Raw genomic sequence first — 57,671 nt, forward strand, 5'->3', positions numbered from 1 at the left:
GCCTGCGCTCACTTTTTTACTTAATTTAGTCGGTTTTAGAATCCCCACACTTCCGGCATTCCATATGCTCCCCGATTTCAGTCATTTGTTCATATTCATAAACGTGGATGCAAAATAATTTTTTAAACAACTGAAGCATTTTTAACTCCTGTAAGTGATTTTTTAAAAATTAGCTTCTTAAAACGAGTATATCGTCCTGAAATACCCACAACTCATGTTTCATGAGCTATACACATTTTTAAACATACTTTTTATAAATTTCAAGTGCCTTTTGTCGAATAACAGCATAAAGTGATCAATGGTCATTTACTTTTTTAAATGATGCGTTTCATTTACTTGTAGTTCTGCTTCACATCACTTTTAAAAATGCGGCAGAAGATGAAACAAAACTTGATTTAAATTTGGATCAAGCTAGGATAAAAATACAATGAATGCTCAAAGCAGATGTTTTGAGAAACCAATAAATAATTTCATAAAAAAGCAACGATAAGGATATTTATACATGCTTGGACGTATGATGTTTCAACCGCTATTGATTAGCAATCTGATTGATCACGCAGAACGCTATCATGCCGACACAGCCATTATTTCTAAAAATACAGACGGCAGTATTACTGAAACCAACTGGGCCAAAGTCGCAGCCAACTCTAAACGATTTGCCAATGTGCTTAAAGGTTTAGGGCTTTCGCAAAGCGACCGTGTGGCGACCATCGCATGGAACAATCATCGTCACCTAGAATCTTGGTATGCCATCTCTGGTAGTGGTTACATTTGCCATACCATCAACCCACGCTTGTTTCCAGAACAACTGATTTTTATTATCAATGATGCGCAAGATCGTGTGGTGTTATTTGATAAAACCTTTGCGCCACTCATTGCAGCGGTAAAAGCACATTTACCACATGTTGAACACTTTATTTGCCTAGATGCCTCAGATGAGGCTATTACAGAAAAAATCGCCGATGTGAAATTTTATGATGACTTGGTCAGCAAAGAGTCTGAACAGTTCACATGGCCAAGCTTTGATGAGCAAACCGCAAGCTCTTTATGCTATACATCAGGTACAACAGGAAATCCAAAAGGTGTGCTATATAGCCACCGCTCCACCATTTTGCATAGTTTTGCCATCAGCCTACCCGACTCACTTAATCTGTCTGCAAATGACATCATGTTGCCTGTAGTGCCAATGTTCCATGTCAATGCTTGGGGTACACCTTATGCCGCTGCTATGGTAGGTTGTACAGTTGTATTGCCTGGACCTGGTTTAGATGGGCCGAGTCTAGTGAATATGATTGACTCGTATAAAGTTACTGTGGCTTTGGGTGTTCCAACCATTTGGCAAGGTTTACTGGCAGCAGCAAAACAATTAGGTAGTCAATTGACAAGTATGAACCGCAACGTTGTGGGTGGTTCAGCCTGCCCACCCTCCATGTTAGCGGCATTTAAAACCGAATATAACTGTGAAACCATCCATGCATGGGGCATGACCGAAACCAGTCCACTCGGCTCTGCCAACCAGCTTAAAGCCAAACATCAACAGCTCTCTGAACAAGAACGTTTCCAATTGCGCTTATCTCAAGGTCGTCCGCCTTTTGGCGTGGATTTACGTCTTACTGATGAGGAAAAAGTCAACAACGAAATTGCACGTGATGGCGAGCAGATTGGCAATCTACAAATTAAGGGTCACTGGATTATTGACAGTTACTTTGGTAAAGCTAAATCCGCACTCACAACCGATGGCTGGTTTGATACAGGCGACATCGCAACCTTAGATGAAGACGGCTTCTTATACATCAGTGACCGTTCTAAAGATTTGATTAAGTCTGGTGGTGAGTGGATTTCATCGGTTGAGCTTGAAAACCTTGCAATGGGTCATCCAGACATTCTTATGGCGGCTGTCATTGCTGCAGAACATCCAAAATGGGATGAGCGTCCAATTGTGATTGCGGTGAAACGACCTGAAAGTACAATCACTGAACAAGACCTTTTGGAGTACTATACCGACAAAATTGCGAAATGGCAGATTCCCGACCGTGTGATTTTTGTCGACAGTATTCCACTGAGTGGCACGGGTAAAATGCTAAAACGTGAACTCCGCGCCCAATATGGCCAAGTGCTACTGGAACAAAATCCTGTTTAACGTTGTTTAAAATAAAAAGCCTGATCATATACGATCAGGCTTTTTCATGTTCGGATGGTTTAAATGCCATCAATACCATTGATTTGAAAGCACGTCTAATAAAGACGCTTTAAACACCTCACCATGCTTTAAATTTGGATAGATTAAAAATTTAGCATCCACTCCATGTTGCTTAGTTATAGCAAGCACCTCTCTATTGTTGTTGATACCACTTGCATCAAAATTAGGACTCTGCTGGCTGCCTACATTTGCTAAAAGATCACCTTCCATCAGTAATAGATGCTTTTTCGAATCTTGGGCTATTTTTGCGTTCTTAGTTTTTTTCATTATACGCTGATCAGCCCAAGATAGAGACGGGCTTGCGGCAAAGAAATGACTGAAGTAACGCCCATCAATCAAACTATCAAGGACAAATAAACCACCGTATGAATGTCCCCACAGTGCTCTTTTTTGTGCATCAAGCTTTACATTTTGCTCAACCCAAGGCGCAATATCGCTCAAAATCACATTTCTAAAATCAGCACTCCCCCCGCTCATTCGCTCTGGATTTCTAGGATCATGCGCAGGTTTTCCAGTCGCTAAATCCGCTGGCGTATAGTCCAGCGAGCGAAATGCTGTGGCAAATGGCAAATTGGTTTTATAACCTATAGCAACCAATATAGGCGCATCATTTTCCAGTAAAGATTTCAGCACATCCTCATTCAAATGAGACATCGCAGAATTCCCATCCAACATAAAAACAGATGGATAAGCTTTTTGTTCATTTTGTGCTGTTTTAGGAATACCTAACCACACTCTATATGTTTTTTGTGGGTCTTTAGATGCAAACTCTTTAATTTTAAAATTATAATACTCAGAGCCCACTTCTGCGATATTCGCAGCTAGAGGTTTCATTTCTGGCTTTGCATATAAACCTGAACTGAACCCCAACAGGGATAACGAAGCCAATACAATATTGAAAGTCTTTCTATAAAAATGAGTCATTTTTCATGTACAAAATCATGTGATAACGAATATTAACATATAATAATAGTTATCATTTTCAATGAGTAATTCATTTTAATAAATATTCACTTAAACAATATTGTGGTCAGTTCGACTTCTTAAAAATATACTTTCAAGGTCACCCTTCCAAATACGCGTAGTCAGCTTTCCTATAAAGCACATACGTCGGCGATTTCCTACAAAAAAGCCACCACATTCAAGTGTGATGGCGATCTTTACCTTATCTTGAGATTTTTACAACTTTTTCCAAGTCATGTTGCTCACACCCTTCGCATCTTTTGCTGAAGCTTGTACTTTCAGTTGGTCTTTACCTGCGTTGATTTGTGCCGTATTGATATTATATGTACGACCATCTTGAGGATTTATCCATACGCCTTTTGCAAACGTCTGGCCTGTTTTATCAGCTACTAAACCGCTTAAAATTTGCATACCAAAGATTGGTTTATCCTTGAGCCCACCCTGACATTTTGTACAAACATCACTGATCGGTGCGCCAGCCAAAGGATAATATTTCGTCACTACTGCGCTATATTGTGCTGTTTTTGAATTCTTACGAATCACAATATCTGAAATATAAGAACCTGTTCGGTCATCAATAACCTTCCACGTCCCAATCAGTGGATCAAAAGGCATAGCAAAGACAGAGTTAGACAACCCGAAACATAGTGCAGATGTACACAAAAATTTAAGCTTCATAAAATCAATTACAATTGAGAAAAATAAGAATGAAAACGGTCGCAATTATAGCAACTATATTTTTCTATTTATAAAATATTTCATGAAAATTAAACATTTATATGAAATTAAAAAATAATCACAACAGTCCAGACATCTAAGCACTTTTTTGAAACAGATATTGATATAAAAAAAGCCTCCGAAGAGGCTTTTTTGTTGACACACTTATGCAGCTGTACGCTCTTCAATTGGCACAACTTTACGTAGCTCAGGCCCAGTATAGTCTGCACTCGGACGAATAATACGGTTATCCGCACGTTGTTCCATCACATGTGCTGCCCAGCCTGTTACACGACTCATCACGAAGATTGGGGTAAATAATTTGGTTGCAATACCCATAAAGTGATATGCTGATGCATGGAAAAAGTCTGCATTACAGAACAATTTCTTCTCACGCCACATCACCTCTTCACAGCGTACCGATACTGGATAAAGCACTGTATCGCCTACGTCTTTGGCTAAGCGCTCTGACCAAATCTTAATGATGCCATTGCGCGGATCATTGTCTTTGTAGATTGCATGACCAAAGCCCATGATCTTTTCTTTACGCTCCAGTTTACCCAACATTTCACGCTCAGCTTCATCAGCTGATGTCCAGTTTTCAATCATTTCCATCGCAGCTTCATTGGCACCACCGTGTAATGGACCACGTAGTGAACCAATTGCACCTGTAATGCATGAATGCATATCGGATAAAGTTGAAGCACACACACGTGCAGTAAATGTAGAGGCGTTGAACTCATGCTCTGCATAAAGGATCAAAGATACATTCATTACCTGCTCATGCAATTCGTTTGGCTTTTCACCATGCAGTAAATGCAGGAATTGAGCGCCAATTGAATCATCATCAGTATTTTCTTCAATACGCACGCCATCATGACTAAAACGATACCAGTAGCAAATAATCGCAGGCAGTGTTGCAAGAATACGGTCAGCAACATCTTGTTGTTCGGCAAAAGAGTGTTCCGTTTCTAGATTACCCAGCATGGACACGCCTGTGCGCATCACATCCATTGGGTGTGAGTCTGCAGGAATACGCTCAAGCACTTCTTTCAACGCTTGCGGTAATTGGCGTAGTGATTTAAGTTTCGCTTTGTAGGCTATAAGTTGTTCTGCTGTTGGTAGTTCACCAAAGAAGATCAAATAAGCGACTTCTTCAAATTGACAATTTTCTGCCAAATCTTGCACATCGTAACCACGGTAGGTTAAGCCTGCGCCACTTTTACCTACAGTTGAAAGTGCCGTTTTTCCCGCAACTTGTCCACGCAATCCTGCGCCTGTAAGGACTTTTCCTTCTGCCATTTTTAATTCTCCTGTTTAAACAGCTTATCTAATGTGTTTTCAAAGGTGTGATAATCGAGAAATTCATAGAGTTCTTTTCGTTGTTGCATTTTATCCAGTACATTGACCTGAGTACCGTCATTGCGAATAGCATGCATCACTTCCAGTGCTGCCTTTTGCATAGCGCGGGTCGGTGACAGCGGATACAGCACCATCGAGATGCCTTGTTCTGCAAGTTGTTCTTTGGTGTAGTATGGAGTATCGCCAAATTCGGTAATGTTCGCCAGTACAGGGACACCGACTGCATCACAGACGGTCTTGTACATCGTGATATCTGTCATTGCTTCGGCAAAGATCGCATCAGCACCTGCTTCCACACAAGCACATGCACGGTCAATCACTGCTTGTAGGCCTTCCTTTTGTAGGGCATCAGTCCGTGCCATCACCACAAAGTTTGAATCCGTTTTGGCATCAACAGCAGCTTTGACACGATCGACCATTTCTTGTTGGGTCACGATCTCTTTATTTGGGCGGTGACCACAGCGTTTTTGTGCCACTTGGTCTTCGATATGGACAGCAGCAGCTCCAGCAGCAATCATTTGTTTCACGGTACGTGCAATGTTAAATGCCCCACCCCAACCTGTGTCAATATCGACCAGTAGTGGTGTATCTACACGTTCGGTAATACGACGTACATCTTCCAAGACATTGTCTAAGCTGGTCATTCCCAAATCAGGAAGACCGTAAGAGTAGTTCGCAACACCAGCACCCGAAAGATAGATGGCCTTGTAACCCACCTGTTTCGCCATCATTGCTGCATAAGCATTGACTGTACCGATAATTTGTAATGGTTTTTCCACTTCCAGTGCTTGTCTAAATCTTAAGCCTGCAGACGTTTGTTTTGTCATAGTCCTTTCCACGGCATTTACTTTAATTTTCGAGTTTTGAGTATAGCCATAATGTTCCAATTGGCTATGACATTTTAGAATGATCACTCTAAAACTTTAGTCCCATGGTTCACGTTTTTATTGTGTAATTTTCTTCCATAAGCAGACCTTTAGTGCTAAACAGGTACACCTCAAAAAGACAATGTGTGCATATTTTTGCTATGATAGCAACTAGAGATACACATTTTATTAGGCTGTTTTTAGTTATTATGCACACTTCTGTTCAACTTGAACCACTAACGCGGGATACACCACAAACTAAACGTGGTCATGAACGTTGCTTAGCGCTTTTAGAGAGTGCGACTAATCTTTTTCTAGAACACGGTTATGAAGCTGTATCACTGGATGATATTGTGAATCATGCAGGCGGATCAAAAGCCTCAATCTATAAATATTTTGGGAACAAAAAAGGCTTGTTTAAAGCAATTTGTGATTATCGGCGTGATCAATTTTATCGCGATATTACCCTGACTTGTATCTGTGAGACTGAGGAATTACGCACTTATCTTATTCGTATTTTAACCAACTTCCTCAAACACATCATTCAACCTAAAAACATTGCCTTTATTCGTTTAATACTCAATCAAACACAGAAAGATCCTGCGCTTGCACAATACATCCATGAAAATGGTGCACAAATGATTCAAAAAACTATTGCTCAAGCCTTATCTCAAGCACATGAAAAGGGACAACTCAATTGCCCCCAACCCAACAATTCAGCCATGCTGTATTTCGGTATTTTGCGCGACTATGAGTGGCGAATTATTTTGGGGGTCGATCTTGTTCTTGATCGCGAAGAACTCAACAATCATATTGAATATTGTGTAGACCGCTTTTTAGCAGGTCATCAAAAACTCTAGTTCTTTTGCAATTTCCTTTGCTTATAGTATATTAATCAACTCTCGTTTTCTTTTAACCAACCAACAACTAATTGTTGTTCTGTTTTTATTTCAGTTTTCAGCAATTATTGTGGAGTAACAATGGCTCTACGTCACTTTCTTACCTTACGCGATTTATCTACTTTAGAACTTAACCAAGTTGTGCAACGCGGTATTGAACTGAAACGTAAACAGCACAATAGCGAAGTCTTCCAACCTTTTGTTGGTAAAGTTATGGGTATGATTTTTGAAAAATCGAGTACTCGTACCCGTGTATCGTTTGAAGCAGGCATGAGCCAGTTCGGTGGTAGCGCAATTTTTCTTTCTCCACGAGATACGCAACTGGGTCGTGGTGAACCGATTGAAGATTCAGCACGTGTGATCTCAAGCATGTTGGATATTGTGATGATCCGTACTTTCGGACATGACATTGTTGAACGTTTTGCGTCTTATTCAAAAGTTCCTGTGATTAATGCTTTGACCGATGATCACCACCCTTGCCAACTGCTTGCAGATGTTCAAACTTTTGTTGAACACCATGGACCTATCGCAGGTAAAACTGTAGCGTGGATTGGTGATGGCAACAATATGTGTAATTCATATATTGAAGCAGCGCACATGTGGGGCTTCAAGCTCAAAATTGCAGCACCTAAAGGTTATGAACCCAAAGCAGAATTTTTAAGTGAATTTGCACACTGTGTAGAACTGGTTAACTCTGCTGAAGATGCTGCTGTCAATGCAGACCTGATCGTGACCGATGTATGGGCAAGCATGGGCCAAGAAGAAGAGCAAAAAATTCGTGAAGCAGCTTTTGCTGACTATCAAGTGAATGAACGCCTGATGGATCTTGCTCATCCTGATTGTTTATTTATGCACTGTTTACCTGCACATCGCGGCGAAGAAATTTCTGAAAAAATGCTCGACCATAAAAATGCTGTGGTTTGGGATGAAGCCGAAAACCGTTTACATGCACAAAAAGCATTGGTTGAATTTTTAATCAATGAAAATGCAAAAAAAGACTGATTTATTTTTCCAAAGAAAAGCACCTAAGGGTGCTTTTTTTATACGTGCAAAGCTATAATTGGAACATAATTTTTATAAGCGACACTTTCCATGCATTTCAAAAAGACTGGCCTGTGCCTTGCTACACTCCTAAGTACTATATTTTGTCAGGTTCACGCTTCTGAATTCGATGACTACCTACAATCCAAACAAATTATTGATGCAAATTTTAAAATTCAACAACCTGAAACGTTGAATGAAATATTAACGGTATTAACAGCAGAAGACTCCAGAACACTTCCCATTGAAATTGATAATAACACCATCATTGAACAATTTAATCTATATGCAGACCGTACCGAACTTAAAGGGATGATCATTACCCCAGATTTCGCCCAGTTTGAACAAGATTTAGGTGAAAAAGAAGTTCAAAAAGTGATTACAAATAATGTCCTGCAAAACTGCAATATTTTCTTCGAGCATCAATATCAGCGCCATAATCCCTACATTGTAAAACTACAGCTTAACTCCGAAAAAAACAGCTACGATTTAGAGCTAAAACAGAAAGACTGTGGTATCAAATAATAATGCCTTATAGTGATTGGTTCTCTGCTCTAGCGAACCAATCCTTGTGGTTGCAAAATAATCATAGCAGCACCAATTAAAACTACTGCACCGCCCATTATATCCCAACGGGAAAGCTGAACCTGATCGACATAACGCAACCACAGCAATGCGGTAAAGATATAGATTCCACCATAAGCCGCATAAATACGTCCTGACGCAGCCGGATGTAAAGTCAACAGCCACACAAAAGCACCTAACGCTAAAGCTGTAGGAATCCACAACCAATGGCTTCTCGCCTGATTTAAAATCAAATAAGGAAAATAACAGCCTAATATTTCCATCACTGCTGTAATTAAAAACAGTACAAATGTACTAAAAATCTTAGTGAATTGAATATCCATACAGTCTATTTTTACTCGCTATTGGTCTTTAAATCGTTTGCTTTCAATAAAAAACCCGTGCGAACACGGGTTTTTAGATGATGTAAAAATCTTTAAGCAGGTTCAGCCGTTTGGTCTTCAAAAACTTCGAGTTTCAAACCAACCGCTTTACCATTTTCTTTTTTCACAGAGACCGCAACATTGCCACCATGTTCTGCAAGCTCACCGAATAGAATCATTTCAGCCAGTGGTTTTTTCAAATGCTCTTGAATCAGTCGTTGCATTGGGCGAGCACCCATTAGACGATCATAACCATTTTCGGCCATCCACTCACGTGCACTTTGATCCACTTCAAGAATGACTTTTTTCTCGTCCAGTTGCGCTTGTAATTCAGTTAAGAACTTATCCACCACATTTTCAATCACAGTAGTAGGCAGCGCTTTAAACTGAATTACGCTATCCAAACGATTTCGGAACTCTGGAGAGAACGCTTTTTTCATCGCATCTTGGTTATCATTGCTGTTGTCTTGATCCATGAAGCCAATACTCACACGAGAAATACTTTCCGCACCAATATTTGTAGTTAAGACCAACACCACATTACGGAAGTCTGATTTACGACCATTGTTATCAGTCAATGAACCATGATCCATAATTTGCAACAATAAGTTGAACACGTCTGGATGTGCTTTTTCAATCTCATCTAGCAATAATACACAGTGCGGATTCTTATGAATCGCATCGGTCAACAGACCACCTTGATCAAAGCCCACATAACCGGGAGGCGCACCGATCAAACGTGAAACCGCATGACGCTCCATATACTCCGACATATCAAAACGAACCAGCTCAACGCCCAATAATTTCGCAAGTTGTTTGGTAACTTCTGTTTTACCTACCCCAGTTGGACCCGCAAAAACAAAACTACCTACAGGTTTATCAGGTGATTTTAAACCTGCACGTGACAGCTTAATTGCTGAGCCTAAAGCTTCGATGGCTTCATCTTGACCAAAGACCACTCGTTTTAAATCGCGCTCAAGATTTTCAAGAACAGTCTTGTCATCTTTAGATACGGTTTTTGGTGGAATACGTGCAATTTTCGACACGATATCTTCAATATTTTCCACCGTAATAAGCGTATCATCTTGTTCAGCTTTCAGACGACGCTGCGCCCCTGCTTCATCAATCACATCAATGGCTTTATCTGGTAAGAAACGGTCATTAATGAACTTTGCAGACAACTCAACCGCTGAAATTAAAGCTTTGTCATCATATTTAACATGATGGAAATCTTCAAACTTGCTTTTCAAGCCTCGTAGGATATCAATCGTTTCTGAAATAGATGGCTCATTCACATCAATTTTTTGGAAACGACGTGACAATGCATGATCTTTTTCAAACACTTGGCGATATTCTTGGAACGTGGTTGAACCAATGCAGCGTAATGAACCATTGGCCAAAGCAGGTTTAATTAAGTTTGATGCATCCATCGTGCTACCCATACTAGAGCCTGCACCAATAATCATGTGGATTTCATCAATAAATAAAATCGCTTCTGGTTTCTTTTTTAAGGCATTCAACAATTGTTTTAAGCGCTTTTCAAAGTCTCCACGATATTTTGTTCCTGCAACCAGCGCCCCAATATCTAAACTATACACTTCTGCATTTGCCAATGGTTTAGGTGCTTTACCATTGACAATAAGCCAAGCCAAACCTTCTGCAATAGATGTTTTACCGACACCAGGATCACCCACCAATAACGGGTTATTTTTACGACGACGGCATAGAATTTGTGCTGCACGCTCAATTTCTTTTTCACGACCAATTAAAGGATCTGTTTTTCCCTTTTGCGCTTCAACATTTAAATTGGTTGTGTAAAGCTCTAACGGGCCAGCATTACTTGAACTGCTCGACTCACCATCTAAATCTTCAACTTCTTCTTCCACTTGTACCTCGTCTTTACGAGTACCATGTGCTAAATACTGAGTTAGGGTTAAACGATTAATTTGATGACGTTTTAATAAATAAACAGCAAAAGAATCACGCTCAGAATACATTGCGACAAGGATATCAGCACCTTCAACTGTACGGTCTCCACCACTCGATTGCACATGGAATATCGCACGTTGCAAAATACGGTCAAAACTCTCAGTTGGATGCGGTGCTTGGTCGCTGTTCTCGCCCAATTTAGGGGTATGTTGCTCTACATATTCTTCGAGCTCTTTACGAAGCAAAATAATATCCGCACCACATGCTTTCAATGCATTCACGGCTGAATCATTATCAAGTAAAGCCAATAACAAATGTTCTACTGTTAGGAATTCATGTCTCTTTTGTCGAGCCATACTAACAGCCAAACGTAAGGATACTTCTAATTGACGACTGAGCATGGAACCCCCTTAATCTTTCGGCTCAATCTGACAAAGTAGCGGATGACCTTGAGACCGAGCGTAATTATTGACTTGGTTTGCTTTTGTTTCCGCGATGTCTCTCGGGTAAACGCCTGCAACACCCTTTCCTTCATAATGTACAGTTAGCATTACTTGAGTGGCTTGGTCAAGATTCAAAGCAAAGTATTGTTGTAAAATTTCAATAACAAAGTCCATTGGGGTATAGTCATCGTTCATTAAAACGACAGCATAAAGTGGCGGACGTTTCAATTCAGGTGGCGCTGTTTGGACAGCGACATCACTATTTTCGTCTTCATGCGGTTCATCATTGCTCAAGCGCGGGCTGATATGCCAATCGACATAGCCAGACTCATGAAAAGACTGCTTAATTTCGTTTAAACACGTTGAACGCTTAGAAATACCCATAAACTTACAATTCACAATTATTGTGCATTCGCCTCTGCCTGAGGAATTTCAGAGACAAATGCAGATTGACTTTCTACGGCCTCACCACGTGACCAACTAAAGCGTCGTGTCACTGGCGTGCTGCCTGTTAAACGGACTTCGATAAACTGTGGCGTAAAGCCTTTAGGCATCGTCCAACGCCCTGTTAAACGCTCATAGTTTTCAAAGTTAAAATTTTTGTCTTCCAAAGGAACAACCAAAACTTCTGTACCACGAATCAGTCTGAGCTCAACGGTACCAGAGGCTGCACGTTTTGAGGGACTGACTTGAACCAAATCAAGTTGGTATTCAAATGCATTTTCAGGCAAAGGTTTGATCGTAATATGCTGAACAGCCAAAGGAATACCGCCGCGTTGACGTAAAACCTCACGGTAAATGACTGCTGTCGTTTCAGACTGTGCTTGTTGATCTAGCGCTTTTTGCAAAGACAAATATAGCTCGTTTGAATTGGTGACAGCGACATCACGTTCCTGAACAGCAGCATTATAGTTTTTATTTAAAGCATCCAGACTGGTCTTTTGCTTTTGTACTACTTCGACCAGTTGCTCGGCATCTGCATCAAAACCCACCACCGTTAAACCCTGACGATGTCCAACGGTATAACCCAATAATCCGCTCGCAACAACCAATATTACTGCACCAATCGCTAAGGGCTTATTGGTCTGTAAAAACGGCTTTGCAGGTTCAGGCTGTTGTGACGTCATATTTGTGTCAGTGTTCGGCATCGTCATCTCTTATTTTGATTCAATTCAAAACACACATTTAAATCGAAATCTAAATGTGTGTGAAGTTTTAAAACGTTTTTTATGGTAATAAACCAATTCCATCTAGACCCGCAGTTTCGACAAATCCAAACATTAAGTTCATGTTTTGAACAGCCTGACCTGCTGCACCTTTAACTAAATTGTCTTGTACAGAAATTACCACCAATTTTTTCGGTTGCGGCTTATACAAAGCAATGCGTAATTGATTTGCACCACGCACAGAGCGTGTCTCTGGTGAACTTCCCACAGGCATGACATCGACAAAAGCTTCATTGGCATAAAACTGCTCATATAAGCTCTGTAAATCTATAGCTTCACCCGCATCAGTTAAATCCACATAGATCGTACTGAGCATGCCGCGAATCATAGGCACCAAATGTGGCACAAATAAAATGTGATTAAACACATTTTTTAAGCCTGAAATATTTTCCAATGCTTCCACAATTTCAGGATGGTGACGGTGACCTGCAACGCCATAAGCTTTAAAATTATCCGCATTTTCAGAATAGATCATACCAAGGCTGGCTTTACGTCCCGCACCAGACACACCAGATTTCGCATCAATAATAATACTTTCAGGTTTAACTAATGTGTCGTTTTGCTTAAATAATGGCGCTAAACCCAGTTGCACTGTCGTTGGATAACAACCTGGATTACCAATGACATTGGCTTGTTTAATCTGTTCGCGGTTTAACTCAGATAAACCATAAACTGAATCTTTTAATAGTTCAGGACATGCATGTTGCATGCCATACCATTTTTCGAACTGTTCTAAATCTTGTAGACGGAAGTCTGCAGCAAGATCAATCACTTTGGTGTTTGCAGCAAGCAATTCTTCTGCATGCTTCATGGCAACGCCATGCGGGGTTGCAAAGAACACCACATCACATTTCTTCAGTTCATCAATATTCAAATCTGAATATTTGAGTTCGGTATGTCCACGTAGGCTTGGGAACATATCATCTACACGGCGACCATCTTCTGTACGCGATGTTAATACGCTTACTTGCACATTTGGGTGTCGTAGTAAAAGACGCAACAATTCAACGCCTGTATAACCTGTACCGCCGACAATACCAACTGAAATCACGTGTATTACCTCAAACTTAAACTATCCACTTTGTAGCTGCCTAGTATGACAGGAAGTTTCTGCTTTCTAAACTGTTTTACTTGGAATTTATGCGTTTTTGGTACTATAGACATTTAATGTTGCGCATCTAATACAGTCAGTGATGGCTCAAAACAAATTTGGTTTCGTCCTGAATTTTTCGCATCATATAACAATTGATCGGCAGCATTTATAGCATATTTTAAATTGTGTTGATGCACTGCAGCGAGTCCAAAACTCGCTGTCACAGTTATATTTTCTGAGGATAATTGAGTATCCGAAATGCGTAAACGAATACGATTGGCAATACTATAAGCCAACTCTAGATCATCCACTTGCAATAAAATAATAAATTCCTCTCCACCGAAACGTCCAACAAGGTCATGACCACACACGTTTTGCCCAATAATTTGACTCACCTGCTGTAAAATTTGATCGCCAATCAAATGTCCATAGCGGTCGTTAATTTTTTTAAAATGGTCAATATCACACATCAGTAAAAATAAGACTGTTGAGATAAACAATGCAGCTTTACTTTGGCTGCTTCATTAAAACCACGTCGATTAAATAAATGTGTGAGTGGATCTCTTAAACGCTCATCATTCAGTTGATGGATAATATCTCGAACTAAAGTGCCCAATAAAACAATAGCAAACCACATGCTCAAGATAATGCTGGCAGCAAGCATCATTAACCACCAGACAGAAGTTGCCAACATATCTGCTTGTATATTTTTTAAAAAGAAAAAAATGATGATGCCACGCGCGAAAGTATAAAGCACAATGAACAAATAGGAGAAATCAACTATTTTATTAAGAAAATCAACATTTTGATAACTCTTAAACATTGAAAATAACACCAATGACTCAACCACAGCAATGGATATATTTAAAACGAGCATTCTGATCCACAACTGATCGTCAATATAAGAATAATAGCTCAACAAAACCAATGTGATTGCAATCAATATCGCACATCCAGACGAATGTGCGTTGGCTGTTTTTCTTAGCCCCATAGCATAAGCACTAGACCATGCCCCGAACAAATAAAATGATCCCAAAATCGGAGCGAACAATGCTAGTTGCTTATTCGACATGAAACACTGCGTAGCCACAGAAAAAGACGGCACGATATACCCTAGACCCAACCACAAAAGATATGCAGGAGCCTTAAAAACAAAATGACATATTAAAAGTAAGCTACCCATTAAAATCAGGCATGCTGGAACAATTAATATAAAATAGTGGATATCTGCAAAATTCACATTAAATGTCTGTCGACTGAAATTGGTAAATATTGATGTTACTGCATGAGGTTTATAGCATTTTTTAATGGCATCTCAATCAGTCTCAAGAAATATATTTTATATTTTTTGGTCAAAACTTGCTTTTATTTTTGGTACCACCAATGCGGCAATGCCGTTGTTTTTAGCGTTCTACGATGTTGTTGAAACGCTGGATCATGTTTCTCGACTTCCGACCAAAAACGTACACTGTGGTCAAAGTGACGTGTATGCGCCAACTCATGCACACAGACATAACGCGTAATCGCTTCAGGGAACAGAGCCAAAGCACTATTCAGCATAATATCATGCTTTACACTACAACTTCCCCAGCGGGTTTTAGGCTGACGAACCGCGCATTGTACAAATTTTAAACCTGTTTCATGACTAATCTGTTGCAAATAGGCAGGCAAGTGCTGTTTGGCATATGCAATTACAAAAGATTTTAAATAACTTTCAGGCTGGCGATCACTAACCCACAGTTGGTTAGATTGCTCATCAAAAAGATAAGCATGTCTTTGTGTTTTATAGCTGATCGTTAATGCATGCTGTCGATTAAACAAATGTAATTCTGACGGTAAGGTTCGATCGACTTGAACAAGGCTCACTTGCTGCTTTTGCCAAGTTTCAACCATCCATTGCTCAGACTGATTTAAAAATTCCTGAATTTGTCGTTTACTACAGAACTTAGGCACAGTTAAGCGAATTTGAGTCGGTTCAACACGCAGTCGTAAACGGGTCGCACGTGCATGATGGGTGATTTGGATTTCGGGTAGGTCTGTTAAAGTCATTAAGATTATTCTTTTATTGAATCATCCTCCCCAGCCCTCCTTTGTTAAAGGAGGGAAAAAAACACTATAAAAATGCTGTTGCTTTTAGCCCCTCATTTTTAAGAGAGACTTGGGGAAATTTAAAATTAAACTGCGGTACGTTCTTCGATCCCGTTATCCGTTGCAACCACAGCAATATCCGCTTTATTGATCGCAAAAATACCGTTACATACCACACCAGGAATGTTATTGATGGTCTTTTCAAGCTCAAGTGCATTTAAGATGTTCAGGTTATAAACATCTAAAATCACATTGCCATTGTCGGTCACTACACCCTCACGGTAAGCTGGATCTCCACCAAGTGCCACAATTTTACGTGCTACAGCAGAACGTGCCATTGGAATCACTTCAATCGGAAGTGGAAAGTCGTGACCTAACTGATTAACCCATTTTGAGTCATCCACGATACAGACAAATTTTTTCGCAATTGAAGCTACAATTTTTTCGCGAGTCAGTGCGGCACCACCGCCTTTGATCATATGCATATGGCGGTCAATTTCATCTGCCCCATCTACATAAGCATCTAAACCGCCAACAGAGTTCATATCAACCACTTCAATACCTAATTTCTTTAAGCGCTCAGCCGTTGCTTCTGAACTTGCCACAGCCGCTTCAAGCTGAAGCTCAGGTAAAAGTTCAATCAAGAAATTGACGGTGCTGCCTGTACCCACCCCTAATATGCCACCTTTAGGTAAGTGCTTTAAGGCAGCTTTTGCAGCAGCTTGCTTTTTTTCATCTTGGGTAGCATACAGACTCATAATTTGGCTCAACTATTTTTGACATTTGTTGCTGATTTTACAGCCCAAATGTACAGGGGTTTGTTACAATGATCCCCTATTTTAAACTGTTAAATGGGAAATTAACATGCTGTCTCGTTTGGTTCGACAAATATTACAAGCAACAGTCTATGATGTTGCAATCGAAACTCCACTCGAAGCGGCACCTCGAATTAGTGAGAAACTCAATAACAACATTCGTTTTAAACGCGAAGACTTACAACCGGTCTTTTCATTTAAGCTACGTGGTGCTTATAACCGCATTAGTCAATTGCCTCGAGCACAACTCGAACGTGGTGTCATTACTGCATCTGCTGGCAACCATGCCCAAGGCGTAGCCCTGTCAGGTAAAAAGCTCGGCATTCGCGCCATTATTGTCATGCCGAAAACCACCCCAGATATCAAAGTACAGGCGGTGAAGCGTTTAGGCGGTGAAGTAGTCCTACATGGCGACTCTTTTGATGTTGCAAATAAATATGCGATTCAACGTGCAACCGATGATGGTATGACATTCATTCCGCCTTATGACGATGAATTAGTCATGGCAGGTCAAGGAACCATTGGTAATGAAATTTTACGTCAATGGCGCGATATTGATTATGTCTTCGTGGCTGTGGGTGGTGGCGGTTTAATTGCTGGTGTTGCCGCTTACTTAGGTGATGTGGCACCGCACGTCAAAGTGATTCCTGTTGAATACGATGAATCTGCTTGCTTAAAAGCTGCATTTGAAGCGGGTGAACGTGTAGTACTGCCTCAAGTCGGACTATTTGCCGATGGTACGGCTGTCGCGCAAATTGGTGAAAAACCATTTGAAGTGATTCAGCTACAAAAATCAGATAACTCTGGCCCAATCGTTGAACGTGAAGTAGTTTTAGTCAACACCGACGAAATTTGTGCGGCAATTAAAGATACCTATGATGAATGTCGTAGTATTGTTGAACCATCGGGTGCAATGGCTTTAGCAGGCATTAAAAAATATGTTGAAGCCCATGAGCTGATTGGCAAAAATATCGTCTCTATTGTTTGCGGTGCAAACATGAACTTTGACCGTTTGCGCTATATTGCAGAACGTACTGAATTAGGTGAACGCAAAGAAGCTATTTTTGCTGTGACCATTCCAGAGAAAAAAGGTTCATTCCTGAATTTCTGTCGTGCGTTACAAGGTCGCAACATCACCGAATTTAACTACCGTGCGAGCGATGCCAGTGCAGCACAAGTCTTTGTCGGCATTAGCTTAAAAGGTGGCGAAAAAGAACGTCACGATATTTTCGAAGCACTGAAAACGCAGTTTGATGTCGATGATTTGTCTGATGATGAAGTGGCGAAATTGCATATTCGCTACCTGATTGGCGGGCATGCAGACATTGAAAATGAGCGTTTATTCCGTGTTGAGTTCCCTGAGCGTCCAGGTGCACTATTAATGTTCCTTGAACGTCTTGGCCCAACGCATAACATCACCTTGTTCCACTACCGTAACCACGGCGCTGCTGAAGGTCGTGTACTGGTTGGTTTAGAAGCAAGTGATGCAAAACAGAACCCAGACGGATTGGTTGAAACTCTAGAAAGTATTTCATATCCATACGAAGAAATTACCAATAACTTAGGTTATCAACGTTTCTTAAAATAAAAGATTCAATACATAAAACCGCCTTTCGAGGCGGTTTTATTCTATGAGCTGGATTGGCTCTTCATCACCAAACGTATGGTTATATGTCACAATGATTCTGTCAATCAGCTCATCATTATGCGGAACCAACAGCCAATATGGATTTTCTCGCTCTATCACCAACAGGCTAAGTTCATAAGGTTCAATAAAAATCTTAATGTGGTTAAAAATCACATCAAAACTAAACTCAAAATCATAGCTGTGCATATCTGAGTTTTCTTTAAGTTCATCACTGTCGTACATATGGTAAAAAGAAGCCATATCATCGTTGATTTGATTTTTCAGCTGATCTAAATCAACCCCAAGTTGTTGTAGTCTGTGGCATTCATCAATACCATTTTGCTGAAAATCATCTAGTGCTATTTTTTGTATATTTGAATAATAGGTATTTAACCAACGAATAAAGTGCTCGAACTCATCTTGTTCTTCAGGAATTGCGGTATCATTTAGTTCTGGAAAGGCAATTCTAAGGGATTCATATAGTGTCTTCCGCATTTATATACTCCTCTGTATGAGTGATATATTCGGTATAACTCAAAAATGATTGATCAAAAAAGTGTGTCTGTATAAAGATGACATCTTGTGAAATTCGGCACAACATGCGTTAACAATCGACGTATAAAAAATTTAAGGAAAAGATGACATGGCGCAATTTGCAGTGATTGGTTTAGGAAGCTTTGGAGCCACAGTTGCAACTCAACTTATTGAACTCGGGCATGATGTGATTGGCATCGACAGTGAAAAAAAGTATGTTGAAAATATCTCTGAACAAGTAACCCATGCCGTTATTGCCGATGCAACGGATGAACATGTGCTCGATGAACTCAATATTAAAAACTGCGATGCGGTTGTGGTCGCAATTGGTGAAAATATTGAAGCCAGTATTTTATGTGTATTACACCTCAAAAATATTGGGGTCGAGAAAATTTGGGTTAAAGCCAAATCCAAATCACACCATATGATTTTGAGCCATTTAGGCATCAGTAAAATTATTCACCCCGAAGAAGACATGGGCGTTCGGATTGCACAATCTTTATGTTACCCGATGGTCAGTCGCTACATGGCGCTTGAAGATAATCACTATATCGTCAAAATTGAAATTGACGAAAAATTGCAAGGTACACGCTTCCGCCAACTCATGGATCAAGCACCTGATGTAAAAACATTACTCCATAAGCGTGGTACAGAAGTTTTGTACAGCATAGATCCCAATTTAATTTTACAAGTGGGTGATATTTTAGTTGTTGAAGGAGTCCTTGAAACATTACGTCGTCTTTCAGCACGGTTCAAATCATGAAAAATCTAAAAGAATGGCAACCCAACCCGCAAAATACAATTAATTTAAGCCCGCCTAGCTTATTAGCTTTGGGTTTTTTAAGTTTTATTATTCTTGGTACGCTGTTATTAAAACTCCCTATTTCACACCATGGTGAACTCAGCTGGCTCAACTCTTTGTTTACAGCTACATCTGCTGTGACCATTACTGGACTATCTGTGGTGAATGTGGGGGAAACTTTTACCGTAACAGGTAAAGTCATCATTATGCTATTAATTCAAATTGGTGGCTTGGGGTTTATGACCTTTGCAATTTTGGCGGCATTAAGCCTATCGGCCAAGTTGGGCTTAAAACAACAAATCATGGCGCAAGAAACCATTGGTCAAACCAGTTTATCCAAAGTATCTTTTACCATTAAAGGCGTACTGCTTTATTCCTTATTTTTTGAAGCCATTGGTACTGTTATTTTAACCATTGCATGGATGGAAGACTATAACTTCAATCAAGCCTTTTTCTATGCTGCCTTTTATAGTGTCTCAGCATTTAATAATGGCGGGTTTTCACTCTTCCCGAACAGCTTGATGAGCTTCTCAGGTCAATATCTCATTACCTTTACCATCAGCATGTTATACATTATTGGTGGGATTGGTTTTGTGGTGCTGATGGATATTAAACGTAGTAAACGTTGGAAAGGCTTAAGTACCAACAGCAAACTTATTTTGTCTACGATTGCAGGCTTAAACATCATTGCCTTTATTCTTTTATGGGCAATTGAATCCAACAACCCCCTTACCTTAGCGCCAATGAGTTTAGGTGACCAAGCACTCAATGCATGGTTCCATGCAACCGTTCCTCGCTCATCGGGCTTTAACAGTCTCGATTTGGCACAAATGAAAGATGCTTCAACCCTCGTGACCATGTTACTGATGTTCATAGGCGGTGGCTCAATGAGTACTGCAGGCGGGATTAAAGTAGGTACTTTTATTATTGTTTTACTTAGTGTCATTAGTTTTTTAAGACGTGAAGATGAAATTCGTGTCTTTAATCATGCCGTTTCTGAAAAAACATCCTTCAAAGCAATGGCTGTTGTTTCTATTACCGCGACTCTGGTTTTTTTAGGCATCTTTAGCTTGACGTTAATTGAACCGAATCATGAGTTTATAGACTTATTATTTGAAACCATTTCCGCAGCCTGTACAGTTGGTTTGTCCCGCGGGATTACAGGCGAACTTCAACCTGCCAGTTTATTTGTTCTAATGCTTCTGATGTTTGCAGGCCGTTTAGGGCCATTAACATTGGCATACCTCATTGCAACACCGAAGAAAAGCCGGCTTAAACACCCAACTACAGATATTCAAATTGGTTAATCCTTAAAAACAATGTCATAAAAAAACCACGTTTGAAACGTGGTTTTTTTATTTACAGAGGCTTAGTACCAATTCATTAAAGATACACCCAAGCCCACATAAGTTGCCCGGTGATTATAATCAATCAAACTTTCACCATAACCATCAAACAGTTGAAAATGCCCACGTAGTTTGCCAGAGATAGGAAAAGCCCAATCAAACTGTGCCGCGCCACGAGAGTCATCTCCTCCTTTTAAACTATGTCGTAACATAAGCGAAAAATCATGCTCATTCCAACGATAGAATGCCGTTAAATCACCACGTCCAATATAGTCTTTAATGTCTGGGTTATTGTCATCTTTTGCATCTTCTTCTATTCGATACCATGGGCGCAGCATGAGAGCAAAGTTATCTCTTTCAAATCCAAGATTTAAAATGACACGATTCCAGCTACGAGAAAGCGGATCAGAGCGACCATTGGACTGATGGTTTAAAGTCAGCCCTAATAGGCGACCATTTAAACCAAACAATTCATAATTGGTTCTAAAGACCAAACTGGCTTCAGGCTCATAGTTGGTTTCACGAAATGGACGGGATTCATCCGCATTGTAGACTTGCCAACGCGAAGACTGGGTATACCCCAACCAGACATCGCCATTGTCCCCAAACAGATTTTCAACAGCTTTCGTTTTTAAAGACAGTTGGAATTTTGCTTCCATTGAATTTAAGTTTTGATCTTCATCCACTGTATTGGAAGGGTTTGGACTTTGAGGAAACTCATTTTTATCCGTCGTCCAAAAGCCTGGCATTAAATACACAGGCTGATAGGCACGAATATTCCACGTCCCGAGTTTACTTTCTGGAGAAAGCTCCCAACGGCTATCCATAAGAGATAAATTGGGCGTTATTTTAGGACCTTCCGAGGCAAAAACAGAGCTAACGCCTTGTGCGATCTTCCCTGAGATATTTTCAGGCGCTGGCGCGATTTCCATCGCTGCACGTTGTTCAGAAACAATATGCGGCTTTGCTACTGGAGGAATTTTAAATAATGCATCATAACAAGCCAAACGGTCTGCATTTGACTCTAATGCTACACATGCCTCAGCTGTTGCGGGAGCCGCAGGCACCTCTGAAACTTGTGCATGCGTTTTAGCGACAGCCAAAGCACTGAGCAAACTTACGCTCAGTGCTAAAGTTGAACGCTCAAATGGTTTAAACGCCATACGACCCTCTTATTATTTTACTGAACTTGTTGAATACTGAAACCTAGCTCAATCAAGGTATCACGCTTCGCAATAGGTGCAACCACTGCTTTCGTTGGTTTTTGTTCAAGCAAATATTGTACCGCAACACGCTTTAAATCTTCAAAATTCACTGCTAGAAGACGGCTACGCAACTGCTTGCGGAAGGCTGGAGTACGGGCATGTAATAGTGCATAACATGCAGTAATGGCTTCACCCGCTGGCGAACCTGGCTTATCCATACTTGCAATTAAACCCAAAATCGCTTCCTCAAGCTGATGTGGTTTTTGCTCAGTATTGAGTAACCATTGCACACTCCCTTCAAAGTCACTGAAAGTTTCCGCTAAACGTGGATCACGATAACTATAGAAGCGGAATGAGCATGCATTGCCATCATAGCTTGCACCGCCACCATAGGCACCGCCTTTTTCACGAATCGCACTGTGTAGGAATCCATTGCGTAAGTAAGCAGCAAGAACCATCAGTGCTGCTGCATCTGGATGTGAAACTTCAACTGCTGGGTAAGCCGATGAACAGAATTGAACATTGGCCTGAATTAACCATGCTTCATCTGTATCTGTGTTTTCCTGCTCCACAGCTTTAAGACTCACAACTTGCTCAGAAACCTCTAGTTTGTCCCAGACATTTTGAACTTCTTCTAACAAGCGCTCAGATTGGTGTTCTTCACACACCAACAAAAATTGTTTCGGTGCTTGTAAAAGTTTTAAATGAATGGCTTTTAATTCATGAATGAAATCTTCATAAGCAACTTCATCTTTTTCAATACGGCTAATCAACTCACCCAACCAGTTTAATGCACCTAAACCCGTGTTGTGATAATCACGATTAGCTAAAGCACTGTGGTTACGCCCTGCAATTTGCATAGCATAACTATGACCCGAGCCTGAAAGACGTGATGCCCAACGTGTTTTGCGTTGTTGCAAGAGTTCAATAATGCGGTCTTTTTCATCGAAACGTAACTGCTCAAACGCCAATTTCAACAAGTTAATACTTTCTAAACTACTCACCAGCGATTTTGTAGTCAGCGTGAGCCACGCACTGATTTGGTTTTTATCATTCACGTGAGAACGTAACGACGCACCCATTCCTAAACCACCACTTACAGCAGTTTGCAGTTGTTGTAGCTCAAGATAATCGTACTGACCTGCCCCCACTTCACCCATCAAAATAGACAGTAAGTTAAAGTATGGTGACTGCACCACATCTTGTGGAATCTGAATCAGCACTTGGTTGTAATAAATACCGTTCGTGCCTGCATGATAGAGATTGAGCGGGTAATCAGTACGATTAGAGATAATCTCCCGCAATTGACCTTGTACAATTTGCAATTCAGCTGGCACATCTTCCAAGCCCACCTTTGGCAATAAATTTAAGTCATCTGGTGTATCCTGACGGACTTTCAATGCCTCAGTCTGTGCTTCAATTTCTGCTTTTTGAGTTTCTGTAAGTTGCGCACCAATTGCAGCTAAACGTGCTTTCTCATCTGCTGCTTCCACCGCAGATTTATTGGCATCTGGCACCAAAGTCATTTGTACACGGTGTGAGTTATCAATGAGATGCGTCTTGATGAGATTGGATAACCACATCGGGTCTTTTAATTCTTCTTTCACCGCAGCAATAGCTGAGTCTACATCCCAAACAGTGACTGGGTCGCTGTGGTGGATCGCACTACCCAAACCATTTAAAATCAGGCTTAGACCATAAGGCATACCGTCGCCATTGATTTCACGTTGATGCAATTCAATCTGATGTAAAATCGCATCGACCATGTTTTGATCGACAGGTTTTGCAGCCACATCTTCTAAGATTTTAAAGACACCTGCTTTAAACTCTGCCGCATGCTCAGGGTTTGAACCCTGTACACCGCAGTAGAAGGTCATTTCGTAGTTCGAATCATCTACACCCATAATCGGGCCTGTAGACTGTGCATAACCACATGTCTCAAGATAATGACGCAGTGGTGAAGCTGAGTCTTCTAAAAGTATACCTTCAACCAATCGCATACCTAAACGAAGCTTTATATTGCTAGCTTTAGGCAATAACCACGAAATAATGTGATAAGTTTTATCTTTTAAATCTTCTGCATCTACCGCATAGGTTTCAGTCACTTCTACGGGTGCTGTTAAACGACGTTCTTCTTTAGAATAAAGCGTTTCACCTTTAGAAAATTTAGCCAAAGCCAAAGTTTCAAATTGCTCCTGCAAATTATAGGCAGGCTCATTACCAAAGGTCATGAAAACTGCGTTGCTTGGGTGATAATGCGACTTGTAGAAATCCACCAACTCAGGATAAGTCAAGTCTGGAATATCTTTCGGGTCGCCACCTGAATTGTAATGATAGGTCGTTTCTGGAAATAAGTGATGTGCAAGCTGATGATACAACTGGTCTGAAGGCGAACTCATTGCCCCTTTCATTTCGTTGAAAACCACACCCTTATAGACAGGTTCACCATTTTCAAGCTCAATACGAATACCTTCTTGAGCAAAATCAAGCGGATTTAAATTAGCCACAAATGCTGCATCTAAATACACTTCCAATAAATTTTGGAAATCTTTTTTATTTTGCGTCGCAAATGGATAAGCCGTCCAATCCGCTGCTGTAAAAGCGTTCATAAACGTATTCAATGAACGACGAATCATTAAAAAGAACGGATCACGCACAGGGAATTTTTCTGAACCACAAAGCGCAGTATGTTCTAAAATATGCGCTTCGCCTTTTGAATCCATAGGCTGAGTACGGAATGCAACCAAAAATACATTTTCATCGTGATTGGTGGCTAAGTGATAATGCACTGCCCCAGTGATTTTATGTTTATATTCAGACACTAAGATGTCTAAAGCTTCAACATGGTGTTGACGTACCAACTGAAACGCAGGATGTACAGTTTGTGAAATGGTTTCAGTGACATCTACAGTCATGTGATCTCCTCAATTCAAAGCATTTTCTAAATGTTTCAAGTATAACCTGAAAATCAAGAACAAGACTCATTCATTGACAATTTTCCAAGTAACTTGGTCAACTTTTAAAAAGCGTTGAACTGATGGGACCTATACCCAACTGAATCCACCCTCAAATACTGAATCAACAACGATTAGACGGGATCATTAACCAGTTTTTCGGTTTTTTTTGCCCACCATACACAAAGCACTATTGCAATCAGTAACACTGCAGATGCGCCAAAACGACTCAAATCTAAACCACCAGAACTTAAAGGTTTATCTAAGAAATCACCAACAACCGCCCCTAAAGGACGCGTTAAAATAAAAGCGGACCAAAACAGAAAAGTCCTCGAAATGTGGCTCAACTTATACAAAAGTAAAATAAATAAAATCAGTCCACTAAATAGGGCAATCCCACCACTATAACCTAAACCTGCTGTGTCTGCAGACCAATCACCTAAAGCAGTACCTAAAGTTTGGGAAAATGTCAGCGTTAACCAATAGAAAAGCTCAACTCGTGGCTGATTCACCACATGCGGTGAAATACTGCCTTCAGATTTATGCCAAATAAAAAGCGAAATCCCGACCAAACTTAATAATAATGCGCTCCCACCCACGTAACCAATGCCTAATGAGCGATCAACAAAGTCAGCTAAAGTTGTCCCCACAGTTGTACTGGCAATAATGGCGAACCAATATAAAAAGGGATGATAACTCTTCGATCTGATTTGAAAAAATACAGCAACAATAAAAACGAGTGAAAAGATAAAAGTACTGAGTAAATAACCCAAGTTCATCGACATTGAAACAGCATCACCCGCCGTTTCACCAAATGTCGTTGCAAAAATTTTAGTTATCCAAAAAAGAGCCGTGATTTGTGGCACTTTCATTAATACCTGATGTACATCTTGTACACTTGCGGAGGAATTCACATCAATAGGCATTATTAACACCCCAATAAACAACAGATGCCCATTGTCAGCTTATTGGCTTAAGATCAGATTAAAATAAGACCTAATCCGTTTAATAGCCCATTATAATTTTAGCTCTCATCGAAGCATTCAGCTGTATCACAAGCGGCGACAATACAGCTGTTCATGAAGACAATGTTCGCTATACTGATTAACCAATCAGGTATTTGAAATAATTATAGTTCGGATGATTTTCAACAAAAACATAATTTTGCTTTTGATAAAAACTTACAGCAGATAAATCTGCTGTGTTTAAACACAACGCAGAGAAATTCGGACGTGCATATTTTTCCAAATGTGCCAATAGTTGACGCCCCACACCACTTTTACGATATTTAGGATGCACATAGAAACGACGTACACGACCAATACGTGCCTCGATTTCGTTTTCACCCCATTGCTGGTTTAATCCACCACAGGCAATAAGCTGATCTTGATCATAAGCCAACAACAGCACTTCACCCTTTTGATTAAAACGATTTTTCCCACTTTGATATTCTTCGATCAAGCGGGTCAACGGTTCATATCCTTCTTTTGCTGCCAGTTGCGCCAAAGCTTGCATTTGAGGAGGTAATTGTTCTGCCGCTTGAATTAAAATTTCCATCTAAACTTCCTTGAATATAACCACAGCCATTTCACTACATTTACCATGTAAATAAAATGAATTTTACTCAACAAACTACAGCAATTATGAGCATTAGTGTAAAATGTCGCTTTAATTTCAATACGTGACGAAAAACACATGGCAACTGTTGATCTTTTTGCAATTGGTAATGCACTAATCGACCAAGAATTTAAAGTCTCTGACGACTTCCTTATTCAACAAAATTTGCAAAAAGGCACTATGCAGTTAACTGATGGTGAAACACAAGCAGATCTGTATAAAAAATTAAAAGAAACACAAAGCTATAAAGGTCAAGCATCAGGTGGTTCAGCAGCAAATACTACCGTTGCCTTTAGTGCCTTAGGTGGTTCAGCCTTTTATGCATGTCGTGTAGGTAATGATGAATTGGGTAAAATTTACCTCAATGGTTTGCACGAAGCAGGGATTAAAAACACTGAGAAATCAATCAGCGAAGGCGTCACAGGCACGTGTATGGTTTTGGTCAGTGAAGACTCTGAACGGACGATGCACACTTATTTAGGTATTACCGCTGAGTTGACTGAACAACAGATTGATTTTGAACCTTTAAAAACAGCGAAATGGCTCTATATCGAAGGTTATCTTTCAACCAGCGATAGCGCACGTTTAGCTGTTAAACAAGCGCGTGAAATTGCCAAAGCACATGGTGTTAAAATTGCATTAACCCTCTCTGATCCAGCGATGGTGCAATATGCACGTCATGGATTGGATGAAATGATTGCAGATGGTGTGGACTTATTATTCTGTAACCAGCAAGAAGCCATGATGTACACCGAAACGGAAACGGTTGAGGCAGCTTTGGCAAAACTCAAAACGTTCAGTCAACACGTGGTCATTACCCTTTCCGCTGAAGGTGCTCTTATTTCAAATGCGCAAGAAACATTTAGTGTCGCAGGCCGTAAAGTTGATGCTGTCGATGCAAATGGTGCTGGCGATGCCTTTGCAGGTGCTTTCTTGTACGCTGTGAACGCAGGCTTAGGCTTACATACCGCAGCGCAACTGGCTATTTTGATTTCAAGCGAAGTGGTCACTCAATTTGGTCCTCGCCTAGATATCGCGGATTACACTGAATTGTTCCATCAATTGCAAAAGGAATGCGCATAATGCACAAAATCTGCATGACGGAAGACATCCCAGAACGTGAAGCACGCTCCTTTGAGACACCCAATGGGGATACAATTTTTATCACCCAACGTGACGGTGCATTTTTTGCCTATCAAAATATCTGCCCTCACCTCCAAGTTGAACTGGAGTTTTTGGAAAATCAATTTTTAGATCGAGACCAAGAATTTATTGAATGCTCAACGCATGGTGCATTATTTGTAGTTGAAACAGGTGAATGCATCTCGGGGCCTTGCCAAGGTGAAGCACTTGAAAAAGTGCAGATTACCGTGCATTCTGATGGTGGAATTTACCTCACAGAAGAATAATATATTTGGACTTTCACCATGTATGAGCTGCTACACCACCCTGATTTGATGATTTTTCATTTCAGTTTATTGGCTTTGCTTTTACTCAGCATGGTGGAAACCCTTGGCTATTTTTTTAATTCACGCCCAAGTCACTTTCTCAAAAAACTATCTCCACAAAAGCTCACACAATCTCCATTATTAGACGTGAAATTTTCAAAAACCCTGATTGTGGTTTTTCTTTTGCTGAACTTCAGTGTCGCGGGTTATTTCCTTCAATTTTGTATTTATGCAAAGGAACAAGCCTTTACCTCCGCATACTACCTCATCCTGCCAGCCCTGATTATTGCGATCTTCTTCACCGTTTTTATGATTCACTGTTTAGATCAGGTGATTAAACCCAGACCCATCAAAAGACAAACCAATTTATTGGGTCGCCTTGCCACTATTTCCAGTGGCAATGCCCGTCCTGGCTTTTCAGCTCAAGCACGTGTGCGCGATGAGTATGGTCAACTACACTATGTCCAAGTTGAACCTGAGTTTGGTGAGCTCGAATTTCAGTCGCAAATTATTCTGATTCGACTAAAAAAATCACATTACATCGCCAAAAGAATTTCAAAATCTAACCAACTGTTTAGTGGTGAGATCAGCAACTAAACACGGCTCTCAAACATCCACTTGAGCTCCACTATTGGTCTGTTACACATTTTCAGTGTATCGGCTTTGCTTGCGCCATCATTGTAATATTCTCAGATCAATACAGAATAACAATATTTAAATATAACCTTGTATCACTCAACCTTTCAAAAATGCTGCTGCCTAAAGCAAAGCTACACCAGAGTTTCGAGGCAAAAGGGCTATCGCTTCGACCAGCTATTCTTCAATGATTTAAAAGACCTATCAATTTTATAATTTTAAGACGAATTCTCGATAAAATGACATTTTTTTAAATATAAGCGTTTTAGTCGGATTTAAAATAAATATATACAAGTATTTCAGTCAGGTTTTTAAATATAAATATAAGTATTTTAGTCAACTTTAAAATGCTTAAATATTAGTTTATTTTTCATCACATAGCATCATTAAGTGTTTGTATATAAACAAATTAATAATATATTTTTTATTTAAGTTTAAAGGCTATTTATTTTTTGTATGCTTTTGTTTAATAATATAAAGCAAGTTAAAAAAATAGGCTTTATGAAATGAGCTTAGTCCCCAAAAATCTCAATCAAAAAGTCACCAGAGAGATTATTGCCATTTTAATCATTAAAGTGATTATTTTAATGGTCATTAAGAACATTTGGTTCGACGCCCCAACGATTCCTAAAAATTTTGACAATCAAGTTGCTGAGCGTATTGCTGGCAATCCATCCCCAATCAAGGAGACACGTTGATGATTTCTGAAAGCGTGGTCGATCTCTCGCGGTTCCAGTTCGCTATGACCGCGATGTATCACTTTATTTTTGTTCCACTTACTATTGGTATGGCTTTTATTCTTGCCATTATGGAAACCACTTATGTGATTTCTGGCAAAGAAATTTATAAAGACATGACCAAATTCTGGGGAAAACTCTTCGGCATTAACTTTGCACTTGGGGTAACAACAGGTTTAACAATGGAGTTCCAGTTTGGTACAAACTGGGCGTACTACTCACATTATGTAGGCGACATTTTTGGCGCACCATTGGCAATCGAAGGCCTGATGGCTTTCTTCTTAGAGTCCACTTTTATTGGCCTATTCTTCTTTGGTTGGGATCGTCTTTCCAAAGTCCAGCATTTGGGTGTGACATGGTTGGTTGCACTTGGCTCCAATATGTCAGCCCTCTGGATTTTGGTTGCTAACGGCTGGATGCAAAACCCTGTTGGTTCTAAATTTAACTACGAAACCATGCGTATGGAACTAGTCGATTTTGGTGCCCTCATTTTCAACCCCGTTGCTCAAGTTAAATTTGTACATACTGTATCTGCAGGTTATGTAACTGGTTCGATTTTCGTTCTCGCTATTTCCAGTTATTACTTACTGAAAAAACGAGACGTTCCTTTTGCCCGTCGTTCATTTGCCATTGCAGCCATCTTTGGCTTGGCATCAACCTTATCTGTCATTTTACTCGGTGATGAATCAGGCTATGAAATTGGTGATGTACAAAAGACTAAACTTGCTGCCATTGAAGCAGAATGGGATACACACCCTGCACCTGCATCCATTACTTTGTTTGGTATTCCAAATAAAGAAACAATGACCACAGATTATGCCGTGAAAATTCCATATGTGATGGGCATTATTGCGACACGCTCGTTGGACAAACAAGTAACAGGCATTAAAGACTTAATCGCACAGCATGAAGTCCGTATTCGTAATGGTATGGTTGCATATTCTCAACTAGAAAAGCTTCGTGCAGGTGACACATCACCCGAACTTCAAGCAGCCTTCGAACATTCTCAAAAAGATTTAGGCTACGGTCTACTTTTGAAAAAATATACACCAAACGTTGTAGACGCATCTGAAGATCAAATTAAAGCTGCCGCAAAAGATACAATTCCGCATGTACCAAGCTTATTCTGGGCATTCCGTGCCATGGTGGCGTCTGGTTTCTTAATGCTATTGTTATTTGCCCTAGCAACCTTTGCTGTTGCAAAACGCAATGCAGAGAACAAACCATGGCTACTAAAATTTGCACTTTTCGCTCTGCCTCTACCATGGATTGCTGCGCAAACAGGTTGGTACGTTGCTGAAGTAGGTCGTCAGCCTTGGACGATTGGTGAGGTTTTACCTACACACTTGTCAGCATCAAGCTTAAGCACAGGTGATGTATGGGGTTCTATCGCTGCCTTAGCTGCGTTCTATACTGTACTTTTGATTATTGAAATGTATTTAATGATCAAATTTTCACGTCTTGGTCCAAGTTCGCTTCACACAGGTAAATACCATTTTGAAAAACTTGAAGCAGCTCGCAATGAGGAGACTCAAGCATGATCGAATATGAATTACTCAAAATTATCTGGTGGGTTTTAGTCGGCGTCCTGTTGATTGGCTTTGCCCTCACCGATGGCTTCGATATGGGCTCTATGGCGATCATGCCATTTGTAGGCAAAACAGATGAAGAACGTCGCGCAGCCATCAACACGATTGCTCCGCACTGGGATGGTAACCAAGTTTGGTTCATTACTGCGGGTGGTGCATTATTTGCAGCATGGCCTATGGTTTATGCAACCGCATTCTCAGGCATGTATTGGGCGCTACTTTTAGTTCTGTTTGCCCTATTCTTGCGACCTGTAGGCTTTGACTACCGCTCCAAACTACAAAATACCAAATGGCGTACATCATGGGACTGGGGTTTAGCGGTTGGTGGTGCTGTGCCTGCGTTAGTCTTTGGCGTAGCCTTTGGCAATATGTTCTTGGGTGTTCCATTCGATTTAGATGAAACAGTACGTTCGACTTACACAGGGAGCTTCTTTGCTCTACTCAACCCATTTGCTTTGGTCTGCGGCCTAGTCAGTTTATCTATGCTGTGTGCCCACGGCGGTGCATGGCTTATGCTCCGTACTGACGGTGACTTACGTAACCGTTCAGCACAAGCAACCAAACTAATGGGTATTGTTTACCTCATCTGTTTCTTAGGTGCTGGTGCTTGGTTGTATTTTGGTGGGATCGAAGGTTATACCCTAGTGGCACCATTTGATACCAACGGTGTTGCTAACCCATTAGCCAAAGAAGTGGTGACCAATGCCAATCCAGGTTGGATGAATAACTATTCAACTTACCCTATTACCATGATTGCACCTATTGCAGGCATCTTAGGTGGTCTAATCGTCGTTCTTGCTGCAAGCAAAAATAAAGCAGGCTTAAGTTTCTTAGGTTCAAGCTTAGCTGTTATTGGTGCAATTTTGACTGCTGGTTTTGCACTATTCCCATTCCTTATGCCATCAAGCATCAACCCTATTGCAAGCTTGACCATGTGGGATGCAGTTTCAAGTAAAACGACGTTGACTGTAATGACCGTTGCAGCCTGTATCTTTGTCCCACTTATTTTGTGTTATACCACTTGGTGTTACTACAAAATGTGGGGTGTTATTACCAACACTCACATTAAAGAGAATTCACACAGCCTTTACTAAGGTTGTGTCTAAGGAGATCAAATTATGTGGTATTTTGCATGGATTCTCGGCATTTTAATGGCTTGCTTTGCTGGCGTATTGAGTGCTTTATATATTGAACATCATCAAGACCTTGATGAGGAATAAACCATGACAGACGTTGCTATGGAAAACCAAACTGTAGATAAAAAGCCGAACAAAATTGCGATGCTAATTTCCTGCCTGTTGGCCTTTCCACTTGCAGCGGTGTTGTTAGTGCATCCTGCTGCTATGTTGGATGACAATGGTCACTATAGCCACAGCGCACTGATGTATATCATGATTGGTATTTCAGGTGGCTTTATCCACGGCGTTGGCTTCGTGCCACGCCACTGGATTTGGAAATGGTTATTTAGCCCGTTTCTATCGTGGCCACTGATGCTCTGGGGTTATTACACTTGGTTCTTCAGTTAAATAAAAAAGCCTTCATTTATTGAGGGCTTTTTTATTTGCATATGACAATTACATATCTGCAATCACACCTGTAATACCATTGATAATCATATCGACCGCGATGGTTCCAATCAGTAAGGCCGACAGTCGCCCTACAATATCAACATAACGGTCGATATATTTAGCATGCTTATAACGCAAATGATCATGTGCAAATTTCATTAAAATCATCAATGCGCAGGTTAACGTTAAAGTTAAGAAAATAATCATGGCTGCGCCACCAATCGGTAAAGATATACCTGTCACCACAGCAGCACTGATCGTACCTGGACCAATCATAAAAGGCATCGCAATGGTTCCTGCCAAATGCTCAGGTGCACCACGCATTTCACCAATGGTATCTGCCCCCTGAAACACGTAGCGATAACCAATCACCAAGAAGATCAAACCACCAAATATTTGAAAGGCTTCAAAGCGTACATTTAAATATTTACTAAAGATCGCTTCTCCGCCCCATGCAAACAGCATAAATACCACAAAGGCAATGAGACAACCCTGAATCAAAGCCTTATTAAACACTTTGGCTTCGGAGTTCCGAATCATGCCAATCATGTAAATACTCATTAAAAACGGATTCAACAATGAGAAGAACAAAGCAAAAGCATGTAAATATGAGGTCAACATGGTTCCTCCTAATTATCCTTGAGGATCTGGAAATAAGGGACGATTCCCCGGACTGATTCGATTGATATGTAAGAAAGTCATGTGGCGTTCATAACGATCCAGCACATCATTAATCACCTGCTCTTTGGTATAACCGACTAGGTCGTTGCCTTGAGAGCCTTCATACAAATAGGTTTCAAGACGGTAATAGAAGCGTTTACCCAGTTTTCCGCGTTCACTAAAAGTCGGCGCGATATAACGTACTGGCCAAATTTGATAGACAAAGTTTTGTTCTTCTTCCAAATGAATCATCAAATCTAAATGATATAGATTTGGGTCTTCTTCTAGCGCACTTTCTTGAACACTGATGTCGATACCACGTTTTTGCATTTCCTCTGCCACCGCCATTACCGCAGGCCGGCAAATATCATCAAGCATACGCCGAGTATCGGTTGTTCCTGGATGGTGCATGACTCGGGACAAGCGTTTTTTCCAGTTAAGGATGTCGACATTGCCCACCACGGGTGCGGCATTTAAACTGCTACTGGCTTGTCGATAGTCTTCTAACCGTAACGACTTATACAAACCTGCCATCACTAAGAACATCACAAAGCTGAACGGCAACCCCATAATGATAGTGGCATTTTGCAGTGCCGTAATCCCATTAGCCATCAGCATGGCAAGGGTCAATAAGCCAATGGCTACAGCCCAGAATACGCTCAACCAGCGTGGTGCATCATGGTCGACATTGGTAAATTGAGTAGTGAAATTACCCAATACCAGTGCACCAGAGTCCGCCGAGGTCACATAAAACAATAAGCCTGTAATTGTGGCTACACCTGCAATAAACGGAAACCACGGATACTGTGCCAGCAAGTCATAAAAACCATGTGCAGGATTCGCAATCACACTTTGTGCAAGGGCTAAATTGCCATCAAAAATCACACTATGTAGCGCACTATTTCCAAATATTGATAACCACGTGAGTGTGAAAAATAAAGGAATAATGAGTGTCCCGCTGACAAACTCACGAATGGTTCGCCCACGCGAAATACGTGCTAAAAACAAACCTACAAATGGAGACCAAGCCACCCACCATGCCCAGAAAAACAAGGTCCAACTGTTCATCCATTCTTTCGGTTGTTGAAAGGCAAAACTTTCCAATGTCATACTTGGAAAACGGTTAATGTAATCCCCAATATTTTGCACAAAAGCATTTAGTAGAAATTCAGTATTGCCTAAAAACAAAATAAACAACATTAAGCCGACAGAGACATAGATATTAATCTCGGAGAGAACACGCAGTCCTTTATTGACTCCTGACGTCACTGAGATAATGGTCATGACAACCGCCACCCCAATTAATGCCGCTTGCATCCAGAGGTTCTCAGGTAAGTCAAACAGCACATGTAAACCATAGTTCAACTGTACCACCCCAATCCCGCAGGTGGTCGCAATACCAAAAATAGTCCCGATCACCGCAGCGGTATCGACACTATGACCGATTGGGCCATGAATCTTTTTCCCAAAAATTGGATAGAGTGCTGAGCGAATGGTCAGGGGTAAATTATAACGATAACTAAAATACCCTAATGCCATGCCAATCAAAGCATACATACACCATCCAGTGAGGCCATAGTGAAATAGCGTCCACACCATACCTTGACGTGCCGCTTCTAGGGTCTGCCCCTCACCCACAGGTGGATGCATATAGTGGGATAAAGGTTCCGCCACCGAGAAGAACATCAAGTCGATGCCGATCCCAGCTGAGAACAACATTGCAGACCAACTTAAAAGGCTAAATTCTGGCTTGGAATGTTTGGGGCCTAATTTAATGTTGCCATAGCGAGAACAGGCAATGAAAATGACAAAGACCATATACAAGGTCGCTGCGAGTAAGTAGTACCAACTAAAGGTAGAACTCACCCAAGCCAAGACCGTATTTAAGGTTCGATTGGCAAAGTCATTAAACAAAATGGTGGTAAGAGAAAAAATTAAAATAATGAGAGCTGAAATATAAAAGACCACACCATTTAAACGGTCTTTAGGCGCTAATGTTTGATCATCAACTGCTCTTGGATTATCTGTTGCCATACAATCCTCAAGAAAGTAAATAAAAAGACAAAAGCCAATTTTTAAACTTCTCGTGGTCGAGAGCTTAAAAATCGACTAACGAAAACGACAGTATTTTTATATGCAATAAAAATGCTATCTCTTTTAAACCCACAGGTCTAAATCATTTATTGGGTCGGTTTATTGGTACATATTAAAATATGTAAACCCGTTCCCTTTTCATCTATATCCCAATAGGAAACTTGTATCTTTCTCCCCACAAAATGACTATATGAGCTTTTGCCATCCTTAAAAAGTATAAAACCGTAATTTGCTTAAAATTTACACAAAATAAAACTACAGCTATTCATACCATTTATCTACCTGATAAATATAAATTTAGCTAAAAACCAAACCGCCAAATTGCTGACGCTTGCTGTGAATTTAAGCACCAGTGTACTTATTATTGATTGAACGTTCAATCAATAATAAGTATCATAAAAAAATGCTATGATACTTTCCATGTAAGTTATTGAATCTAACGCCTTTAAATTTAAGGCAAATTGTTCTGGATTGTGATGAATAAACGTAGAGTAAAACCTGAGCATGAGCGTCGTGAAGAAATTATCAATGCTGCCTATGCAGTCATTCACGAAGTAGGCTTATCCAACACCACCATTGCTCAAATTGCGAAAAAAGCACAGCTTTCTACGGGCATTGTGAGCCATTATTTTGGCGATAAACAAGGTCTTATTCACAGCTGCATGCGCCAAATGCTCAATGTCTTAGCCGAGACCACGGCAAGCTATAAGGCAAAGGTCGTGCAGCCCAATCCAGAACATTTGCTCAAAGCCATTATTGATGCCAACTTTGACATCAGTCAGGTCAACAACACTGCTATGCGGGTTTGGTTGGATTTTTGGTCTGCCAGTATGCACCTACCCGACTTAGGTCGACTGCAACGAATCAATGACCAACGTCTTTATTCAAATTTGAAGTTTCATTTCTTGCAGCTCATGCCAAAGTCCCAGGCAAGCCAAGCTGCTAAAGGGTTAGCAGCACTGATTGATGGATTATGGTTACGTGGAAGTTTAAGTGGTCATCAAGCATTTGATCGTGATTTGGCACGTTCTATTGCATACGACTATGTCGATATGCAACTTCGCTTAATTCAACAGATACGGCAGGAACAACAAAATGAGTAATGTACAGCTTCACTCGCTTTATATTCACGGACAATATTTCAATGCCACCAGTGGTCAAAGCTTTGACAGTATTAACCCTGCTACAGGTGAAGTCATTGCCACCATTCAACAAGCATCCAAAGCTGATGTCGATGCAGCCGTGCAAAGTGCTGTACAAGGACAACGTGAATGGGCTGCTAAAACTGCGGTCGAACGTGCCCGCATTTTACGTCGTGCAGTCGATATTTTACGCACTCGTAATGACGAGTTGGCTCGCCTTGAAACACTCGATACAGGTAAAGCGTTCAGTGAAACCTCTACTGTCGATATTGTCACTGGTGCAGACGTTTTAGAGTACTACGCAGGACTTGCAACTGCGATTCAAGGTGAACAAGTACCGCTACGAGAAAGTAGTTTTTTCTACACGCGCCGTGAACCTTTAGGTGTAGTCGCAGGGATTGGTGCTTGGAATTATCCCATTCAAATTGCGCTCTGGAAATCAGCTCCTGCCCTCGCTGCGGGGAATGCCATGATTTTTAAGCCCAGCGAAGTGACCCCTCTTACCGCCTTAAAACTAGCAGAGATTTATACTGAAGCGGGCGTACCCGCTGGGGTTTTCAACGTTGTACAAGGTTTTGGTGCTGACGTCGGTCAATGGTTGACTGAACACCCAGACATTCAAAAAATTTCGTTCACAGGTGGTGTGGCAACGGGTAAAAAGGTCATGGCGAGTGCTGCGGCTTCTAGTCTCAAAGAAGTCACCATGGAGCTCGGTGGCAAATCACCTCTGATTATTTGTGCCGACGCAAACCTTGACCGCGCAGCCGATATTGCGGTGATGGCAAACTTCTTTAGTTCAGGTCAAGTGTGTACCAATGGCACCCGTGTGTTTGTACCGCAAACCCTCAAGACTGCATTTGAACAAGCTGTGATTGCACGTGTCAAACGTATCCGTATGGGGGACCCTATGCAAGCTGAAACCAACTTTGGACCTTTAGTCAGCTTTCCCCATATGGAAAAAGTCTTGTCTTATATTGAGTCAGGCAAACAACAAGGTGCAACCTTATTGATGGGTGGACAACGTGCCACCGAAGCAGCGCTTGCTCAAGGTGCGTATGTATTACCAACCGTTTTCACCGACTGTCATGACGACATGCACATTGTGCAAGATGAAATCTTTGGTCCAGTTATGAGCATTTTAAGCTATGACAGTATCGAAGAAGCCATTCAACGTGCCAACAACACCAGTTATGGTTTAGCTGCGGGTGTGGTCACACAAGATATTTCCCAAGCGCATCGAATTATTCATCAGCTTGAGGCAGGTATTTGCTGGATCAATACTTGGGGCGAATCCCCTGCTGAAATGCCTGTAGGTGGTTATAAACAGTCGGGCGTTGGACGTGAAAATGGCATCACCACACTTGAACACTATACCCGCATCAAATCGGTTCAAGTTGAACTGGGCGAATACCAAAGTATTTTTTAAAGTCTGAATTTTAGCTATCTAAATCCTTACTTCCTTTTTTATTTATTCTTTTTTCATCCTCAACTCAACATGTGGTCACGTTCTCATGCAACGTGGCCCTGCCATAGAAAAAGGATCATTATGCATTCTCAACACTACGATTATATTATTATTGGCGCAGGTTCTGCAGGTAATGTACTGGCTGCTCGCTTAACCGAAGACCCAGATGTTTCGGTGCTCTTACTCGAAGCGGGTGGGCCTGATTATCGTCTCGACTTTCGCACCCAAATGCCCGCTGCTTTGGCTTATCCTTTGCAAGGGCGTCGTTATAACTGGGCATATTTAACCGACCCAGAACCCCACATGAACAACCGTCGTATGGAATGTGGACGCGGTAAAGGCTTAGGCGGTTCATCCCTGATTAATGGCATGTGTTATATCCGTGGAAATGCCATGGATTTAGAGCAATGGGCTAGCTTAAAAGGCTTAGAAAATTGGAGCTATGCGGACTGTCTACCTTATTACAAAAAAGCTGAAACCCGTGATATTGGTGGCAATGACTATCATGGTGATGCTGGCCCTGTTTCTGTTGCCACACCTAAAGCAGACAATAACGTTTTATTCCACGCCATGGTTGAAGCGGGTGTGCAAGCAGGCTATCCACGCACCGATGATTTAAATGGTTATCAACAAGAAGGTTTCGGCCCAATGGATCGAACCGTAACCCCCAAAGGTCGACGTTCAAGCACCGCACGTGGCTATTTGGATATAGCCAAAGGTCGTGCGAATCTAACTATTACTACCCATGCCATGACCAATCAAATTTTGTTTAGTGGCAAACAAGCGATTGGTGTTGAATATATTCAAGGAGCGAATCAAAACAACTTGCTTCAGGTCTATGCCAATAAGGAAGTTCTACTTTGTGCTGGTGCGATTGCATCACCGCAAATTTTGCAACGCTCAGGTGTGGGTTCAAGTACCTTACTTCAATCTCTCGACATTCCAGTTGTACACGACTTACCGGGTGTAGGTGAAAATCTGCAAGATCATTTAGAAATGTACTTACAATATAAGTGCACGCAACCCGTTTCTCTCTACCCTGCTTTAAAATGGCAAAACCAACCTGCGATTGGTGCAGAGTGGCTATTTAACGGTACTGGGATTGGAGCAAGCAACCAGTTTGAAGCAGGCGGCTTTATTCGATCATCCAAAGAGTTTGCTTGGCCAAATATTCAATATCACTTTTTACCTGTTGCAATTAACTATAATGGTAGCAATGCTGTCAAAGAACATGGCTTCCAAGCCCATGTCGGTTCGATGCGCTCACCTTCACGCGGTCGAGTACATGTGACCTCTAAGAATCCTTTCGACCATCCAAGTATTTTATTTAACTACATGTCGACCGAACAAGACTGGCAGGAATTTCGTGATGCCATCCGTATTACTCGAGAAATCATGCAACAACCTGCGCTTGATCCTTATCGAGGCGAAGAAATCAGCCCTGGAAAAGAGATACAAACCGACGCTGAATTGGACGAGTTTGTACGTAATCATGCTGAAACGGCTTATCATCCATCCTGTAGTTGTAAAATGGGGGAAGATGATATGGCGGTAGTCGATGGACAAGGTCGTGTACATGGGATGCAAAATTTACGTGTTGTTGATGCGTCGATTATGCCGCTCATTATCACAGGTAACTTAAATGCAACCACCATTATGATGGCTGAAAAAATCGCGGATCAAATACGTGGTCACCAAGCTTTACCACGTTCAACTGCTCCATTTTATCGCGCCGAAATCGCATAAATCTTAATGGCGTAAAACCTGACCTTTTATTTAGCTTTAGGATAATAAGGTCAGGCAATTATTCATATTTTCTAAAACAACATAATCATAACTTACTTTATTTTTAGGACTTACTTTCCAACTCAACTTATACATTTAAACGTTAAAAAAATTGGACTCTTGTATAGATATTCAACATCTGTATTTTAAATACAGAAATCACACCTAAATAAAACTTAATAAAAACAATGAATAAAAACAAACATCACTGATATTTATAATTTAACTGAACTCATTTATAATAAAAATTACTAAGTCAATACATATTTAGTCTAAAATATCCATAAATCAAAAATGCGTGATAGCTTTAAAAGTTAATCTTTGGCTGCTTGAGCTTTTAAGTATTACTTCAATTCTGCCAAGCTAATTTTTTACAAGCATCTCTATCACCATAATTGTTATTTTCTCTTCGCTATAAAGCGATCCAAAACCTGTCCCCAAGGTCATAATCGCATGAACAAATTTTTAAAATACCTATTGGTATTCATCGTTCTGCTTATTATTGCAGCACTAATCTTTTTATTTAGACCTATCGCGTCTAAGAAAATTCAAAACACCAGCAATGAGCCTGTCGTTGACGCAGTCTTAGTTGGTGGTGGCATCATGAGTGCAACTCTAGGCACATATCTTAGTGAACTTGAGCCAAACTGGCAAATTCGCATGTATGAACGCCTAGACAAAGTTGCACAAGAAAGCTCTAACGGCTTCAATAATGCAGGCACAGGTCACTCTGGCTTTATGGAAATGAACTACACCTCTGAAAAAGATGGGAAAATGGACATTACCAAAGCTGTAAAAGTGGCTGAACAATTTGAAGTTGCAAAACAGTTCTGGTCTTATCAAGTCAAAGAAGGTGTTTTGGGACGACCAAATAGTTTCATCAACCCTGTACCGCACATTGCTTTCGTTTGGGGTGATAACGTGAATTTCCTCGAAAAACGTTACGCTACAATGGTTAAAAACCCAATGTTTTATGGCATGAAATTCTCTGAGAATCCTGCTGAAATTAAACAATGGGCACCATTGGTGATGAATGGCCGTGATGCTGCACAAAAAGTAGCTGCAACACGCATGGATGTAGGTTCGGATGTGAACTATGGTTCAATCACCACTCAATTGGTCGATCACCTTAAAAAACAACCTAATTTCCAGTTACAAACATCGACTGAAGTGACTGGCATTAGCCAAAACGATGATAAAACGTGGACTGTTGCATTTAAAAACATCACTACAGGGAAAACCGATCACGTGAAAACGCGATTTGTCTTTATTGGTGCAGGCGGTGCAGCGGTTAAACTTTTACAAATGACAGGCTTACCAGAAGCGAAGCAATATGCTGGCTTCCCTGTAGGTGGCGTGTTCTTAATGACCGACAACCCAAAAGTCACTGAAGGTCATACTGCAAAAGTCTATGGTCGTGCTGAATTAGGTGCACCGCCAATGTCTGTTCCACATATTGATACACGTTATATCGACGGTAAAAAATATGTGTTGTTTGGTCCATTTGCAACTTATTCAAACAAGTTCTTAAAACAAGGTTCTCAGCTTGATTTATTGAAATCAACCACTAAGAACAACGTTTTACCAATGACCGCTGTAGGTATGGAAAATCTTGATTTGGTGAAATATTTAGTTAGCCAAGTCATGATGACCGATGAAGACCGTTTTAATGAGTTGAAAAAATACTATCCTGATGCAAAACCAGAAGACTGGCGCATGAATCAAGGTGGTCAACGTGTTCAAATCATTAAGAAAGAACCAGGCAAACCTGCAAGCTTGCAATTTGGTACCGAGATTTTTGCATCACAAGATGGTGCTGTGACTGCCCTATTAGGTGCGTCTCCTGGTGCTTCAACTTCCCCTTATATTATGTTGAGCTTGCTTGAAAAAGCATTCCCTCAGCAAGTAGCAGGTAAATGGAATCCGAAATTACATGAAATTGTAAAATCGTACCAACAAGAACTCAGCACTAATCCTGTGCTTCTTGACCAAGTTCGCCAATACACCAGCACAACCCTTGGTTTGAAATATACACCTATGGCTAAAGCTGCAAATGACGAAACTATTGCGGTAGCAAAAGCACAGTAATCTGCTTTAAACCCTAAAAAGGATGGACTTTGCGCCATCCTTTTTTTAATTCATATTTGAAATTATTCTATTTATGTCGCTTTTCCATTCCGACGCTTTTTTGGCTTTTCGTTCACGTGATTTTTCACTTCTGAGTGTCAATCAGTTGTGCTTAATTCTAGCCATCATAATTCAAGAAGTCGTCATTGCTTATAGCGTTTACCAACTCACTCAGAATCCACTGAGCCTCGGTATGATTGCCTTAATTGAGTTACTGCCGTTCATTTGCCTCTCCCTGATTAGTGGTGACTGGGCTGACCGCTATAACCAACAAAAAATTGTGCAGTGGAGTTTTAGCTGTAGCACTCTAATTCCCTTACTATTTATTGTTCTTTTTTCTCAGTACCAACAACAGCATATTCAACAAAATACACTTTTATGTGGCATTTATAGCCTCATCTTTTGCTTAGGCATACTTAGAGGCATTTACAGCCCATCATTTAATTCATTACGCCCTTTTCTCACCCCAGAGCCAGCCTATAGCAATGCAGCCACTTGGACGGCTCTCATTTGGCAAATGGGCGGAATTTTAGCACCCTTATGTGCAGGACTTTTACTCGGCCAACTTGGGCTTGAAAAAACCCTCTTTATTGTTTTTTTCTTATGTTGCATGGGTAGCATCTGCTTATTCGGATTAAGTCCTCGTCAATTCCCTAGCCCGCATAAACAGCATTTAAGCAAAAGCTTAAAAGAGGCCTATGTGTTTATCTTTAAACATCCACTGATGTTTTGGAGCATGTTGCTGGATCTCAGCGCCATGCTTTTTTGTAGTGTTATTATCTTACTACCTATTTTTGCACACGATATCCTGCATCTAGGCGTTGAAGGCTTAGGCATACTCAGAGCTGCACCTGCGATGGGTGCCTGTATCATGATGTTGGTGCTGACCTGTTATTCTCCAATGCAAAATGCATGGAGAAACATGCTCTATAGTAGTTTTGCCATTGCTTTGTGCACTTTAGCTTTCGCACTATCCTCCCATCTTTGGCTCTCAGTCTTCTTCCTTGTTTTGATCGGCGCCTTTGATAGCATCAGCATGGTCATTCGACAAACTTTATTACAACAGCTCCCACCGAAAGCACTATTAGGGCGTGTTGCAGCTTTAAATGGCATCTTAGTGACTTCAGGCAATCAACTCGGCGCACTACACATGAGCCTGATGACACGTTATTTTTCTGTGGTGCCAGCCGTCCTTATTGGTGGGACACTATGCTTAATGATTTGTGGTCTAAGTTCAACTCGTACGCGACATTTACTCAGAGTATCTCCAACACGGAAAAAGCATGCCACCGCCACAAGAAGCGAATAGCATGTTAAGCTTCAAATCCTCTTTTAATACGATGTGAGTTTTCAATAGAGCAAATTATGAAACAGATTCTCCCCTTTTCACACACTCTCTATGCAAGACTCTATTCTTTCTTACTCTCCGTGTTGCTAGCTTATTGCCTATTTAATGCAATCTATAGTGTGATTATTGGTGGAAAAAGCGCGTACCTTTTTAGTGGCCTGGTTTTAATTTTTCAAACCATCCTTGTTTTTAAAGCATCATTAAATAAAAAGATCTATAACGTTTTGGGATTGATTGGACTTATTTTATGTCTGGTTTATTTACATCATTGGGCATTTCTTTTTCAGCATGAAAGTATTGCGATTCTTCCCTCAGTCATACTCGCCCTACTTAGCTTAGGCTATTTTTCACAGCAACATTTGCGTTTAAATGTATTGATGGTGGCTTTACTTTTTGGGCTGTTTATACTGGCTTATACGCAATACCATGACTTGAACACTCTACAAAACTACTATAATAGCTTGCATACAGGCGAAACATGGCAACAGTATGGTGCTTTATAAAACCTAAAAATACAGCCTAGTTTTCTCAGTATGACATAAGTTTTAAATACAAAAAAAGCCAGCAATAGTGCTGGCTTGATTCTTTTAGACTTTAGCGATGGGTATGGATTGACATTACAATGCCCATACTGGCCAACATAGTAATCACCGCGGTTCCACCATAACTCATCAACGGTAAAGGATCACCTGTTACTGGTAAAATTCCGCTCACCATCCCCGAGTTTAACAATACGAAGAAAAAGAACGTTAAGCCCACAGCACCCGCATATAAACGACCAAAATTATGAAAGCTATTCATACCAATAATCAAACAACGAATAATAATTGCGGCAAATAAGCTAAACAGCAAAAACACCCCAATAAAACCAAACTCTTCTGCATAGGTCGACATAATGAAATCGGTGTGATGCTCTGGCAAATATCCTAAATGTGACTGTGTACCTTCAGTGAAGCCCTTACCCATTAAGCCACCTGAACCAATGGCAATCTTGGATTGGATAATATTCCAACCCGCACCCAATGCATCTGACTCAGGATCAAATAAAGTGAGCACTCGCTTTTTCTGATATTCTTGTAAAAAGAACATCCACAGCAAAGGTGTAGCAACAGCCAAAGCACCACAGGCCAAAGCAATCAGACGCCAAGAAATACCACTGAGGAAAATGACACACACTCCTGGAATCAAGAGACCTAAGTTTAAGTCAGGTTGCAAAGCAGCCAATAAAAACGGCAACATCATGATGCCCAGCGAAATCACAATGTGCATAAACTTCGGTGGAAAAGCACGACCTGCGAAGTACCACGCCATCATTAAAGGCATAGCAAACTTCATAAACTCAGAAGGCTGCATACTGCCTATACCCGGCAGACTGATCCAGCGCCTTGCCCCCATTCGAGTTTCACCCACAACCAAGACCAGTACCATCAAAATCACTGCGAAGATGAAAAAATAAGGACTAATGGCCTGATAGACTTTGGGTGGAATTTGCGCACAGATAATCATCACAATGAAGCCTACAGCAAAACTGGTGGCTTGGCGAAATACCATACCCATATCTTGTGCTGAGGCACTATAGATTACCAGCAAGCCCAAAATGGCATTTAAAATAAGAAAACATAAAAGCCATGGATCTAAATGTAGTTTAGCCCAACGAGATGAGTCATGTTTAATGCTTCTGCCGTCACGTAAAGACTGACGTAAAAAACGATACTGTTGTGATGGTATCATTTGCGTAATTTGAATGAGCTAAAGACAGGGCAAATTATAAGTTTAAAGTGTTTTAGATAACATCATTCAAACCCATATTTCTGTAGTTTTCGCCCAATAAATCCAATTATTTTTTTATTGTGCCGCTAAAATAAGTCGTGCAAGCTCTAGGTCATCAGGATAGGTAATTTTAATATTATCAGAACGGCCTTGTACGACTTGAACTGGTTGACCTACAAACTCCAAAGCACTAGCTTCGTCGGTAATGACTGCATTTGCTGCAAGTGCATGCTCAATGGCTGACTTCAAAACACCCAGTTTAGCAATCTGTGGGGTTTGTGCCTGCCAAAGCTGTGAACGGTCAATCGTTTCTTGAATATTTTGCGCTGAGACCACTCGCTTTAAAGTATCCCTAACAGGAATCGCCAAAATCGCCCCTGTATTGAACTGAATAGCAGTATCAACCAGTTGCCATAGACAATCCTGCGTTACACATGGACGTGCTGCATCATGCACAAAGACCCAGTCGTCAGCATTAGCGATTGTGGAAAGATAATTGAGCGCATTGAGCACCGAGTTTACACGCTCAGCACCACCTTCACAGAAATGTGCTTTTTCCATATTGGTAAAAGGCAAACTTTGAGCGACATCATCATCTGAACCAATCGCCAAAACATAGCCTTGTAAAGGTAAATGATTTAGACGAGAAACCGTATGCTCAAGCACAGTTTTTTGACCAATCATTTGGTATTGTTTCAGTTCTGATTTAGAGAAACGACTTCCAGAACCTGCAGCAGGAATAATCGCCCACAATTTATGGGGTAGCTGGAGGGAGTTCAGGCTCATCGTCTTCATTGGTCCGCAAATCAATTTGGGCGTTCGGATTAATATAAACAGGTTTATATTGAGTACTGATGGTACTCATTTGAATAAACGTTTCTCGCGGTTTAATTAAACCCAAGTCTAAGCGCGCATGCTCTTCAATGGCCTCAATACCATTCTTCAAATCATACACTTCTGCCGCCAAGACACGATTACGTTCTTTTAAGTCGTTATTAATTTCAGTTTGTTGTTGGATTTTTTGTGTGAGTTGTAAATGGTCTTGATAACCACCCTCACCAAACCAGTATAAATACTGAAACCCTGCGATCAAAATGATCGCAAGGCCTAGTAGTACTTTACTCATCAACGAGTCGAATACATTGAACATTGACATCAGTCGCTTAGTTTAAACCTTTAAACTCAGCTTTACCGCGGTAAGCAGCATTTGTCAATTCTTCAATACGAAGCAATTGGTTGTATTTCGCTACGCGGTCAGAACGGCAAAGTGAACCTGTCTTGATTTGACCAGCAGCAGTACCTACCGCAAGATCCGCAATAGTAGAATCTTCAGTTTCACCTGAACGATGTGAAATAACAGTGCTATAACCATTTGCTTTCGCAAGATAGATCGCATCTAGAGTTTCAGTCAACGTACCGATTTGGTTGTATTTGATTAAAATAGAGTTACCTACTTTCTCATTAATACCACGTTGAAGGATTTTTGGGTTTGTAACGAACAAGTCATCACCCACCAACTGGATTTTATCACCAAGGATAGATGTCAAGTAAGACCAACCTTCCCAATCTGACTCATCTAAACCATCTTCAATAGAGATAATTGGATATTGGTTTACAAGGCCCGCTAAATAGTCAGAGAACTGGTTGCTTGTGAATGCTTTATTGCCTTCACCAGCAAGGATGTACTGACCATTTTTGTAAAATTCTGAAGATGCACAGTCAAGTGCAAGCATAATATCAGAACCTGCTTTGTAACCAGTTTGACCAATCGCTTCAAGAATAACAGTGATCGCTTCTTCGTTTGAACGTAAGTTCGGTGCAAAACCACCTTCATCGCCTACAGCAGTGTTTAAACCTTTTTTGTTTAAAACTGATTTTAGAGAATGGAAGATTTCCGCACCCGCACGAAGCGCTTCAGAGAATGAAGTAAAACCTACAGGCTCAATCATGAACTCTTGGATGTCGACGTTGTTATCTGCATGCGAACCACCATTGATGATGTTCATCATTGGTACAGGCATAGTCAAAGTAGTTTGACCGCGTAAGTCTGCGATGTATTGGAAAAGAGGAATTTTCTTTTCATCAGCAGCAGCACGTGCAGCAGCTAGCGATACCGCTAAAGTTGCATTTGCACCCAATTTTTCTTTGTTTTCAGTACCATCAAGTGCGATCATCGTGTTGTCGATGTCTTTTTGTTCAAATACTGATTTACCCACTAGAGCATCACGGATCAAAGTGTTTACGTTATTAACCGCATTTTTAACACCCTTACCCAAATAGCGTGCTTTGTCGCCATCACGAAGTTCTAAAGCTTCACGAGAACCAGTTGAAGCACCAGATGGTGCACATGCACGGCCAACTACGCCAGATGCTAAGATTACGTCTGCTTCGATGGTTGGGTTACCACGAGAGTCCAAAATTTCACGTGCACGGATGTCAACGATTTGGCTCATGAACAATTCCTCAGTAGATTAATAACGAGATGCTTTAGATAGCACCAATGAGTTTATAATTTAGTGTGTATCTAACTTTTTGAAACCTTTAACCAAGGTATCCAATTCTTTGAGTTGTGCTAAGAATGGCTCAAGCTGAGACATACGTAATGCACATGGACCATCACACTTGGCTTTTTCTGGATCTGGATGTGCTTCCAAGAATAGACCAGCTAAACCTGTTGCCATACCTGCACGAGCGAGCGTCGTGATTTGCGCACGACGACCACCCGCAGAATCCGAGCGACCACCTGGTGTTTGAAGCGCATGAGTCACATCAAAAAACACAGGGACATTCATTTCTTTCATGATATCAAAGCCCAACATGTCTACAACCAAATTGTTATAGCCAAATGCTGAACCACGTTCACAAATAATGAGTTTGTCATTTCCTGCCTCTAAACACTTATGCAAGATATGACGCATTTCGTGTGGTGCAAGAAATTGTGCTTTTTTAATGTTGATAATGGCATCTGTTTTTGCCATCGCTTCAACCAAATCAGTCTGACGACTCAAAAAAGCAGGAAGTTGGATAATGTCTGCAACTTCAGCTACAGGTGCAGCTTGGTAAGGCTCATGTACATCTGTAATGATAGGCACATTGAAGTGTTTTTTAATGTCAGCTAACCACTCAATTCCTTTTTCTAGGCCTGGACCTCGAAACGAGTTCAAGCTCGAACGGTTGGCTTTATCAAAACTGGCTTTAAATACGTAAGGAATCTCCAAACGCTTACAGATATCAACATAAGTCTCTGCAATTTCAAAAGCCAAGTCTTTAGACTCAAGTACATTCATGCCGCCGAATAGTACAAATGGCAAGTGGTTTGCCATTTGTATATCGCCTAAACGTACAATTTCTTGTGGTTTTAATTGTGACATTTAAACTTCCTAGTTTATTTATTAACCCAGATTACTTTGCTTTTTTATGCTGTGTTTTAGCAGCGTCAATAAAACTAGCAAATAATGGGTGTCCATCACGTGGTGAACTTGTAAATTCTGGGTGGAATTGTACAGCAATAAACCAAGGATGTTGAGGAATTTCAACTGTTTCTACCAAGTGCTGCACTGGTGAGTAACCAGAAACTTTCATCCCAGCCTCTTCAAGCGCAGGAATAAAACGGTTATTCATCTCATAGCGGTGACGGTGACGCTCAATAATGTCTGCTGAACCATACACTTCACGTGTTTTTGTGCCTTCAACCAATTCTGATTTTTGAGCACCCAAACGCATCGTACCACCAAGGTCAGAATCAACATTACGCTGTTGAACTTCGCCACGCTCATCTAACCATTCAGTAATGAGACCAATTAATGGAGATTTTGTTGAACGGTTAAATTCAGTAGACGTTGCATCACTAATGCCAGCAACATTGCGCGCATATTCAATCACAGCCAACTGCATACCTAAACAGATACCTAAGAATGGAACACCGTTTTCACGTGCGAATCTAATCGCTTGCATTTTCCCTTCAGTACCACGCTCACCAAAACCACCTGGCACCAAGATTGCGTCCATATCTTTTAATACTTCGCTTACATCTTGGCTTTCAAGTTCTTCAGCATTGACATAGTCAATTTGCACTTTAACGCGATTCTGAATGCCTGCATGTAATAGTGCTTCATTGACAGACTTATAAGCATCTGGCAGTTCAACATATTTACCCACCATTGCAACACGTACAGTGTATTCAGGGTTAAGTAATGCCTCTACGACATTATCCCAGTCCGTCAAGTCAGCTTCAGGCAAGTCGTTAAAACCAAAACGTTCACAAATTAAATCATCAACATTTTGTTCGTAGAAGGTACGTGGAATTTGGTAAATGCTACGCGCATCTTTACACACCACAACTGCACGTGCTTCAACGTTGGTAAACAAAGCAATTTTACGGGTCGTGTCTGCATCAACATCGTGTTCAGTACGACAGATTAAAATGTCGGGTTGAATACCAATTGATAGCAGTTCTTTTACCGAGTGCTGCGTTGGTTTTGTTTTCAACTCTGCCGCAGATTTGATATATGGAAGCAAAGTTAAGTGCATAAGCATGGTGCGCTTATGACCTAGCTCAACCATCAGTTGACGTACAGATTCCATGAATGGGAGAGATTCGATGTCACCTACTGTGCCGCCAATTTCAACAATCGCAACGTCATAACCTTCGCCGGCACGAAGTACACGCTCTTTGATGTTGTCTGTAATGTGTGGAATAACTTGAACAGTTCCACCAAGGTAGTCACCACGGCGTTCTTTATTTAAAACGTCTTGGTATACGCGACCAGAAGTAAAGTTATTTAACTTGGTCATTTTCGCACGACGCAAGAAACGTTCGTAATAACCCAAGTCTAAATCGGTTTCTGCACCATCCTCTGTGACAAAAACTTCACCATGTTGGAATGGGCTCATAGTCCCTGGATCGACATTAATGTATGGATCCATTTTTACCATGGTTACTTTTAATCCACGGGCTTCTAAAAGCGCAGCAACTGAAGCAGCTGAAATACCTTTACCTAGTGATGAAACTACACCACCAGTCACGAAAATAAAATGGGTCATTGGGTTTCTCGTACAATCGAGCCTAATTCGGCCTGCAATGTTGCGCAATTTTACTTTACCTTGCACCAATAAAGCAAAGTCAATCCGCATCAATTCATAGAACAATAAACAATTGGATATTCTATCAGCATTTGGCAGATAAAATTAAGCTAAGTTCATAGGATTTTCATCTTGCATTTTGCTGTTATACTAGTGAAATCCCTCAAACACTCAATTTTGTGTAATTATGAATAAAAAACTTTTAATTTGTGGTGCAATTGCAGCAGGTTTACTATTAACAGCATGTGTAAAGAAAGAAGCACCTAAAGAAGATGAACAAGAACAAGTTGAAGTAACAACAGAGCAACAACAACCTGTTGAACTTCAACCCTTAGAAGCATCAGAACCTGAGATTCCAGCACAAGTTGAAGTGATTCGCGAAGAAACGCCGAACACCACCACTGAAATACGTCGTGAAACACCAGCACCTGCTCCAGCAGCAGAGCCTGCACCTAAAGCAGAGGCACCAAAGGCTGAAGAAAAACCAACGCAAGCGCGCCCAAGCAATACAAACCCAAATACACAAACTGAAGATGATGCAGTTGCAGCTGCCATTGCAGCAGCGACGCCAGCTTTAGAAAACTAATCATCTCAATATTGATGATCATAAAAAAACCCGATCTCAATCGGGTTTTTTTATTGTTGCCTGATAACTTATAAATAGTCTTTTAATTTTTCTGCAAGAAAGTCGATAAACAACCGAATACGTTTGGGGACATAATTTTGCTGATAATAAACTGCATGTATTTTTTGTTCATGTATTTTTATTTCATTTTCAAATAAAGCGACAAAACGCCCTTCCTGAATATCTTTTTCAACCATAAAACGTGATAAACAGGCAATACCCACACCCTCTAGTGCCAACTGACGGACTGTTTCACCATTGGAACATTTTATTTTCGCCTGAATGGTCAACGGCTCATCCTCAAGCTGAATAGGCCACGTATTTAAATGTGCAGGTTGGCTAAAACCAAGCAAAGTATGTGAGCTTAATTCTACGGTCTTTTTCGGCATTCCTTGTTTTTGGATATATTCAGGGCTTGCCACTATATATAAACGACTTTTACAAAGCAGCTTGGCATGTAAGCTTGAATCTGCCAACTCACCAAACCGAATCGCGACATCGGTTTTATGTTCAAGTAAGTCTATGACCTGATCATGATTGGTAATTTCTATATCAATTTTTGGATGACGCTGCATAAACTCCTCAATCAGCGGCACAATCACATGCAGTACAAAAGGCGTTGCTGAATCAATCCGAATTAAACCAGACGCCTCCGCATCAGTATTTTGCAGACTCTCTTCAGCTTCGGTCAGATCAAGTAAAATCTTACGCGCCTTTAGCAGGAACTGCTGCCCTTCATAAGTCAGCTTGAGCTTCCGTGTCGTTCGCTCCAGCAAAGTCACATTCAACTTCGACTCTAAACGTTGCAATGCACGGCTAACACCCGATGTGGTCTGATCCAACTGCTGCGCAGCTTTGACAATAGAACCACTATCAACAATGCTCACAAAAGCCGTTAATTCTTCTATGGTTGATTTCATATTCAATTATTGATTATTAGTCAATAATATTTTGCAAATTACCCAGTTTTTAAGCAAGACCTTTTTCTACAAAATAGCCTCATTCCATGAAACAAGTTATCGAGTAAAAAATGAATATCGTTTCTCAATTCGGCGTAGGCACTTTCCGTTTAACAGGTGATACCGTCATTCAGTCTGTGAAAATTGCACTAGAAGTCGGTTATCGCGCAGTCGATACTGCACAAATCTATGGTAATGAAGCCGAAGTTGGTCAAGCTATTGAGCTGAGTGGTATCAATCGTCAAGATCTTTTTCTCACCACAAAAATTTGGACGGAAAATTATTCAGCCGAAAAATTGATTCCAAGTTTAAAAGAAAGTTTGAATAAATTAAAAACCGATGCAGTAAATCTAACCTTGATCCACTGGCCTGCCCCAAGTACAAGTGTAAATATTGCAGAACTCATGCAGAATTTATTGGAAGCAAAACAACAAGGTTTGACCGAACACATTGGTATTTCTAACTTCAATATTGAGCTGACTCAACAGGCAATAGAGAGTATTGGGTTAGAAAATATCGCAACCAACCAAATTGAGCTCAGCCCCTATCTACAAAACCATAAGTTGGTTGATTTCCTCCAAGCCCAAAACATTGATGTCACTTCATATATGACACTGGCTTACGGTAAGGTTTTGCATGATCCAATTCTAATGCAGATCGCGCAGCAACATCAGGTATCCACTGCACAAATTAGCTTAGCTTGGGCATTACAACGTGGTTTTGCAGTCATACCCTCTTCAACCAAACGCGAACACTTGATATCCAACTTAAAGGCACAAGAGATTCAACTCTCGACTGAAGAAATGATGGCAATTACGCAATTAGATCGAAATCAACGTGAAGTGAATCCTGAAGGATTAGCTCCCATTTGGGATTGAGCATCGCTATGAAAATTAATTTTCCACTTTTGGCACTTGCAGTGGGTGCTTTTGCCATTGGAACCACCGAGTTTTCACCCATGGGCTTTTTGCCTGAAATTGCCAATGATTTGTCCGTTTCAATTCCACAAGCTGGACTGCTGATTAGTGCCTATGCAGTAGGCGTCATGATTGGGGCTCCGCTCATGACCTTATGGCTGGCACGCTTTCCTAAGAAAACAGCTTTAATCCTATTGATGGCAATTTTTACGATCGGAAATGTGTTGGCAACCGTTGCGCCTGATTATATGAGCCTGATGGGAGCACGTTTAATGACCAGTTTAAACCATGGTGCATTCTTCGGTTTAGGTTCAGTCGTAGCCTCAAGTGTAGTGCCTAAAGACAAACAAGCCAGTGCGGTCGCTATGATGTTTATGGGCCTCACCATTGCCAATATTGGCGGTGTCCCACTTGCAACGTGGCTCAGTCAAAATACCAGTTGGCGCGTGGCTTTTGCTGCAATTTCAATCTTAGGTATCATGACCATGTTGGCACTTTGGAAAGCACTTCCACAAGATCACGATGTGGTTAAACCGAATGTGGCAAAAGAATTGCGTGTTTTAACACGTGCGCCTGTCGTCCTTGCCTTACTAACCACGGTCATGAGCGCGAGCGCAATGTTTGCGTTATATACCTACATTGCTCCGAGCCTACACGTATTTATGCATGCATCACCACAAACCATCACCTTCATGTTGGTTTTAATCGGGATCGGTTTCTCTATTGGTAACCATTTTGGCGGAAAGTTTGCCGATCTATCCTTAGAGAAAACCCTGATAGGCTTCCTTGTCCTTTTAATGCTGATGATGCTTATTTTCCCCGTACTAGCGCAAACAACTACTGGTGCAGCGATTGGCTTGGTGATTTGGGGTGCGGCAGCATTTGCGGTTGTACCGCCACTGCAAATGCGCGTCATGTCGGTCGCAGAAGATGCGCCTGGACTCGCCTCTTCAGTCAACATTGGTGCGTTTAACTTAGGTAATGCCTTAGGTGCCTTTGCAGGTGCAACGGTACTGAGTCTGCAACTCAGCTATGCAGCAGTTTCATATACAGGTGCCGCGCTCAGCTTTATGGCCTTGATCTTAGTTTTACTGCAGATGAAATTTGGTCTCAGCAAGAAAGCTTGTGAAGCCGTCTAAGTTTTAGATGACGAATCCAATCAAAAAAGACCTACACTACTGTAGGTCTTTTTATATTTAGTGTTTTTGTTGTTCCAGTTTCAAAAAGTCCGCAATCAACTTGGTTGCCCAAGACTCGGTATTGAGCGTCCCTTCATAGAAACCACAATGACTGCCCTTTTTCGTCGTCACTACAGCAATATTCGGCATTTTTTGAATCATATCTTTATACGGTTCGAAGTTCTTAATGTGACAGACGGGATCATCCTCTGCATTTAAAATCAGCAATGGAATGGCGACATTTTCAAATACATAGATTGGATTTGTGGCTTGGTTATAACTGTCATAGTCTACATAACCCGCCATTTCATAATAACTCGATTCAAACTCAGCCAAGGTTTTGGTCATTAAGACTTGCGATACAGAGGTCGTTTGTTGCCACGTTTGCTGGTAAGGAAAAATAAATTTCTTAAACAGTTTCTTGGTCATGACTTTACTGTAAAAGGGATGTACATTTACAAAACCCAGCTCCGTATTATAGCCTGGGCACAGGGCAAAAGCCGCTTTAAAAGGGGTTTGATTACCCTCTTCTCCCAAATAACGCACTAAAAGCCCCGTGCCCGCAGAAGAACCTACGGCAAAAAGAGTTGAAGTTGGAAATGTGCTTTGAATAAAGGCAATTTGTTCACGTAAATCATCAGTTGAACCGAAAAGATTCATTTTCGGTACAGGCATAGGTAGGTCAGCATGACCACGGCGTAAACAGAGTGCAATGCGCCAACCTGTATGGCGATTTAAGTCACGTACCACCTCACGCATACTTTCAGGCGAACCTGTAATCGTATGCATGACCACAACCGTTGGCGTCGCTTCAGGTAAGTCATAACCGAACCACATAATGCCTGTGACCCCACCGTCTTGCATCTCTAATTGATCAAAATGATCATACTCTAATTGAATTTGACGTTTCCGAATCACATCAAAATACAAAAGATGGGCATGCGAGTTGGATAACCACGGTGTCGGTCGGTACTTTTGTTGAAGCTGTGGTAGTGCACCTATCGTCTCTTGAATTTCACCTTGCGGATTAAGAAAAAGTTTCGGGTGTTCCGCACCAGTTACTCGATCCAATGCCGTTTGACGTAATTGATTTAGCAAACTGAACACAGCATTCATATCAATACCTTCTTTTCCTATCTTTCTTAGTGATGCATCAATTTTCGTGCCTAACTATAAATAACAAGTCACACCTTTATCATCCAGCTTGAGGTGCAAACGCTGCCATTCGCTGTCCCATTTGTACAGCTAAGGCCTCTAGCCCCGACTTAGGACGAATCATCACTTCAAAATCTACAATTTGACCTTGCTCATTAAAACGAATCATGTCAATCCCTTTGAGCTTTTTTTCGCCTACATTGGCTGAAAACTCAAGAACGACACTTAAACCATCTTCTGTAAAAAATTCACGGTGGTAAGTAAAGTTTTCAAAAACCTGAATCACATTACTCAAAATAAAAAAAACAACTTGCTTCCCTGAGTAAGGATTAAAAGCCACTGGAGAGCGAAACACGACATCTTCGGCCAAGAGCTCACTTAAAGCACCCATATCACGGTTGTTGATCATCTCATGCCAACGTTGCAGTGCTTGTTTTGTTATTGCTATGCTCATTATTCTATCCCTATGAATTTGAATGCTTTTAATAAATCAAATGAAGACAGTTTGACCTTCTAGAAAAGGTAGAGGTGAGGAAAAATACTCATATTTCTGACAACACCTCTCATCCCCCTTCCTTAAAGGAGAGGGACTTGTTTACAATTTATTCAACTGATTCAAAAATGATGATGCTTTAAATAGTTGCAGCTAATTCAGCGCCTTGACGAATTGCACGCTTTGCATCTAACTCACCCGCTTCTTTTGCACCACCAATTAAATGCACATTCTTACCATCTGCTTTTAACTGATCATACATAGCTGTGTAAGACTCTTGACCTGCGCAAATAATGACATTATCCACTTCTAATACTGTTGGCTGATCATTGACAGTAATGTGTAGTCCTTGATCATCAATCTTGTCGTAACTTGCACCTGCAATCATTTTTACATCACGATGCTTCAAACCAGTACGGTGAATCCAACCTGTCGTTTTACCCAAGCCTGCACCTACCGCATTCGACTTACGCTGCAATAAGTAAATTTCACGCTCAGACTGCTCAACGCTAGGCTGTTTTAAACCGCCGACATGTGCATAACTGGTATCAATACCCCATTCATCATAGAATTTTTCAGGGTTTAGACTACCGCTTTCACCTTCATGGCTTAAATATTCTGCTGTATCAAAACCAATCCCACCTGCACCAATAATGGCTACACGGCGCCCAACAGGTAAACGCTCTTTAAGTGCTTGGATGTACGTTAGTACTTTTGGATGATCCACACCCGGAATGTTCAATTCACGTGGCGTCACCCCTGTCGCAACAACGATATCGTCATAATCTGCATCTTGTAGTTCTTCATAAGTTACTAAATGATTAAGAACCAAACGGATATTAGGTTGCAACTCTATTTTACGTTTAAAATAACGAATAGTTTCGTAGAACTCTTCTTTGCCCGGAACCGTTTTTGCAATATTAAACTGTCCACCAATTTGATTGGCTGCATCAAACACTGTCACTTGATGCCCACGCTCAGCAGCATAAGTAGCAAAGCTTAAACCTGCAGGGCCAGCACCAATCACTGCGATATTTTTCTTTTCTGCACTTTCTTTAAAAATCAGTTCAGTTTCATAGCATGCACGCGGGTTGACTAAACAGGTCGCAATTTTCATCGAGAAAATATGATCTAAACACGCTTGGTTACAGCCGATACAGGTATTGATTTCATCACTACGACCCTGCTCTGCCTTAAGGACAAACTCTGAATCAGCTAGCATTGGTCGTGCCATAGAGATCATGTCTGCGTGACCTGACGCCAATACATGCTCAGCCATTTCAGGAGTATTGATACGGTTTGACGTAATCAATGGCACTTTGACAATGCCTTTTAATTTTTCAGTTACCCATGTAAATGCAGCACGTGGGACTTTGGTTGCAATGGTCGGAATACGTGCTTCATGCCAACCAATCCCTGTATTAATAATTGTTGCGCCCGCTTTTTCGATTTCTTTAGCAAGCTGAATTACTTCTTCTAAGCTTGAACCACCTTCGACCAAATCCAACATGGATAAGCGATAGATAATAATGAAGTTTTCACCCACCTCTTCACGTGTACGTTTGACAATTTCTATTGGGAAACGAATACGGTTTTCATAACTTCCACCCCATTCATCATCACGATGATTGGTACGCGCTGCAATGAATTCATTAATTAAGTATCCTTCTGAACCCATGATTTCGACGCCATCATAGCCTGCATACTGTGCCAACTTTGCACAATGAGCAAAATCTGCAATGGTTTGATTCACCTCAGCAGAGGTTAAAGCATGTGGCTTAGTAGGATTAATAGGTGCTTGAATTGCAGAAGGTGCAACCAACTCTGGCTGATAAGAATAGCGGCCTGTATGTAAAATTTGCATTGCAATTTTACCACCAGCCGCATGCACAGCTTCCGTAATCACTTTATGTTTGTCAGCTTCTTCACGGCTATCTAACTTTGCACCACCTGCAAAAGTCAAACCTGCATCATTCGGTGAAATACCACCTGTTACGATCAGTCCTACACCACCTGCTGCACGCTCTGCATAGAATGCGGCCATACGATTATAACCGTTTGGTGCTTCCTCTAATCCAATATGCATAGATCCCATGAGTACACGGTTTTTTAATGTGGTAAAGCCTAAATCTAAAGGCGCAAGTAAATGCGGATAATTAGACATATATACTCCTTGGCGTGCTTTCGCTGGCTGGTATTTTAAATACAAGGTTAAATCA

52 protein-coding genes and 1 pseudogene are annotated in these 57,671 nt (G+C 40.9%); 24 read left to right on the top strand and 29 right to left on the bottom strand.

Features of this window, described 5'->3' with window-relative positions:
• The first annotated feature begins 502 nt into the window (after positions 1 to 502).
• Complete coding sequence (locus tag DPG01_RS02600; RefSeq protein WP_110974099.1) at positions 503 to 2,140, top strand: long-chain-fatty-acid--CoA ligase; 1,638 nt, start codon at positions 503 to 505, stop codon at positions 2,138 to 2,140.
• A gap of 69 nt (positions 2,141 to 2,209) precedes the next feature.
• On the opposite strand, the gene DPG01_RS02605 is transcribed toward DPG01_RS02600, so the two are convergent.
• The 4 genes from DPG01_RS02605 to prpB form a co-directional block, all read right to left on the bottom strand.
• A complete protein-coding gene (locus tag DPG01_RS02605) occupies positions 2,210 to 3,124 on the bottom strand; it encodes an alpha/beta hydrolase (protein ID WP_110974100.1) in 915 nt (304 codons plus the stop codon).
• Positions 3,125 to 3,379: 255 nt separating this feature from the next.
• Positions 3,380 to 3,841 (bottom strand): DUF2147 domain-containing protein, encoded by a 462-nt coding sequence (locus tag DPG01_RS02610; RefSeq protein ID WP_110974101.1) that lies wholly within the window; start codon positions 3,839 to 3,841, stop codon positions 3,380 to 3,382.
• Between the two features lie 204 nt (positions 3,842 to 4,045).
• Positions 4,046 to 5,182: a 2-methylcitrate synthase gene (gene prpC, locus DPG01_RS02615; protein ID WP_110974102.1), complete on the bottom strand. Its 1,137-nt coding sequence runs from the start codon at positions 5,180 to 5,182 to the stop codon at positions 4,046 to 4,048.
• Positions 5,183 to 5,184: 2 nt separating this feature from the next.
• On the bottom strand, positions 5,185 to 6,069 hold the full coding sequence (gene prpB / locus DPG01_RS02620) for a methylisocitrate lyase (RefSeq protein ID WP_110974103.1): 885 nt from the start codon (positions 6,067 to 6,069) through the stop codon (positions 5,185 to 5,187).
• A gap of 248 nt (positions 6,070 to 6,317) precedes the next feature.
• Here prpB and DPG01_RS02625 point away from each other — a divergent pair, with 248 nt between their 5' ends.
• The 3 genes from DPG01_RS02625 to DPG01_RS02635 all read left to right on the top strand — a co-directional run bounded on the left by DPG01_RS02625 (position 6,318) and on the right by DPG01_RS02635 (position 8,573).
• Positions 6,318 to 6,968, top strand: coding sequence for a TetR/AcrR family transcriptional regulator (locus DPG01_RS02625; RefSeq protein ID WP_086210225.1), 651 nt, complete (start codon positions 6,318 to 6,320; stop codon positions 6,966 to 6,968).
• Positions 6,969 to 7,088: 120 nt separating this feature from the next.
• Positions 7,089 to 8,009 (top strand): ornithine carbamoyltransferase, encoded by a 921-nt coding sequence (gene argF / locus DPG01_RS02630; protein ID WP_110974104.1) that lies wholly within the window; start codon positions 7,089 to 7,091, stop codon positions 8,007 to 8,009.
• 90 nt (positions 8,010 to 8,099) lie between these two features.
• On the top strand, positions 8,100 to 8,573 hold the full coding sequence (locus DPG01_RS02635) for a hypothetical protein (protein ID WP_110974105.1): 474 nt from the start codon (positions 8,100 to 8,102) through the stop codon (positions 8,571 to 8,573).
• A gap of 29 nt (positions 8,574 to 8,602) precedes the next feature.
• On the opposite strand, the gene DPG01_RS02640 is transcribed toward DPG01_RS02635, so the two are convergent.
• The 8 genes and pseudogenes from DPG01_RS02640 to rpiA all read right to left on the bottom strand — a co-directional run bounded on the left by DPG01_RS02640 (position 8,603) and on the right by rpiA (position 16,532).
• Complete coding sequence (locus DPG01_RS02640) at positions 8,603 to 8,956, bottom strand: YnfA family protein (RefSeq protein ID WP_086210228.1); 354 nt, start codon at positions 8,954 to 8,956, stop codon at positions 8,603 to 8,605.
• Positions 8,957 to 9,048: 92 nt separating this feature from the next.
• Positions 9,049 to 11,325: an ATP-dependent Clp protease ATP-binding subunit ClpA gene (gene clpA, locus DPG01_RS02645; RefSeq protein ID WP_086210229.1), complete on the bottom strand. Its 2,277-nt coding sequence runs from the start codon at positions 11,323 to 11,325 to the stop codon at positions 9,049 to 9,051.
• A 9-nt stretch (positions 11,326 to 11,334) separates the two neighbouring features.
• Positions 11,335 to 11,751 (bottom strand): ATP-dependent Clp protease adapter ClpS, encoded by a 417-nt coding sequence (gene clpS / locus DPG01_RS02650; RefSeq protein WP_086210230.1) that lies wholly within the window; start codon positions 11,749 to 11,751, stop codon positions 11,335 to 11,337.
• Between the two features lie 17 nt (positions 11,752 to 11,768).
• Positions 11,769 to 12,515, bottom strand: coding sequence for a DUF6776 family protein (locus DPG01_RS02655; protein WP_086210231.1), 747 nt, complete (start codon positions 12,513 to 12,515; stop codon positions 11,769 to 11,771).
• Positions 12,516 to 12,594: 79 nt separating this feature from the next.
• Positions 12,595 to 13,650: an N-acetyl-gamma-glutamyl-phosphate reductase gene (gene argC, locus DPG01_RS02660; RefSeq protein ID WP_171327337.1), complete on the bottom strand. Its 1,056-nt coding sequence runs from the start codon at positions 13,648 to 13,650 to the stop codon at positions 12,595 to 12,597.
• A gap of 107 nt (positions 13,651 to 13,757) precedes the next feature.
• Positions 13,758 to 14,869 (bottom strand): annotated as a pseudogene (locus DPG01_RS02665) (diguanylate cyclase).
• 182 nt (positions 14,870 to 15,051) lie between these two features.
• The gene (locus tag DPG01_RS02670; protein ID WP_110974107.1) at positions 15,052 to 15,735 is read right to left on the bottom strand and encodes a M48 family metallopeptidase; all 684 of its coding nucleotides are present in this window, start codon (positions 15,733 to 15,735) and stop codon (positions 15,052 to 15,054) included.
• A gap of 125 nt (positions 15,736 to 15,860) precedes the next feature.
• A complete protein-coding gene (rpiA, locus tag DPG01_RS02675) occupies positions 15,861 to 16,532 on the bottom strand; it encodes a ribose-5-phosphate isomerase RpiA (protein ID WP_086210234.1) in 672 nt (223 codons plus the stop codon).
• Between the two features lie 106 nt (positions 16,533 to 16,638).
• Between rpiA and ilvA the strand changes: the two genes are divergently transcribed.
• Positions 16,639 to 18,177, top strand: a complete 1,539-nt coding sequence (gene ilvA / locus DPG01_RS02680; RefSeq protein ID WP_086210235.1) for a threonine ammonia-lyase, biosynthetic — start codon at positions 16,639 to 16,641, stop codon at positions 18,175 to 18,177.
• Positions 18,178 to 18,213: 36 nt separating this feature from the next.
• Here ilvA and DPG01_RS02685 read toward each other — a convergent pair whose 3' ends face one another.
• Positions 18,214 to 18,711, bottom strand: a complete 498-nt coding sequence (locus DPG01_RS02685) for a hypothetical protein (protein WP_110974108.1) — start codon at positions 18,709 to 18,711, stop codon at positions 18,214 to 18,216.
• A gap of 148 nt (positions 18,712 to 18,859) precedes the next feature.
• Between DPG01_RS02685 and DPG01_RS02690 the strand changes: the two genes are divergently transcribed.
• A complete protein-coding gene (locus DPG01_RS02690) occupies positions 18,860 to 19,513 on the top strand; it encodes a potassium channel family protein (RefSeq protein WP_086210236.1) in 654 nt (217 codons plus the stop codon).
• Positions 19,510 to 20,859 carry a TrkH family potassium uptake protein gene (locus tag DPG01_RS02695; protein ID WP_110974109.1) on the top strand — a complete coding sequence of 450 codons (1,350 nt, stop codon included), beginning with the start codon at positions 19,510 to 19,512 and terminating at the stop codon, positions 20,857 to 20,859. The genes DPG01_RS02690 and DPG01_RS02695 overlap by 4 nt, the downstream gene beginning before the upstream one ends.
• 62 nt (positions 20,860 to 20,921) lie before the next feature.
• Here DPG01_RS02695 and DPG01_RS02700 read toward each other — a convergent pair whose 3' ends face one another.
• The 4 genes from DPG01_RS02700 to DPG01_RS02715 all read right to left on the bottom strand — a co-directional run bounded on the left by DPG01_RS02700 (position 20,922) and on the right by DPG01_RS02715 (position 26,614).
• The gene (locus DPG01_RS02700; RefSeq protein WP_086207563.1) at positions 20,922 to 22,061 is read right to left on the bottom strand and encodes a phospholipase A; all 1,140 of its coding nucleotides are present in this window, start codon (positions 22,059 to 22,061) and stop codon (positions 20,922 to 20,924) included.
• Positions 22,062 to 22,078: 17 nt separating this feature from the next.
• Positions 22,079 to 25,018, bottom strand: coding sequence for an insulinase family protein (locus DPG01_RS02705; RefSeq protein WP_110974110.1), 2,940 nt, complete (start codon positions 25,016 to 25,018; stop codon positions 22,079 to 22,081).
• A 173-nt stretch (positions 25,019 to 25,191) separates the two neighbouring features.
• The gene (locus tag DPG01_RS02710) at positions 25,192 to 25,983 is read right to left on the bottom strand and encodes a hypothetical protein (protein ID WP_110974111.1); all 792 of its coding nucleotides are present in this window, start codon (positions 25,981 to 25,983) and stop codon (positions 25,192 to 25,194) included.
• Positions 25,984 to 26,161: 178 nt separating this feature from the next.
• Positions 26,162 to 26,614, bottom strand: a complete 453-nt coding sequence (locus tag DPG01_RS02715; protein ID WP_086207566.1) for a GNAT family N-acetyltransferase — start codon at positions 26,612 to 26,614, stop codon at positions 26,162 to 26,164.
• A gap of 138 nt (positions 26,615 to 26,752) precedes the next feature.
• On the opposite strand from DPG01_RS02715, the gene DPG01_RS02720 reads away from it, so the two are divergent.
• The 8 genes from DPG01_RS02720 to DPG01_RS02755 all read left to right on the top strand — a co-directional run bounded on the left by DPG01_RS02720 (position 26,753) and on the right by DPG01_RS02755 (position 32,610).
• Positions 26,753 to 27,757, top strand: a complete 1,005-nt coding sequence (locus tag DPG01_RS02720; RefSeq protein WP_110974112.1) for an adenosine kinase — start codon at positions 26,753 to 26,755, stop codon at positions 27,755 to 27,757.
• A gap of 14 nt (positions 27,758 to 27,771) precedes the next feature.
• Entirely contained in the window at positions 27,772 to 28,083 is a 312-nt protein-coding gene (locus DPG01_RS02725) for a Rieske (2Fe-2S) protein (protein WP_171264395.1), read from the top strand.
• Positions 28,084 to 28,101: 18 nt separating this feature from the next.
• A complete protein-coding gene (locus DPG01_RS02730) occupies positions 28,102 to 28,719 on the top strand; it encodes an OB-fold-containig protein (RefSeq protein WP_086207569.1) in 618 nt (205 codons plus the stop codon).
• 545 nt (positions 28,720 to 29,264) lie between these two features.
• Positions 29,265 to 29,456, top strand: a complete 192-nt coding sequence (gene cydP / locus DPG01_RS02735; RefSeq protein WP_086207570.1) for a cytochrome oxidase putative small subunit CydP — start codon at positions 29,265 to 29,267, stop codon at positions 29,454 to 29,456.
• Positions 29,456 to 31,036, top strand: coding sequence for a cytochrome ubiquinol oxidase subunit I (locus DPG01_RS02740; RefSeq protein WP_110974113.1), 1,581 nt, complete (start codon positions 29,456 to 29,458; stop codon positions 31,034 to 31,036). Before cydP ends, DPG01_RS02740 begins: the two co-directional genes overlap by 1 nt.
• The gene (cydB, locus tag DPG01_RS02745; RefSeq protein ID WP_110974114.1) at positions 31,033 to 32,178 is read left to right on the top strand and encodes a cytochrome d ubiquinol oxidase subunit II; all 1,146 of its coding nucleotides are present in this window, start codon (positions 31,033 to 31,035) and stop codon (positions 32,176 to 32,178) included. Before DPG01_RS02740 ends, cydB begins: the two co-directional genes overlap by 4 nt.
• A gap of 24 nt (positions 32,179 to 32,202) precedes the next feature.
• Positions 32,203 to 32,304 carry a cytochrome bd-I oxidase subunit CydX gene (cydX, locus tag DPG01_RS02750; RefSeq protein WP_002120988.1) on the top strand — a complete coding sequence of 34 codons (102 nt, stop codon included), beginning with the start codon at positions 32,203 to 32,205 and terminating at the stop codon, positions 32,302 to 32,304.
• A 3-nt stretch (positions 32,305 to 32,307) separates the two neighbouring features.
• Complete coding sequence (locus tag DPG01_RS02755) at positions 32,308 to 32,610, top strand: cyd operon YbgE family protein (RefSeq protein WP_086207573.1); 303 nt, start codon at positions 32,308 to 32,310, stop codon at positions 32,608 to 32,610.
• A 48-nt stretch (positions 32,611 to 32,658) separates the two neighbouring features.
• On the opposite strand, the gene DPG01_RS02760 is transcribed toward DPG01_RS02755, so the two are convergent.
• On the bottom strand, positions 32,659 to 33,273 hold the full coding sequence (locus tag DPG01_RS02760) for a MarC family protein (protein WP_086207574.1): 615 nt from the start codon (positions 33,271 to 33,273) through the stop codon (positions 32,659 to 32,661).
• A 12-nt stretch (positions 33,274 to 33,285) separates the two neighbouring features.
• Positions 33,286 to 35,346: a choline transporter gene (locus DPG01_RS02765; RefSeq protein WP_086207575.1), complete on the bottom strand. Its 2,061-nt coding sequence runs from the start codon at positions 35,344 to 35,346 to the stop codon at positions 33,286 to 33,288.
• Between the two features lie 536 nt (positions 35,347 to 35,882).
• Between DPG01_RS02765 and betI the strand changes: the two genes are divergently transcribed.
• From betI to DPG01_RS02795, 6 genes are all read left to right on the top strand, one after another.
• A complete protein-coding gene (gene betI, locus DPG01_RS02770; RefSeq protein ID WP_110974115.1) occupies positions 35,883 to 36,509 on the top strand; it encodes a transcriptional regulator BetI in 627 nt (208 codons plus the stop codon).
• Positions 36,502 to 37,974: a betaine-aldehyde dehydrogenase gene (betB, locus tag DPG01_RS02775; protein WP_110974116.1), complete on the top strand. Its 1,473-nt coding sequence runs from the start codon at positions 36,502 to 36,504 to the stop codon at positions 37,972 to 37,974. Before betI ends, betB begins: the two co-directional genes overlap by 8 nt.
• 120 nt (positions 37,975 to 38,094) lie before the next feature.
• Positions 38,095 to 39,759 carry a choline dehydrogenase gene (gene betA / locus DPG01_RS02780; RefSeq protein WP_110974117.1) on the top strand — a complete coding sequence of 555 codons (1,665 nt, stop codon included), beginning with the start codon at positions 38,095 to 38,097 and terminating at the stop codon, positions 39,757 to 39,759.
• A 492-nt stretch (positions 39,760 to 40,251) separates the two neighbouring features.
• Positions 40,252 to 41,886: a malate dehydrogenase (quinone) gene (gene mqo / locus DPG01_RS02785; RefSeq protein WP_110974118.1), complete on the top strand. Its 1,635-nt coding sequence runs from the start codon at positions 40,252 to 40,254 to the stop codon at positions 41,884 to 41,886.
• A 73-nt stretch (positions 41,887 to 41,959) separates the two neighbouring features.
• Complete coding sequence (locus tag DPG01_RS02790; protein ID WP_110974119.1) at positions 41,960 to 43,234, top strand: MFS transporter; 1,275 nt, start codon at positions 41,960 to 41,962, stop codon at positions 43,232 to 43,234.
• A gap of 56 nt (positions 43,235 to 43,290) precedes the next feature.
• On the top strand, positions 43,291 to 43,776 hold the full coding sequence (locus DPG01_RS02795; RefSeq protein ID WP_110974120.1) for a hypothetical protein: 486 nt from the start codon (positions 43,291 to 43,293) through the stop codon (positions 43,774 to 43,776).
• A gap of 91 nt (positions 43,777 to 43,867) precedes the next feature.
• On the opposite strand, the gene rodA is transcribed toward DPG01_RS02795, so the two are convergent.
• From rodA to DPG01_RS02825, 6 genes are all read right to left on the bottom strand, one after another.
• Entirely contained in the window at positions 43,868 to 45,004 is a 1,137-nt protein-coding gene (rodA, locus tag DPG01_RS02800; RefSeq protein WP_086207582.1) for a rod shape-determining protein RodA, read from the bottom strand.
• A 114-nt stretch (positions 45,005 to 45,118) separates the two neighbouring features.
• Positions 45,119 to 45,829: a 2-C-methyl-D-erythritol 4-phosphate cytidylyltransferase gene (gene ispD, locus DPG01_RS02805; RefSeq protein ID WP_404814600.1), complete on the bottom strand. Its 711-nt coding sequence runs from the start codon at positions 45,827 to 45,829 to the stop codon at positions 45,119 to 45,121.
• The gene (locus tag DPG01_RS02810; protein WP_086207584.1) at positions 45,798 to 46,199 is read right to left on the bottom strand and encodes a septum formation initiator family protein; all 402 of its coding nucleotides are present in this window, start codon (positions 46,197 to 46,199) and stop codon (positions 45,798 to 45,800) included. The genes ispD and DPG01_RS02810 overlap by 32 nt, the downstream gene beginning before the upstream one ends.
• Before the next feature lie 7 nt (positions 46,200 to 46,206).
• On the bottom strand, positions 46,207 to 47,496 hold the full coding sequence (gene eno, locus DPG01_RS02815; RefSeq protein ID WP_110974122.1) for a phosphopyruvate hydratase: 1,290 nt from the start codon (positions 47,494 to 47,496) through the stop codon (positions 46,207 to 46,209).
• 60 nt (positions 47,497 to 47,556) lie between these two features.
• Positions 47,557 to 48,414 carry a 3-deoxy-8-phosphooctulonate synthase gene (gene kdsA, locus DPG01_RS02820; RefSeq protein ID WP_086207586.1) on the bottom strand — a complete coding sequence of 286 codons (858 nt, stop codon included), beginning with the start codon at positions 48,412 to 48,414 and terminating at the stop codon, positions 47,557 to 47,559.
• 31 nt (positions 48,415 to 48,445) lie between these two features.
• Positions 48,446 to 50,086 carry a CTP synthase gene (locus DPG01_RS02825; protein ID WP_086208223.1) on the bottom strand — a complete coding sequence of 547 codons (1,641 nt, stop codon included), beginning with the start codon at positions 50,084 to 50,086 and terminating at the stop codon, positions 48,446 to 48,448.
• A 226-nt stretch (positions 50,087 to 50,312) separates the two neighbouring features.
• On the opposite strand from DPG01_RS02825, the gene DPG01_RS02830 reads away from it, so the two are divergent.
• Positions 50,313 to 50,711 (top strand): hypothetical protein, encoded by a 399-nt coding sequence (locus DPG01_RS02830; protein WP_010326968.1) that lies wholly within the window; start codon positions 50,313 to 50,315, stop codon positions 50,709 to 50,711.
• A gap of 68 nt (positions 50,712 to 50,779) precedes the next feature.
• On the opposite strand, the gene DPG01_RS02835 is transcribed toward DPG01_RS02830, so the two are convergent.
• The gene (locus tag DPG01_RS02835) at positions 50,780 to 51,670 is read right to left on the bottom strand and encodes a LysR family transcriptional regulator (protein WP_010326969.1); all 891 of its coding nucleotides are present in this window, start codon (positions 51,668 to 51,670) and stop codon (positions 50,780 to 50,782) included.
• Between the two features lie 110 nt (positions 51,671 to 51,780).
• Here DPG01_RS02835 and dkgB point away from each other — a divergent pair, with 110 nt between their 5' ends.
• A complete protein-coding gene (gene dkgB / locus DPG01_RS02840; RefSeq protein WP_110974123.1) occupies positions 51,781 to 52,587 on the top strand; it encodes a 2,5-didehydrogluconate reductase DkgB in 807 nt (268 codons plus the stop codon).
• 8 nt (positions 52,588 to 52,595) lie between these two features.
• A complete protein-coding gene (locus tag DPG01_RS02845) occupies positions 52,596 to 53,765 on the top strand; it encodes an MFS transporter (protein WP_110974124.1) in 1,170 nt (389 codons plus the stop codon).
• Between the two features lie 57 nt (positions 53,766 to 53,822).
• On the opposite strand, the gene DPG01_RS02850 is transcribed toward DPG01_RS02845, so the two are convergent.
• The 3 genes from DPG01_RS02850 to DPG01_RS02860 all read right to left on the bottom strand — a co-directional run bounded on the left by DPG01_RS02850 (position 53,823) and on the right by DPG01_RS02860 (position 57,616).
• Positions 53,823 to 54,920: a YheT family hydrolase gene (locus DPG01_RS02850; protein WP_110974125.1), complete on the bottom strand. Its 1,098-nt coding sequence runs from the start codon at positions 54,918 to 54,920 to the stop codon at positions 53,823 to 53,825.
• A 79-nt stretch (positions 54,921 to 54,999) separates the two neighbouring features.
• The gene (locus DPG01_RS02855; RefSeq protein ID WP_110974126.1) at positions 55,000 to 55,413 is read right to left on the bottom strand and encodes a nuclear transport factor 2 family protein; all 414 of its coding nucleotides are present in this window, start codon (positions 55,411 to 55,413) and stop codon (positions 55,000 to 55,002) included.
• 178 nt (positions 55,414 to 55,591) lie between these two features.
• A complete protein-coding gene (locus tag DPG01_RS02860) occupies positions 55,592 to 57,616 on the bottom strand; it encodes an NADPH-dependent 2,4-dienoyl-CoA reductase (RefSeq protein ID WP_110974127.1) in 2,025 nt (674 codons plus the stop codon).
• Positions 57,617 to 57,671: the final 55 nt, after the last annotated feature.

This window comes from Acinetobacter sp. WCHAc060042 (assembly GCF_003231195.1).
Classification (GTDB): Bacteria; Pseudomonadota; Gammaproteobacteria; order Pseudomonadales; family Moraxellaceae; genus Acinetobacter.

What these genes read in the sequence shown, in the direction of transcription:
- DPG01_RS02825 (WP_086208223.1), bottom strand. Translation starts at nt 50,086, where the DNA reads ATGACCCATTTTATTTTCGTGACTGGTGGTGTAGTTTCATCACTAGGT.
- kdsA (WP_086207586.1), bottom strand. Translation starts at nt 48,414, where the DNA reads ATGTCACAATTAAAACCACAAGAAATTGTACGTTTAGGCGATATACAA.
- DPG01_RS02710 (WP_110974111.1), bottom strand. Translation starts at nt 25,983, where the DNA reads ATGCCTATTGATGTGAATTCCTCCGCAAGTGTACAAGATGTACATCAG.
- DPG01_RS02605 (WP_110974100.1), bottom strand. Translation starts at nt 3,124, where the DNA reads ATGACTCATTTTTATAGAAAGACTTTCAATATTGTATTGGCTTCGTTA.
- cydB (WP_110974114.1), top strand. Translation starts at nt 31,033, where the DNA reads ATGATCGAATATGAATTACTCAAAATTATCTGGTGGGTTTTAGTCGGC.
- DPG01_RS02670 (WP_110974107.1), bottom strand. Translation starts at nt 15,735, where the DNA reads ATGACTTTAACAGACCTACCCGAAATCCAAATCACCCATCATGCACGT.
- DPG01_RS02765 (WP_086207575.1), bottom strand. Translation starts at nt 35,346, where the DNA reads ATGGCAACAGATAATCCAAGAGCAGTTGATGATCAAACATTAGCGCCT.
- DPG01_RS02790 (WP_110974119.1), top strand. Translation starts at nt 41,960, where the DNA reads ATGTCGCTTTTCCATTCCGACGCTTTTTTGGCTTTTCGTTCACGTGAT.
- ispD (WP_404814600.1), bottom strand. Translation starts at nt 45,829, where the DNA reads ATGAGCCTGAACTCCCTCCAGCTACCCCATAAATTGTGGGCGATTATT.
- rodA (WP_086207582.1), bottom strand. Translation starts at nt 45,004, where the DNA reads ATGATACCATCACAACAGTATCGTTTTTTACGTCAGTCTTTACGTGAC.
- DPG01_RS02635 (WP_110974105.1), top strand. Translation starts at nt 8,100, where the DNA reads ATGCATTTCAAAAAGACTGGCCTGTGCCTTGCTACACTCCTAAGTACT.
- DPG01_RS02695 (WP_110974109.1), top strand. Translation starts at nt 19,510, where the DNA reads ATGAAAAATCTAAAAGAATGGCAACCCAACCCGCAAAATACAATTAAT.
- DPG01_RS02690 (WP_086210236.1), top strand. Translation starts at nt 18,860, where the DNA reads ATGGCGCAATTTGCAGTGATTGGTTTAGGAAGCTTTGGAGCCACAGTT.
- eno (WP_110974122.1), bottom strand. Translation starts at nt 47,496, where the DNA reads ATGAGCCAAATCGTTGACATCCGTGCACGTGAAATTTTGGACTCTCGT.
- DPG01_RS02845 (WP_110974124.1), top strand. Translation starts at nt 52,596, where the DNA reads ATGAAAATTAATTTTCCACTTTTGGCACTTGCAGTGGGTGCTTTTGCC.
- DPG01_RS02830 (WP_010326968.1), top strand. Translation starts at nt 50,313, where the DNA reads ATGAATAAAAAACTTTTAATTTGTGGTGCAATTGCAGCAGGTTTACTA.
- DPG01_RS02700 (WP_086207563.1), bottom strand. Translation starts at nt 22,061, where the DNA reads ATGGCGTTTAAACCATTTGAGCGTTCAACTTTAGCACTGAGCGTAAGT.
- DPG01_RS02810 (WP_086207584.1), bottom strand. Translation starts at nt 46,199, where the DNA reads ATGTCAATGTTCAATGTATTCGACTCGTTGATGAGTAAAGTACTACTA.
- mqo (WP_110974118.1), top strand. Translation starts at nt 40,252, where the DNA reads ATGAACAAATTTTTAAAATACCTATTGGTATTCATCGTTCTGCTTATT.
- DPG01_RS02850 (WP_110974125.1), bottom strand. Translation starts at nt 54,920, where the DNA reads ATGAATGCTGTGTTCAGTTTGCTAAATCAATTACGTCAAACGGCATTG.
- clpS (WP_086210230.1), bottom strand. Translation starts at nt 11,751, where the DNA reads ATGGGTATTTCTAAGCGTTCAACGTGTTTAAACGAAATTAAGCAGTCT.
- rpiA (WP_086210234.1), bottom strand. Translation starts at nt 16,532, where the DNA reads ATGAGTCTGTATGCTACCCAAGATGAAAAAAAGCAAGCTGCTGCAAAA.
- DPG01_RS02740 (WP_110974113.1), top strand. Translation starts at nt 29,456, where the DNA reads ATGATTTCTGAAAGCGTGGTCGATCTCTCGCGGTTCCAGTTCGCTATG.
- prpC (WP_110974102.1), bottom strand. Translation starts at nt 5,182, where the DNA reads ATGGCAGAAGGAAAAGTCCTTACAGGCGCAGGATTGCGTGGACAAGTT.
- ilvA (WP_086210235.1), top strand. Translation starts at nt 16,639, where the DNA reads ATGCTGTCTCGTTTGGTTCGACAAATATTACAAGCAACAGTCTATGAT.
- betB (WP_110974116.1), top strand. Translation starts at nt 36,502, where the DNA reads ATGAGTAATGTACAGCTTCACTCGCTTTATATTCACGGACAATATTTC.
- DPG01_RS02610 (WP_110974101.1), bottom strand. Translation starts at nt 3,841, where the DNA reads ATGAAGCTTAAATTTTTGTGTACATCTGCACTATGTTTCGGGTTGTCT.
- prpB (WP_110974103.1), bottom strand. Translation starts at nt 6,069, where the DNA reads ATGACAAAACAAACGTCTGCAGGCTTAAGATTTAGACAAGCACTGGAA.
- DPG01_RS02625 (WP_086210225.1), top strand. Translation starts at nt 6,318, where the DNA reads ATGCACACTTCTGTTCAACTTGAACCACTAACGCGGGATACACCACAA.
- betI (WP_110974115.1), top strand. Translation starts at nt 35,883, where the DNA reads ATGAATAAACGTAGAGTAAAACCTGAGCATGAGCGTCGTGAAGAAATT.
- DPG01_RS02600 (WP_110974099.1), top strand. Translation starts at nt 503, where the DNA reads ATGCTTGGACGTATGATGTTTCAACCGCTATTGATTAGCAATCTGATT.
- DPG01_RS02705 (WP_110974110.1), bottom strand. Translation starts at nt 25,018, where the DNA reads ATGACTGTAGATGTCACTGAAACCATTTCACAAACTGTACATCCTGCG.
- DPG01_RS02860 (WP_110974127.1), bottom strand. Translation starts at nt 57,616, where the DNA reads ATGTCTAATTATCCGCATTTACTTGCGCCTTTAGATTTAGGCTTTACC.
- betA (WP_110974117.1), top strand. Translation starts at nt 38,095, where the DNA reads ATGCATTCTCAACACTACGATTATATTATTATTGGCGCAGGTTCTGCA.
- DPG01_RS02640 (WP_086210228.1), bottom strand. Translation starts at nt 8,956, where the DNA reads ATGGATATTCAATTCACTAAGATTTTTAGTACATTTGTACTGTTTTTA.
- DPG01_RS02795 (WP_110974120.1), top strand. Translation starts at nt 43,291, where the DNA reads ATGAAACAGATTCTCCCCTTTTCACACACTCTCTATGCAAGACTCTAT.
- argF (WP_110974104.1), top strand. Translation starts at nt 7,089, where the DNA reads ATGGCTCTACGTCACTTTCTTACCTTACGCGATTTATCTACTTTAGAA.
- DPG01_RS02755 (WP_086207573.1), top strand. Translation starts at nt 32,308, where the DNA reads ATGACAGACGTTGCTATGGAAAACCAAACTGTAGATAAAAAGCCGAAC.
- DPG01_RS02655 (WP_086210231.1), bottom strand. Translation starts at nt 12,515, where the DNA reads ATGCCGAACACTGACACAAATATGACGTCACAACAGCCTGAACCTGCA.
- DPG01_RS02760 (WP_086207574.1), bottom strand. Translation starts at nt 33,273, where the DNA reads ATGTTGACCTCATATTTACATGCTTTTGCTTTGTTCTTCTCATTGTTG.
- DPG01_RS02685 (WP_110974108.1), bottom strand. Translation starts at nt 18,711, where the DNA reads ATGCGGAAGACACTATATGAATCCCTTAGAATTGCCTTTCCAGAACTA.
- DPG01_RS02725 (WP_171264395.1), top strand. Translation starts at nt 27,772, where the DNA reads ATGACGGAAGACATCCCAGAACGTGAAGCACGCTCCTTTGAGACACCC.
- dkgB (WP_110974123.1), top strand. Translation starts at nt 51,781, where the DNA reads ATGAATATCGTTTCTCAATTCGGCGTAGGCACTTTCCGTTTAACAGGT.
- DPG01_RS02855 (WP_110974126.1), bottom strand. Translation starts at nt 55,413, where the DNA reads ATGAGCATAGCAATAACAAAACAAGCACTGCAACGTTGGCATGAGATG.
- DPG01_RS02835 (WP_010326969.1), bottom strand. Translation starts at nt 51,670, where the DNA reads ATGAAATCAACCATAGAAGAATTAACGGCTTTTGTGAGCATTGTTGAT.
- DPG01_RS02715 (WP_086207566.1), bottom strand. Translation starts at nt 26,614, where the DNA reads ATGGAAATTTTAATTCAAGCGGCAGAACAATTACCTCCTCAAATGCAA.
- cydP (WP_086207570.1), top strand. Translation starts at nt 29,265, where the DNA reads ATGAGCTTAGTCCCCAAAAATCTCAATCAAAAAGTCACCAGAGAGATT.
- DPG01_RS02730 (WP_086207569.1), top strand. Translation starts at nt 28,102, where the DNA reads ATGTATGAGCTGCTACACCACCCTGATTTGATGATTTTTCATTTCAGT.
- DPG01_RS02720 (WP_110974112.1), top strand. Translation starts at nt 26,753, where the DNA reads ATGGCAACTGTTGATCTTTTTGCAATTGGTAATGCACTAATCGACCAA.
- cydX (WP_002120988.1), top strand. Translation starts at nt 32,203, where the DNA reads ATGTGGTATTTTGCATGGATTCTCGGCATTTTAATGGCTTGCTTTGCT.
- clpA (WP_086210229.1), bottom strand. Translation starts at nt 11,325, where the DNA reads ATGCTCAGTCGTCAATTAGAAGTATCCTTACGTTTGGCTGTTAGTATG.